The following is a 57,671-nucleotide window of genomic DNA, read 5'->3' on the forward strand; positions in this document are numbered from 1 at the left end:
CCTATGCCTATGCCTATGCCTATGCCTATTGATTTTGTAATAAGTACAGTTAGTCTTATCAATGGCCGTTAGCCACTTCACTTCCCATCAAGTAATTCAGCATTTAATCAAAATGTAATCATTTAATATTGTTCAAGATATGATTAATTTGTAAAAAAATATCAAACTGACCTAAACTTTATCTTAGAACTCGTAAAGAGCACTTTAAACTCGCAAAGAGCATTTTATATGAAAGATTTTTATGGTCTTAATCTAAAAAATTTATTGGAAAAAGCACCTGTTGGGGTCATTATCCATCGTTGGGATACTTGTATTGTTTACGCAAATCCAACCGCCTTGCGTTTATTTGACCTCACTTTTGATCAAATAGTTGGTAAAGATACTTTCGACCCTAAATGGAGCTTTGTCGATGATACAGGTAAAAAATTACTGATTGAAAATTATCCGGTTAACAAAGTAAAGCGAACCCAAAAACCCCTGAAAAACGAGATTATAGGTGTTGTCCATAGTAAGCTAGAAGCTCCGCGGTGGCTGATGATAAATGCCTACACAGAAGGCGACCTTAACAGTGATAATCGCTCTATCATTGTCTCTTTTAATGACATATCAGATTTCAAACAACTCTATTTTTTCTCAGACATAGTCGAGAATACTCAAGACATTGTTATTGTGTGCGAAGCCGATAATATTAAGTACCCGACGGGGCCGAAAATAATATATGTGAACAAAGCGTTTGAGACATTAACTGGTTATAAAAAAGAAGAAGTAATAGGTGAAACTCCGCGTATTTTACAAGGAGACTTAACCGATAAAGCAGCAATGTCTCGAATTAAAGAAGCATTGAAAAATCATCAAGCGGTAACGGAAACGTTATTAAACTATGATATTAATGGTCGCCCCTATTGGATTGAAATGAATATAATCCCGTTAAAAAATAAGTATGGGGAAGTTACTCATTTTGGTGCAATTGAGCGAGATGTTTCAGAGCGGAAGTTTCATTTAGAGCAGTTACAATATAGAAACCAAGAATTAAAATCGCTAAAAAGTGAACTTGAACAGCTTGTGCAAGAAAGAACAATCGAGCTACAAAAAGCCAAAGAAAAGTTAGAAAAAATTGCATTCTTAGACCCATTAACCAACATTCCTAATCGCCGATTTTTTATTGATCAAACCCATAGACTAATCAAGTCTTGCGACCGACGACAGCTTTCGATTGCCTTTGGCTTATTAGATATAGATGATTTTAAAGTCGTGAATGATACACATGGTCATGATGCAGGCGATTTAATTTTGAAAGAATTAGCAGCCTACTTCAGCGGTTTTTTCAGGGCTGATGAAGCTTATTGCAGATACGGCGGAGAAGAGTTTGCTTTTGCTGTGATAATTGAAAAAGCGTCTGATTTAGACATCATAACGGATAGATTAATTAAAGGCATTTGTAACCTTAAAATATCAGTTAATGAACATTATTTATCTGTAACGGCAAGCGCTGGCTTTAAACTGTGCCACCCAAGCTTTGGTGTTGATTTTGAGCAAGAGATGAAACAGGCTGATGTTGCCCTTTATCAGTCGAAGAAAAACGGTAAAAATAGAGTCACGATCATAAAGTAGCTTGATCATTGCTCAAATATAACTACATCAGTTAAGTATACTTTTTATGGTATGACATTAAGTAATTCGAAAACCTTATAAACCGTAGGTTTCACTTTTGGCTAAGTAAGGCGTAGTAAATAAGCTGGCGTTTATATGCTTGCTTAGTCGTAGGTATTACATTGGATAAAGTTCATTTTCATTAGCAGAACCAGAGCAAATTTATTAACCTTAATATCAAGCGAAAAAAAGCTGAAAGCAAACTAAGATGCCGGTAAATATAATGGCATCTTCAAACCGACATTATCTAACATTTTTTGTTAAACTACTTTTATTTCAAAAAGTATCACTTTACCTTTTCAAGCCGTCAGTTGGTAAACCAAACACCTATAAAATCAGTGTCTGTTGAATAGATTATGTAGGTGGTTTATTCTTCTTTTCTCATCATAATATTTGCAGTAGGTTTATGAATGCTAAAACAATCAGTTTGTGCCTTTTTAAGTTTAGTTTTTATTTTATTAATTGGCATTACGCAAGGTGGGTTAATACCCAAGGTTGCAGCCCAAGAATCAAATCTTGCCAATGACATTGAAACCACCATTGAACGTGTACAGCAAACAACTGATTTAGATGAAAAGCAACGAAAAGATACGCTGATCAAGCTCGAAGATGCGCAAGATATGCTGGCGACTGCGAAAGAGCAGCAACGTCTGACTATTGATTATGAAGACCGAGCGGCGAGTGCATCCCAAAACGTTATTGCTATTCGACAAAGTAACCAAGCGCTGCGAGAGCAGGTAGTGCAAATAGATAAAAGCCAATCGGCTGATAAGCTCAAAAATCAACTGCTTTTGCAAAGAGCTGAACAAAAAAATCGCCTTTCGGTGCTTTCAGAAAAACAAAGCGAACAAACTGTACTGAGTTTACGAGCTAATAAAATTGCTGAGCAATTAAGTGCAACCCGGGCTGACGAAACTGCGATTAATCAAGCAATAGCCAAGCAAAATCCTGACAATATTAACCTTGAGGCAAGAGCTGACCATCTTGAAAAACTGGCCAACGCGCATAAACTTGCCGCCACAATTGAAGCACTTGAAAGCGAGATAGCGACTATTCCAGCTCGCAAGTCGCTGGTTGAGGCAGAATTAAGCCAACTGCGCACTCAAAGCTCATTTTATGAAAAACAAATCGCTTTACTGCAATCTTACTTAGCTGATAATCGAAAAAGCGAAGTAAAAAAGACAGTTGAACGTAGTAGCGCAGTGCTAGCCAAGTTAAAGCAACAACCAGCTCTTGAGGCAATGGCAAGTGAGAATTTATTACTGGCTAATCAGCTGCAAGATTTGCAAACCCTCGCGCCAGAGAGTGAAACAAACGTGGCAACGTTGCAAAAGCAACTCGTTGAGGTTCAACAATCGTCAGAAACGGTTGATAGAGTGTTAGCAACGGGTCGTGTAACCGATGAACTCGGTGAGCTATTGCGCAGACTTCGAGCCAGTTTGCCAGTAGAGTCGGTGCTTGAACAACGCAATGAAAAGCTTGAAGAGTCGACTATTAGACAACAGCTTGATGTTATTTTGTGGCAAGATCGGCTACGCAGCTTAGCCCATATTCCTGATGCAGCCGAACGTTTACTGATTGAGAACAGCCCTGCGTTGAGTAAAAAAACCAAACAGAGTAAAAGCCCTGAACTTAGTGAAAATGCCAAGACAAATTTATTCACCGCGCTTGAGCTTAAAAAGGCAGAAGAACTGACAAGGTCTCGTCGAGATCTAATACGTAACTTAATTGACGCATCTAATATGCAAGCTGATCGTACTACGGATGAAAAACTGGCGCTCAGCGAGCTTCTTATGGCAAGCTCTGCGCTAAGCGCGCTACTGGAAAGACGATTAATTTGGCTACCGTCTTCCAGCTCAGGTATTGCCGGCAACTTTGGCTTAAATTTGTTAATCAGCGTTGAGTGGTTCTTTTCACCCACTGCGTGGTGGAGCTTAGTTAACGACCTCTATAACGGTGCTATATCTTCGCCTTTTCTATTGTTATTGTTTATCACTATACCGTTACTGATTTTGGCTAGCCGACGCGCGATTAAACGCACTTTGTGGACCTTATTTGAAAAGGTGGGTGACGTTGAACATGACACTTATTTTAGTACGCCTTTAGCGTTACTTTTAACTTTCGCGCTAGCTTTACCCTTACCCGTTTGCTTATTCGCTGTCGCCGGCATGATCTCAGAAGGTGCTCAGCCAATGAGCTTTTCTATCGCTATAGCGACAGGGCTAGCGGCTGTTTCATCGTTAAGCCTAATACTCTTGTTTTTTCGCTCTATGTGTCGTGAAAATGGCATGTTTGAAAAACACTTTGGTTGGAGCGCCAATGCACGACTCAAATTACGCGCTATGCTTTCATGGTTTGTCTGGTTAGAGTCAGTTACTGGCTTTGTATTTGCTACCGCAATTGCCAGTGGCGAAACTGAGCTGAGATACGGCATCGCAATTTTAGCGTTTATTATTAGCTCTGTCGGTATTGCGGTATTTAGTTATCAATTTTTTCAGCCTAAGAGTGGCGTGGCCACCAGCATCGCAGGCGACACTCCGGCAAACATACTAACAATTATTGCCTTTCCCATTGCAGTGTTAGCACCTTTTGCCATCGGCTTAATGCCACTGATTGGCTATTTTGATACTGCGGTTGAGCTGCAATCTAAGGTCTTTATGTCAGGTACCTTACTGGTAATGTCGGCGGTTATATATGGCATTATGTTACGGGTTTTTCTAGTGACATTTCGCCGTTACATGGTCCGTAAGGAGCAAAAAGAAGCTGAAGATTTAGCGATAAAAAATGCCGAGCCAAAGGTGGAATCAAGTGGTGATGCAATCGCTACACCTGAAGAAAGTAAAAGCATTGATGAAGAAGAAGTGAAGCGCCAAAGTCAATCTATTATGCGCTGGTTCACAGGCCTTTTATTGTTAGCTGGGCTTTGGTTTATCTGGATGCCACTGCTACCAGCACTTGGAATTGTTGATGACATTATCGTGTGGCAACAGGTAAAAATAGTAGACGGTGTAGAGCTTTCAAGTGGCGTTACCTTGTGGAATATTATTTTGTCATTAGCGTTTGTTGTTGGTGGCATTTTAGCAGCAAAAAATATACGCGGTGTCATGGAAATTGGTTTCTTTGAGCGATTTGAAATGGACGATGGTGCTCGCTATGCCATTATGTCTATATTGGGCTATGTCATTGTAGGCAGCGGTATAGTTATAGGCTTCTCGCAGCTTGGAATCGATTGGTCAAAGTTACAGTGGATTATAGCCGCGCTTGGTGTTGGCCTAGGTTTTGGCTTGCAAGAGATTGTTGCCAACTTTGTTTCTGGTTTAATCATATTATTTGAACGGCCCATCCGTGTGGGAGACTTCGTTACCATAGGGAATTTAAGTGGTACCGTCAGTAATATTAAAATTCGCGCCACAACAGTAACAGACTTTGATAACCGCGAAGTGCTACTGCCGAATAAATCTATTATTACCGAGAATGTCATTAACTGGACATTAAAAGACGCAGTAACACGTATCGTGGTTAAAGTTGGCGTGGCTTATGGCTCTGACATTGAAAAGGTAACCGATATCCTCATGCAGGCAGTAAAAGCCGAGAAAGACGTACTGGAACTACCATCCCCACAGGTATTCTTTTTGGAGCATGGTGATAGCTCGTTAGATTTCGAAATTCGAGCTTTTGTAAGCCAACCAACAAATCGTTTGCCGCTGACACATTTAATCAACATAGCCATTAACAAAGCATTGGCTGAAAATGAAATTGCTATTCCGTTTCCACAGCGTGATTTACACCTGGTTTCGGGCAAACTTATTGAAAAAACTGAAACTGATTAAATGTTTAGCTATTGCTTGATTCATTTTGGATTAACGAATAGTAGCTTTAAATATTGTTGCAATCACTGGATTTAGGGCATAGCTATTTAGTTCAGTGAATTTAAGCTTGGGATACTTATTCTAATATTCATTAAAGCTAAGTTTTTGAAGTTTTATCAGGGAAGGATAGAACCAGACAGCATTTAAAATGTCTTTGTCTGGTTCTCAATTTATTTTTTACATGCTCGAAAATTACTGAATCGTGAGATCAATGTGTTTGTCCTTATTTAACACGGCTTGTCTCCAGCTTATTCAAGTCGTCTTCATTTATAATCGTAAAAAAAAGCTATGCCGCTTGCCCACAAGCCACGCCACTGCTCCAAGCGAACTGGAAATTATAGCCGCCTAACCAACCGGTTACGTCAATCGCTTCGCCAATAAAATATAAGCCTTTGGCTTTTTTCGCTTCAAAAGTTTTTGATGAAATTTCGTCGGTGTCAACGCCTCCTAGGGTCACTTCGGCAGTTCTATAGCCTTCGGTGCCATTAGGTTTTATTTGCCAGTTATGTAGGTATTGGCCTAGGTAGGTAATTTCGTCGTTACTGATTTGGTTAATAGCTTTATCAGAAATATCTTTTTGTTTCACTAAAGCTTCTATAAAGCGTTTCGGTAAGACCGTGGCCAACATATTTTTTAATGATTTTTGTCCGCTGGTTTCACGCCATTCGCTGAACAATTCATCGATAGGTGTTTCTGGCAGTAAGTTAATAGTTACTGTTTGTCCAGAGCGCCAGAATGATGAAATTTGCAATATAGCGGGGCCAGATAAACCACGGTGAGTAAATAATATGTTTTCTTTAAATTTAGTGCCGTCTTCGCTGGTTACTTCCGTGGCTATACTGATTCCCGATAAACCATCAAATTTTTGTTTGTCGTGATCATGTAAGGTAAATGGCACTAATGCGGCCATTGTCGGTAATACCTTTAAACCAAATTGTTCAGCAACTTTATAGCCGATTGGGCTGGCGCCTAATTTCGGCATGGTTAAGCCACCAGAGGCAATAATTAATGACTCGCATTGGTAACTTTCACCTGCGGTAACCACTTCATAACCGGTCGCGTTTTTGTTGACTGAAATTACTTCGCTGCGCATTGCTACATCGACACCGGCCCATTCACATTCGGTCATCAATATATCAACTATGTCTTGCGCGCTGTTGTCACAAAACAATTGCCCTAAAGTTTTATGATGATAATTAAGGCCATGACGGTCTACTAGCTCGATAAAGTCTTGAGCGCTATAACGACTAAGCGCCGATTTTGCAAAATGAGGGTTTTGGCATAAGTAATTTTCAGGCGCGGTGTTTTCATTAGTGAAGTTACAACGACCACCACCAGAAATTAATATTTTTCTGCCGGGTTTTTTACCCATATCAACAACAGTAACACTGCGACCGCGATAACCAGCAGTTGCTGCTGCCATTAAGCCTGCTGCGCCGGCACCAATAATAACTACATCAGAAAATATCAACTAAATAACCTAGTTTATGCTTTTAATGGCGGCATTATACGTGAGATAGCGCATTAGCGCGATAAGATAAAATGTGCTTGATATTTTAACAAAATGTAACTGAATCTTGGTTAGGTAAGCACAACAGATAAAATTGAAAGAGTAAAATAATGGTTATCTTAAACGCTGTTTTATTGGTAGCCCTTTAATTTTGAAGTAATGTAAAGATGGGCGGTAACTAAGCAATAATAATTCTGATTTTTCTTAATTTAACGGTTCAATCAAAATGTAGCTGTGAAACAAGGGAGCACAGCTCCCTTGTTTTTCAATTGGCTATTAACTGAATGTTAAAGCTGGTTAAGAATAGTTTCTACATTACTGATTTCAAACTCTTGTGGCTTCTCAACGTTTAAGCTTGTTACCACACCATTATCGATGATCATTGAGTAACGTTGAGAGCGTAAACCACCAAATGCTGCAGTGTCCATTTCAAGACCCAACGCTTTGGTATAACTGCCATCGCCATCAGCAAGCATCATAAGGTTTTCAGCATTTTGTGCTTTACCCCAAGCTGACATAACAAAAGCGTCATTAATCGCGACACAAATAATAGCGTCAACGCCTTTTACTTTTAACTCATCAGCTGAAACCACATAGCCAGGTAAATGCGCTACCGAACACGTTGGCGTAAATGCGCCAGGCACGGCAAACATGACAATTTTTTTGTTAGCGAACAATTCTGACGTGTTATGGGTGACCATCTCACCGTCTTTTAATTCTTGTAGCTGCCCATCAGGCATAGTTGCGTTTAATGCGATCATAATATTTCCATTGTCGTTGTGGTTAATGGGATACCGGAAATTACCGGCTTTCGGATAATGCTTATCGTATGTGCATCAGCTAAATAGTGCTGATTATTAGTTTAGAATAAACTCAGTCTTAGCGCACGTTTATGCTGAATAAAGCCTTAAATTGTTGAGCAAATCTTGCTCGGCAATTATTGGCATAGCGTGATCAGTTATTTTTTGGAATCGCTTGATTAACATAAACATCGAAGCGATTTTTTTTCATATTAATGCTGGTTGATGGTGCTTTACCAGCAAGTGGTGGTGCATAGCTTGGGCGTTTAACCACCACGCGATATTTTGCTAAGGCAATTGCGGGCGCTAGCAAGTTATCAGCATCAAGGTCTTCACCCACTAACGACTGAAACACGCGCATTTCTTTTTTAACGGCTGCAGATTTTTCTCGATGCGGGTACATAGGATCAAGATAAATAACATCTGGTTGCTGAGCTAAGTTGACATTTTCAATCAATGAGGAGCTAATTAGACTCATGCGATCGGTAATATCATTAATTTCAGTACTTAGCTTGGCGCGCTCTAAACCGTCTTCAAGTAAGGCCGCAACAATCGGCATACGTTCCATCATGGTAACGTTACAGCCTAAGGTTGCCAATACAAACGCATCACGACCTAAGCCGGCGGTTGCATCAAGCACATTAGGGGTAAAACCATGTTTTAAGCCAACCGCTTTGGCAATGTCTTGGCCACGACCACCACCAAACTTACGGCGATGAGCGGTGGCACCATCAACAAAATCAACACAAATAGCACCGAGTTTTGGCTCATCTAGTTTACTTAGCTCTAGGCGTTGCAAGTTAACTTGTAAGGCAAATAGTAGTTTTGGATAGTTTTTTGCCGCGGCGATATCACCGATATAATCCAGTTGCCATTTCTTGGCAATTTTTTTTGCTTTGTCGACGTCAACCGCATCGACATAAGCAACGGCAACTTTATTCAGCATCGGCAATATCTTCTAAATGAATATGATTATCGCCAGTAGCATAAGCAATTAAACGACTCAGCTGACCTAAGGACAAGTCACATTGCTGCTGCCAGCTATTAAAGCTTGTTTGAATAGCGTTTAAGCTAGATTTTGTTTGAATGCCGCCAGTAATAATGTCATGTGCGCGAAAATAAGCTTCCACATCTCGGCTAAGTAGAAAAGTATCTTTACCTAATGCGCGCAAAGCATAAGGCCCAGTGTTGCCGCCAAGACGTTGGCCATGCTTTTTTAAATAAGCCCATAAACCGATAATATCGTCGCTCGGCCATTTGGCTATAAACTCAGCAAAGCTTTGACCTTGTTGTTGCTGTTCAAAAATCATTTCGGCGTTGGCTTTAATGGTTTTAACCTTATTAAAGTTACGAATAATTTTTGGATCGCTGGCTTTTCGCTCCATCATTTCTTCTGGCATCATCAAGACTTTTTCGATATTAAAATTGAAAAAGCTTTCTTCAAAGTTAGGCCATTTGTTCTGAACAACGCGCCAAACAAATCCCGATTGAAAGACTTTTTTACTGAACTCAGATAAAAATCGGTCATCAGGTATAGCCGCCAATAAATGTTCTTGTTTACCGGGGCCTAGCAATATATTGAGTTTAGCTGCGCCCCCTTTTCGGGAAGCGGCGCGTTGATAAATATCGTCAAGTTTTTCTAATGCCATTGTTATTAACCTGTGATGCCGCTATGACGTAATAATGCGTCAATTTTAGGCTCACGGCCACGGAAGGCTTTAAATAATTCGCTTGGCTCTTTTGAACCGCCCATTTCTAGCACATTGGTTAAAAAGTCATGGCCAACACTTTGGTTGAAAATGCCTTCGTCTTCAAAGCGAGAGAAAGCGTCACTTGATAAAACTTCAGCCCATTTATAACTGTAATAACCGGCGGCATAACCACCACCAAAAATATGGCCAAAGCTATGTTGAAAACGGTTGAACTCTGGCGCTTTAATTACCGCGTAGTCATCACGTACTTGGTTAAGCACATGTTGAATTTCATCGCCTTTTTCGGGGGAATATTCGGCATGCATTTTAAAATCGAACAAGCTGAACTCCAGTTGACGGATCATTTGCATGGCAGATTGAAAATTTTTCGCCGCTAACATTTTGTCGAGCATGTCTTGTGGTAATGGTTCATTGGTTTGGTAGTGACCAGAGATAAAGGCTAGTGCCTCTGGCTGCCAGCACCAGTTTTCTAAAAATTGACTTGGAAGCTCTACGGCATCCCAAGGCACACCGTCAATACCAGAAACACCAGCCGCGTTAATTTGTGTCAGCATGTGGTGAATACCATGGCCAAACTCATGGAATAAAGTGACTACTTCGTCATGAGTAAACAAGGCCGGTTTATCACCAACTGGGCCATTAAAATTACAGGTTAGGTAAGCCACTGGGTATTGAATATCGCCATTAGCGAGTTCACGACGGCCAACACAATCGTCCATCCATGCACCGCCACGTTTTTTCGAACGCGCATATAAATCTAAATAAAAGCTACCACGAAGTTGTTGCTTGCTGTCTAAAACATCAAAAAACTTCACATCTTTATGCCAAGTATCAATGTCTGTACGTTCACTGATATTTAAACCAAATAAACGATGTACGACTTCAAATAAGCCAGCAACCACTTTGCTTTCAGGAAAGTATGGGCGAAGTTCTTCGTCAGAAATAGCGTAACGATCCTGTTTCAGTTTTTCACTGTAATAAGGTAAATCCCACGCTTGTAAATTACTTTGGCCAAAGTTTTGTTTCGCAAAAGCAGTAACTTCTACTAAGTCTTGTTCGCCTTGGGCTTTTGACTTAACCGCTAAGTCTTCTAAAAAGCCTAAGACTTCACCGGTGTTATTGGCCATTTTGGTTGCCAATGATTTATCGGCAAAGCTCTTAAAGCCTAATAAGTTGGACAACTCATGACGTAAGGAAAGCAATTCCGCCATAATTGGGCTGTTGTCATATTCACCGCCGTTTGGCCCTATTTCAGAGGCGCGAGTAACATAGGCGCGATACATTTTTTCGCGTAGTGCTTTATTATCACAATATATCATCACAGGTAAGTAGCTTGGAATGTCTAAGGTAAATAACCAACCGGTTTTTTCTTGCGCTTGTGCTAAAGCTTTTGCCGCTTCTTTCGCGCTTTCGGGTAAACCGGCAAGTTCAGTTTCGTCAGTAATATTTACGCTAAAGGCTTGGGTGGCGTCGAGAATATTATTACCAAAAGTTGAACTGAGCTCTGATAAACGCGTAGAAATTTCACCGTAACGTTTTTTGTCTGCTTCGTTTAGTGCAATACCTGAAAGTTTGAAATCTCTTAAGGCGTTGTTAATCACTTTCTGTTGAGCAGTATTGAGATGCTTAAACGCATCACTCTCATTTAATTGCTGGTAAGCCGCGAATAACCCAGCGTGTTGACCAACAAATGTACCGTATTCAGATAAAAGCGGTAAGCATGACTCATATGCATCACGCAGTTCATCGCTATTAACCACTGAATTCATATGCGAAATGGGTGACCATAATTTACCTAAAACATCATCTACTTCATCAATTGGTGCCACTAAATTAGCCCAAGTAAATTGTGTATTGTTCGCTAATACCTCAGCAATTGTTGCTTTACAATCGTTGATGGCTTGCTCAACCGCAGGTTTAATATGTTCTGGCTTGATTTTAGAAAATTGCGGTAGTGATGTCGTTTGTAATAATGGATTGGTCATAAAATTCGCATGTTTGCTAGATGATGGTGTAGATGTAATGGCAGATCAGTCGATAATCAAGGTTTAGCTGTCACTATTTGGCTGAAGATGTACAAAATTGAAATTTAAATGCTAAATATCATGTCATTTGTTTTTATAACTCAGTTTTATAAATCAACTATGTTGGCAGATGCGCTTGAATTTTTGTTTTTTAAGTCCAATATAATGAAAGATAATCACATAGGAATAATAATATGACACAACATTTTGACTACATTTCAATTGGCGCCGGTAGTGGCGGTATTGCCTCAGCAAATCGAGCGGCACGTTTAGGAAAAAAAGCGGCTGTTATTGAGGCTAAGCATATTGGTGGTACCTGTGTGAATGTTGGTTGTGTACCTAAAAAAGCCATGTGGTATGCCGGACAAATTGCCGATGCATTACATTATGCGAATGACTATGGTTTTAAAGCGCCATTGCAAAGCTTTAACTGGTCAAAGTTAGTTGAAAACAGAGAAGCTTATATTGAACGTATTCATGCGGCCTATGCGCGTGGTTTTGCCAGTAACGACGTTACTGTGATCAAGGGTTTTGCGAAGTTTGTTAATAAAAATACCGTAGAAGTAGATGGCGTGTTATATAGCGCTGACCATATTACGATTGCCACCGGTGGACGCCCAAGCCGCCCAAGCATTGAAGGTGCAGAGCATGGTATTGACTCAGATGGATTTTTTGCGCTGACTGAACAGCCTGAAAAAGTTGCGGTTGTTGGTGCAGGTTATATTGCCGTTGAACTTGCTGGCGTTTTGCATGCCCTTGGCAGCGAATCACATTTATTAGTACGTAAAGAAAAGCCGCTACGTGGTTTTGATGACATGCTCAGCGACACATTAGTAGAGCAAATGGCTAAACATGGCCCAACATTACACACCATGAGCGTCCCAACGCGTGTTGAAAAACATAACGATGGCAAATTAACTATCCATTTAGAGAATGGCAAATCCATTGGCCCAGTCGATTCTTTAATCTGGGCAATCGGCCGCGAGCCCGCAACCGATAATATTAATATAGAATCTACCGGTATTGAACTCGATAAACGTGGTTTTATTACCACCGATAAGTATCAAAATACCAATATTGATGGTATTTATGCTGTTGGCGATAATACCGGCCGAGCGCAGTTAACACCAGTCGCTGTAGCTGCAGGTCGTCGTTTATGTGAACGCTTGTTTAATAATAAGCCAAACGAGCATTTAGATTATTCCAACATTGCGACAGTGGTGTTTAGTCATCCAGTTATTGGTACGGTTGGTTTGTCAGAAAAAGAAGCCATTGAAGAACACGGCGTTGATCAAGTTAAGGTTTATAGCTCACAGTTTACCGCCTTATATCAAGCGATCACTGAAGATTATCGTGACCCAACAAGAATGAAATTAGTTTGTGTGGGTAAAGAAGAAAAAATAGTCGGCATTCATAGCATAGGTTTTGGTAGCGACGAATTACTACAAGGCTTTGCTGTCGCCATGAAAATGGGTGCAACAAAGGCTGATTTTGATAACACTGTTGCTATTCATCCGACTTCAGCGGAAGAATTTGTCACTATGTAACCACACTTATTTTTTGGTTATTTCAATTGTTAGTTATTAGAAACGTTGTATTAATAATTTAATGCAGCGTTTTTTTATAGGCGAGATAAATTGTATTAGATTAGGGTTATTGCGTGCTAACGACACCTGAAAACCGGCTTCAGTTAGACTTGTTTCAAATAATCACCTGTTTTTTCTCGTATTCTACAACCAGTAATCGCATTAAGTTTTCCTAAATCATAAACATTTATACATTATGTCTGATTGTTAAAACAGCAAGATGACACCTTTGTTATTTTATAGTCATGGCATTGACAGGTAGCATCTCTATACTCTACTTATATTCTGGTATAGAGGAGTTCGTAAATGAGCGACATTAATAAACAGCAAGTATCTCACTTTCCCCGTCGCCGCTTTGTGCAAGGGCTTATTGCAGGTGGTGTGCTAGCGGCGTTCCCAAGTATTATTCATGCAGCCTCATCTTTAGTTGCGAACACCATTACCGGTAATGTACCCGAGCTAAGCGGAAAAGAGATCGAGCTTGTCATTGATGAATCACCAGTAAATTTCACCGGTGTCGTGCGTATGGCAACCACTATTAATGGTTCAATACCGGGGCCAACGTTACGACTAAGAGAGGGTGATGACGTTACGATTAGGGTAACGAATAAATTATCAGTGCCTAGCTCTATTCACTGGCACGGCATTATTTTACCTTATCAAATGGATGGCGTACCTGGTATTAGTTTTAAAGGTATTATGCCCGGCGAAACCTTCGTCTATAAATTTAAGCTACAGCAAAGTGGTACTTATTGGTATCACTCACACAGTGGTTTTCAAGAAATGACCGGCATGTACGGTGCGTTAATAATTGAACCAAGAGAAATTGACATTATTAGTTCTGATAATGAGCATGTTATTCAATTGTCTGATTGGACTGATGATGACCCCATGGCGCTGTTCCGTAAATTAAAAGTACAGAGTGATGTTTTTAATTTCAACCAACCTACGGTACCTGAATTTTTTGCTGATGTGTCAAATACCAGTATTGCTAATGCCTTACAACGTCGAAAAATGTGGCATCAAATGCGCATGAACCCAACAGATTTGGCCGATTTATCCGCATCTGCGATGACCTTTCTTATGAACGGTAGCACGCCTATGGCGAATTGGCGGGGGCTGTTTAAATCTGGTGAGAAGCTTAGATTAAGATTTATTAACGGTTCTAGTAATAGCTTTTTTGATGTCAGAATACCAGAGCTAAAATTAACGGTTGTGCAAGCTGATGGTCAAAATGTTGAACCGATAACCGTTGACGAATTTCGTTTTGGTCCAGGTGAAACTTACGATGTAATTGTTGAGCCTAAAAACGATGCTTATACCATTTTCGCTCAAAGTATGGACCGTTCAGGTTATGCAAAAGGCACGTTGTCTGTGGCGCAGGGTATAGATGCACCGACTCCAGCGTTAGACCCGGTAGAATGGCTAACGATGACTGACATGATGGGTAATATGAACCATGGAGGCGACCATGGTGCAATGGCAAACATGAAGCAGCCAGCTATGGACCACGGCGCAATGAAAATGGATCATAGCCAACATGGTGCTATGGCAATGGACCACAGTAAACATGGCATGTCTGAGAGTCCTCTAAGTGTTGCTAGTACTAAAGTGCGTCATGCAAAAACAGAATATGGTGCATCAGTTGATATGCGTGTTGATATGCCAAGAACAAATTTGGATGATCCAGGAATTGGCCTGCGTAAAAACGGTCGCCGCGTATTAACACTGGCAGACTTACACTCCTTGGATGGGATCGCAAATCATCAAGAGCCTGAAGCTGAAATCGAGCTGCATTTAACCGGTAATATGGAGCGATATAGCTGGTCTTTTGACGGTTTAGAATTTGGTAAAAGTACACCAGTACATATGCAACACGATAAACGTGTAAGGGTTATTTTACAAAACGACACCATGATGACGCATCCTATGCATTTACATGGCATGTGGAGCGATTTAGAAAATGTTCAGGGTGATGTGCAAGTTCGCCGTCATACCATTCCAGTCCAACCCGCGCAACGGATCAGCTTTTTAACCACACCACATGATGTGGGCCGTTGGGCGTGGCATTGTCATTTATTATTTCACATGGATGCAGGTATGTTTAGAGAGGTGGTCGTATCATGAAAAATTTAATAGCGTTTAAGCCATTCATCAGCGCGCTGCTGTTTTGCTTACCTTTAGTAAGCGTGCATACATTCGCGCAAAATGAAATGTCAGATATGCCTGAAATGGATAGCGAAAAACCACAGCCGCAAAGTGGTGACGCTCCAAAAGATGCCCGAGATCCACACGCTTATTCTGGGGGTACAACCTTAACTGAAGGTCCTTATTCTATGGGTAAAGAGCATAGGTTAATCCTTGCCGACGAGCATGTTTTTTATGCACTGTTAGGTAATAGGCTTGAATATAATGAGCAAGCCAATGCTGGCGTATTCGACTTTCAAGCCTGGTATGGAACAACATTTGACCGATTAGTGATTAAAACTGAAGGTGATATTTCAGAGGGAAAACTGGAAGAGAATTCGACGGATATTTTATGGGGACATGCACTTTCGGCATATTGGGATACACAACTGGGTATTCGCGTTGATTACTACCAAGAAGGTAAAAATCGCCAATGGTTAGCATTTGGTGTGCAAGGCTTAGCTCCTTATTGGTTCGAACTCGATATGACAGCTTACATTGGAGAGCAAGGCAATACAGCGTTAACTTTCGAGGCGGAATACGAACTGTTACTGACACAAAAACTGATTGTACAACCGCGCGCTGAGCTGACACTTTATGGAAAAAAAGATACGGTGAATGGTTTAGGTAGTGGTTTATCAAGTACTGCCATTGGTTTTCGAGTGCGTTATGAGTTTACCCGTCAGTTTGCACCTTATGTAGGAGTTGAGTGGACTAATAAATATGGTACTACAGCAGACTATGCAAAATTAGATGGACAAAGTAGCAGCGAAACAGAATTTGTTGCTGGCGTTAAATTTTGGTTTTAATTTTTTAAGATAAGAGGTAATAATGAAATTTTTTAATACAGTGGCTGCTTTTTTGAGCCTAACGCTAGCGTTTTCTGCATCAGCACATACTTCACTCACGCAGTCAGCACCAGCGAATGAAGCTATGCTAATGCAAAGCCCAGAGCTACTTGCTTTGACTTTTAGTGGTGAAGTTAGATTGGCTAAAGTGTTACTCACGGATTCAGATAATCAGCCAGTAGATTTTAGTTTTAAGCCGAGTGCTAAACCGAGCATCGAGTTCAGTTGGTCATTACCAAGGTTAAGCAAAGGAAAATACACCACTAAGTGGATAGCATTAGGGGGCGATGGTCATAAAATGACAGGAACTTTTAATTTTATGATTGGTGCAGATGGAGACATGAAAAAAGAAATGTCGACTTCGCACAGCCAACATAATCATTAGAAGGCGAACTAATGCAAATAAGTGACTGGTCAGTATTTTTATTACTCGTAAAGTTAGTCATTTATGTGGCTACTTCGGCAATGGCCGGTTGCTTAGTTTTACGCTTACTTAATCGAAACAACGAAACTGTTGCTGTTTTTAATTCATATTTAAAGCGCTGGTTATTAATTTGCCTTAGTGCTGCGTTAATTGCCGCTATATTACAGATACCAGTAGAGGCTGCCTCAATGGCAGAGTCAGGGTTTGCTGGCATGACAGATGCGTTTATGCTGGAAATTATTTGGCAATCGGTAATTGGTGATCAAGCCGTAGTGAGAATACCCGCTTTTATTCTAGCGATAGTCGTTGTCGTTGCTTGGGACAAAAATAGTGCTTCAGTAATAAACCTCAATTTTTTTCTGACATTATTCACCCTAATTACTATTATTTATAGCTTCACATTGACAGGGCATAGCGCAGAAAAAAACCTGCTAATAAAAAGTATATTCATGTTTCATATTTTTGCCATTAGTTGTTGGGTAGGTTCATTATGGCCACTCTATAAAAGTTGTCATTTTTTGCCAAACGCTGAAGTTAAACGGCTAATGCATCAATTTGGTCAGCTCGCCATTATTATCATATTAGTGCTGCTAGTTTCAGGCGTTACCTTATTGTTGCAATATTTAAACAGTGTTGCTGAATTATTTACTTCAAACTACGGGCAATTAATATTATTAAAACTGTTACTAGTGAGTGCAATGCTGTTACTAGGAGCGTGGCATAAACTAACTTTAGTGCCTCAAATCACTGAGGAACTTCATATCATCACCCTAAAACGCTCCATTTCAATAGAGATATTTATCGCTTTGGTCGTGCTATTTATAACGAGTATATTTACCACATTTGTCGGGCCATCAATTTAAGGTTAACTGGATAAATATATAAAAACTCACCCCCAAGCAATATTGATTTTTTCGGTTTTAACTAACACCAACTTTATATTAGCAACCAAATTAATTACCTTGACTATTTTTTAACGTATTTGTAGATGTGATGAAAAAATTTAGTCAAATTTAAAATAAAAATTATCTTTTAGCAGGCAAATTATTTAGCCAATTTATTGAATGTTAAATTTCATTTATTCGCAAATAAAAATTATATTTTTAAGAAAAATAAATTCTAAGAATTCAGCTAGCCCTTGCCAAATATAGCTTATGTTTTTTTGTTATTTCTAGGTGTCATAAAACGGTAAAAATAGTTTAACAATTGTCTGGTAATGGTGTGGTTTTCTGGTAATCTCTTAGCTCGCTTATTTCTATTGTTCGTTAATTGAACACCTAAATTTAAGCTTGGACATTTATTTATCCACATAAAATAAAAATAAAAATAAATATGTGAAAAGGATTTCTGCCTTACCTTTTTCCTTATAATACAAGTAGTTAAAATATAGTTGCCGTAAAGTTCACCAGATCTTTAGGGTCTTTTCCTGTGCTTTTCAACATACTTATCCACAATTTTGGCTATTTTTGTGACTAAATATAATGAATAGCTAGAGAGAATTTGCCGATTATGGCATGCTTAGCCCATCTTTCTCCCAGTTATAAAATTATCATGCCAACTTCTGACCAATCACCGCTTATTTTAGTCGATGGTTCATCTTATTTATTCCGCGCATATCACGTGCCATATTTACAAGCTTTATCAACTTCTGATGGTCAACCTACAGGGGCTATTACTGGCGTCTTGAACATGATCAGAAGCTTGAAAAAAGACTATCCCAACGGCAATATTATCGCGATATTTGATGCCAAAGGAAAAACCTTCCGTAATGACATGTATGCTGAATATAAAGCTAATCGACCGCCAATGCCGGATGATTTACGCACGCAAATAGCGCCAATACATGACATTATTACAGCCATGGGCTTACCGCTTTTAGTTATTGATGGTGTTGAGGCGGACGATGTTATTGGCACGTTATCGCATCAAGCAACGGCGTTGGGTATTGAGACTGTGATCTCTACCGGTGATAAAGATATGGCGCAGTTAGTTAACTCGCATGTGCGTTTAATCAATACCATGACTAATGTTGAAATGGATGAAGCAGGCGTTATTGAAAAATTTGGTGTTCGCCCTGATCAGATCATCGATTATCTAGCCTTAATGGGCGATAAAGTTGACAACATTCCAGGTGTTGATAAATGTGGCCCTAAAACCGCCGTAAAATGGTTAACCGCATATCCAACCTTGAAAGAAGTGATGGAGCACGCTGATGAAGTTAAAGGCAAAGTCGGTGAGAACCTACGTACTGCTTTAGCCCACTTACCACTTTCTTATGAACTAGCGACTATAAAGCTTGATGTTGCACTTGAGCAAAACGCTGCCGAATTAAAACCAAGCGCACCTGATACAGCAACATTAAGAACCTTGTATCAAAAATACGAACTTAAGCGTTTATTAGCTGATTTAGATGCAGGTGACAGTAAAGCTGAGACTTCCGTTACCCCGAGCAATGATGAAGTTGCAGACTTGCCGGCTGCTGTTGAGAGTGAATATGACATTATTCTGGATAAAGCCAGCTTCAATGTTTGGCTTGAAAAATTAAAAACTGCTGAACTTTTTGCTTTTGATACTGAAACCACCAGTGTTGATTATATGAAAGCTAAGCTAGTAGGATTGTCATTCTGTGTTGAAGTAGGTAAAGCAGCGTATGTACCATTAACACATGATTATATTGATGCTCCAGAGCAATTAGAACTTGATTGGGTGCTTGAGCAACTTAAACCCTTATTAGAAAGTGAGACTTTGTTTAAAGTTGGGCAAAATTTAAAATACGATGCCAATGTGTTATCGCATTATGACATTGCTATGCAGGGCATTGCTTTTGATACCATGCTTGAGTCTTACTGTTTAAATAGTGTTGCTACTCGCCATAATATGGATGCGCTCGCAGATAAGTATTTAGGCTATCAAACAGTACATTTTGAAGATATAGCAGGCAAGGGCGCTAAACAGCTAACTTTTAATCAAATTGAGATTGAAAAAGCCGGCCATTATGCCGCTGAAGATGCTGATGTTACCATGCGCTTGCATGAAGCCATTTATCCACAATTAGCAAAAATAAGTTCGCAGCTCTCGGTTTTTACTGATATTGAAATGCCTTTATTACCCGTACTGGCTCGTATGGAGCAGCATGGCGTGTTAATTGATTGCGATTTGCTGGCTGAACAAAGTCAGTCAATTGGTACTCGTTTGGCTGAGTTAGAAATTGAAGCACATAATTTAGCAGGTAAAAGCTTTAACTTGAGCTCACCTAAGCAGTTACAAGTCATTTTGTTTGAAGAGTTAAAAATTCCTGTTATTAAGAAAACACCTAAAGGTGCGCCTTCAACTGCTGAAGAAGTACTGCAAGAATTAGCCTTAGATTATCCATTACCGAAAGTTATACTAGAAAACAGAGGTTTAAGTAAATTAAAGTCTACTTATACTGATAAGTTACCGTTATTGGTTGGCCCAAAAACTAATCGAGTTCATACTTCTTATCACCAAGCGGTGACTGCTACAGGACGATTATCTTCGACCGATCCAAACCTACAAAATATTCCAATTCGTAGTGAAGAAGGACGTAAAATACGTCTAGCTTTTATTGCTCCGCCTGAACATAAAATTGTCGCGATAGATTATTCTCAAATTGAATTACGCATTATGGCGCATTTATCTGATGACCCAGGCTTAGTTAAAGCCTTTTCTGAAGGTAAAGATGTGCATAAAGCGACAGCAGCTGAGATATTTGCTGTACCGCTAGACGAAGTAACTAGCGACCAACGCCGAAGCGCGAAAGCGGTTAACTTTGGTTTAATTTATGGCATGTCAGCATTTGGTTTAGCAAAACAGCTCAACGTTCCTCGCCATACGGCACAAGCTTACATGGATAAATACTTTGAGCGTTATCCTAATGTTTCTCAATACATGGAAGATACACGTCAGCAAGCAACAGAGAAAGGTTATGTAGAAACCTTATTTGGCCGTCGACTTTATTTACCTGATATTAACGCAAAAAATGGTATGCGTAAAAAAGCTGCTGAACGTGCTGCTATTAATGCGCCAATGCAGGGGACTGCTGCTGATATTATTAAAAAGGCCATGCTGGCTGTGGACAATTGGATACAAGCGCAGAATGATCCTAGAATCAAAATGACCATGCAAGTGCACGATGAATTAATTTTTGAAATTCACCAAGATATTGTTGAAGCAACAACGGCAACCTTGGTAGAGATAATGAATAATGCTATTACCATGAGCGTGCCGTTAATTGCCGAAGCAGGTATGGGTGATAACTGGGAGCAAGCTCACTAAATATTGATAACAAACTTGAACATTCTATATTACTGTTGACTAAGTTTGTTTGAAATTAATTCAACCGCTTTACGTTCTTATTAAATAACGCCGAATGATCCCTTCATGGTGTGTTGTTTATTTGGCCTCTATACAGAGGCCATTTTTTTGGCAGCTGGTAAATGACTAACTTTCACCAACGCTGATAATTGTTAAGTGCCATAGCATAAATGCAAATGATTATTTGTGATAAAAAACCAAAATATGTAAAAAAGCTACATAATACGCTTTACATGCTTAGAGTTATTACTCTATAATTGCTTTATCCCCAAATTGAACACCTGTTGTGATATTTGTATTTTAAGCTTCCTCTCTAGCTTTTGAGCTAACAACCAAGTTGTTGGCTCTTTTTTTTGCCTTAAATATAATGTTTGGAAATTCCACACTCAACTATGCTTGGATATTTAAAATACATATTTGTAATTAAATTACTCGAAAAATGAATTTTGACGTTTTAGCAAGTTAGCAATGGTATTACTTACTTATTTTTATGTGAAAGCATTGTTAAGCATAAATTTAACTGTTCGACTAATGCAGCGCAGTGATCAAAATCGCTAAGAGAAATTTCTTTATTGGAGAGAAAAACTTGCGCGGTAATCGCTCCAATCGGTGTTTGCCCAACTTTTACAGGGCAAATTAATACCGAACCCTCCGCGATAAACTCAGCTATTTCACCGGTAATATATTGATACCATTGTTTTTCCTGACGATCTTTTATCAATATCGCTTGCTCATTATCCATGGCGTAACTGAAGACGTTATTACTATGTGAAAGAGAAAATTTAATCTGTTTTTCAACAATCTCACTGGCTATGTCGAAAGTAAAACGTGACTTAATAGCGGCTTTATCTTCAATCATTAAAAAGAAACTGCAGTGTTCAAAAGCGAAAATTTTTGCCATAGACTTAAGCGTTAACTGGATGAACGATGTTAAGTCTGTTGATGATTTAAGTAACTTGTTGAGTTGCATATAAGTACTGATAATGTCGCTATATTTGTGCGGATTAGGTTTTAAAACTTGATACTTGTTACCTTTGAAGTCGCTGGCATTTGGTAGCGGTTTTATATGTTTAATTAATGCTGATGCGCCATAGGAGGTTAACAACTTATTGGCATTTTCTCGAAGAGACTCAATTTTTAGCGTTAATTGCCGCTCGTTTAAACCGGTTAATTTTGCGATATCAGCTAACAGTTGATGAAACTCTTCTACACTACCCGTAGGGTTTGCTATGGTATTACTTAACTTGTCGGCAAAATAAATTATTTGAATTTCAATGGTTCTACTTTTCGGTTTATCGAGTGCCTTTAACAGTAAGTCACTTAAGCTCCAAGTTTTGACCAGTTCAGTACTGAGTTGTGCAAAGTCACCGCCTATTTCGCTGAAACATTTTTGTCGAAAACTTTCACTTGTCATATCACCATGTGCAATTAAATTATCTGCTGACTCACCACCTACACACCAAAAAGCAGTTTCCCCAATACGATAAAGCATTGCGGCTAAATAAAGCTCTTCCTGTGTGTCATCAGCATATTGCGGGGCCATCATTTTAGCTAACAATCCGGCATAAAATGAACTGGCCATTGATTGTGTTAATTGATGGTGAACATCGGGATTGAGTTCTTTATTATCTAATAAACCTTCAACTAACTTGGAGGTAAGACAAATATTTTTAACCGCTCTAATACCTAACACTACTGACGCGCGAGAAACGGTGTTTACCTTATTAATACTTAAATGTTGCACACTATTAGCAACTTTGAGTAAGCAAGATGCAAGTGCCTGATCGTGTAAAATGGCCTTACTTAATTTAGGTAAAGACGATTTATCATCATTATTAAATTTATCCAACATCCTGGCTGTTGAAGTGATGGCGGGTAATTCACTTTTTGCGATGATATCAACCCAATGTTGAATTGAGATCTGCGGTGCGTCTTTCATCTCTTTGCTCCGAGTGAATAAATTATATTTTATTTTTAGCCATTTTATCGAGCGTAACACATATTTTTATAAAGTAGTTGTTAACTAATTAGTAATTTTATTAGTGTCATTGATGTTCGGTAAAACCATTAGCATTTTATTATGTCAGGGTGACCTACATATTTTAATAATTTTAGGTACTGAGTTACTGAGCGTCAAATAGATAAATTGATATGCTTTAGCATCGGAAATATTTAAGACAATATATTTAGTTATTAGAAACAGTATGAATTTTAGTACAATATCAGTGCTAATCTATTGTACTAATTGTCTATTTCGTTAGTATTGAGTTGGGTGAATATAATCGTTTTGAATACGAGGGGAAGGTTTTGAATAAATGGATACTACCGGTGTTATTAACCTGTTTAACGGCATGTGAAAACACCAAAAAATCAAACGACACGCTATCTACTGTAAAAGTAGTAGGGGTTAAGTTTGTTGAGCGAGTTGATACCAAAGCAGGTAAAACAGTCATTCCATATCAAAAATATGTGCTTGATAATGGTTTAACCTTGGTACTTCATCAAGATAAGTCTGATCCCCTTGTACACGTAGATATGACCTACCATGTGGGTTCAGGCCGAGAAGAAATTGGTAAATCAGGTTTTGCTCATTTTTTCGAGCATATGATGTTTCAAGGCTCAGAAAATGTGGCAGACGACGAACATTTTAAAATAGTCACTGAATCTGGCGGTACCATGAATGGTACGACTAACAGTGATCGCACAAATTACTTTCAAACCGTGCCCGCCAATCAACTTGAAAAAATGTTGTGGCTTGAAGCTGACCGCATGGGATTTTTAGTTGATGCAGTGACCCAAGAGAAATTTGAAATTCAACGTGAAACAGTAAAAAATGAACGTGGTCAAAGTTACGAAAACCGACCTTACGGGCTGTTACGAGAGCGCGTTGCTGAAGCTATGTATCCGGTAGGACACCCATATTCGTGGCAAACAATTGGTTATATTGACGACTTAAATCGTGTGAATGTTAATGATTTAAAAGCCTTTTTCTTACGTTGGTATGGCCCTAACAATGCCACATTAACCATAGGTGGCGATCTTAATGTTGTTGAAACCTTGGCAATGGTGAATAAATACTTCGGTAGCATTCCTCGTGGTCCTGAAGTGAAAATGCCGATAAAACCAAGCTTTACTATTGAAGGTGACCGCTATATTTCGATGGAAGACAATGTACACTTACCTTTAGTGTATATGTCGTATCCAACGGTTAGCGTTAGGCATAAAGACGAAGCTGCGCTTGATCTACTGTCGAGCATTTTAGGTGGTGGTAAAACCTCATTACTTTATAAAAATTTAGTTAAAAATCAGCTGGCTGTTCAGGCTTCAGTAAGTCACCCTTGTGCAGAGCTTGCTTGCACTTTCAATATGTTAGCTCTACCACATCCAGCTTCGGGCAAAACATTGGCAGATATGGAAAAAGTTATTCGTGATAGCTTACTTGAATTTGAGACCCGTGGAGTTGAAGACGACGACTTAATCAAAGCAAAAGCGGAAATGGAAGCAGGTTTTGTTTTTGGTTTGCAAAGTGTGGCGGGTAAAGTAAGCCAATTAGCGGCTAATGAAACCTTTAAAGGTAATCCAAATTACATTGAGCAAGACATAGCCCGTTATGCCAAGGTTAGCAAAGCTGATGTTATGCGTGTTTATAAAAAGTATATTAAAAATAAACATGGCGTGATCATGAGCATTGTGCCGAAAGGGCAAAAAGCTCTGGTTGCTGCGCAAGATAACTTTACACCTGAAGCACGCGTTATCCCTGAACTTGCTATTACCTCAGACACAGACTTACAAGTTCGTAAAGCGCAAGACAATTTCGACCGTAGCCTTATTCCGGTTGCCGGAGCAAATAAAGCTGTTGAAGTACCCCAAATGTGGCGAGAAAATTTTGCTAACGGTATCAAAATACTGGCAACAAAAAGCAGTGAAACACCAACTACTTCAATGTTAATCAAAATTCCTGCAGGTCATTACTTTGAGACTAAAGAAAAGGCCGGTACTGCTGCTCTTTTAGCGGCAATGTTAAATGAGTCAACCACTAAACGTAGCGCTGAAGACATGAGTAAAGCGCTGCAGAAGTTAGGTTCCTCTGTTGGAATTTCGGCAGGTAACGACTATTTAGCTATCAATATAAATACACTAACTAAGCATGTAGATGCCACGTTAGCCTTAGTGTATGAAAAAATCACTGAGCCAGCATTTTTAGCTAGTGAGTTTGACCGCAATAAAAGCAACGCCATTCAAGGTGCTATTAATGGTAAGAAAGATGCTGGATATTTAGCGTCGAATGCTTATCGTCAATTACTGCATGCAGATAATATTGCAGCAACCTCTAGTGCTGGCTCAGAAGCTTCATTAGCTAATATCCAATTAGCTGATATTAAAGCGCTGTATCAACAGCAAGTTAAAGCCAAAGGCAGTGAAATAATATTAGTCTCTGATCTAGACAAAAAAAGTGTTTTAAAGTCACTGAGTATATTTAAGCCACTGAGCGGCGAAGGCAAAGAGTTGTTATTAAACTTGCCTGAATCGAATGTTAAGCGAGGCGTTATTTATTTAGTTAATAAAGACAATGCTGCGCAGTCAGCTATTCGCATTGGTAAGCGTTCACTTACTGAAGATGTTACTGGTGAATACTATCGTGCCTACTTAATGAACTTCCCGTTAGGGGGGGCATTTAATAGCCGTATCAACTTAAATTTACGTGAAGATAAGGGTTATACCTATGGTGCGCGCTCGTATTTTTATGGCGATAAATTCTCGGGTACTTATACCGCGAGTGCGGAAGTTCGTGCAGACGTAACCGACAAATCTATTATTGAGTTTGTTGAAGAAATTAATCGCTATGCTGAGCAAGGTATCAGTGATGAAGAGTTAGCCTTTATGCGTAGCGCTATCAATCAAAAAGATGCTTTAAAATATGAAACGCCGAGTCGTAAATTAGGCTTTTTAGCACAAATTTTAGAGCATGACTTAACGGCTGATTTTGTAAAAGAGCGCAATGACATTGTTGCTAATATCACTAAAACAGAAATTAACGCCTTAGCTAAAAAACACTTAAATTTAAGTGAAATGCTAATGGTAGTGGTTGGGGACGCTAAAATCTTAAAGCCACAATTACAAGCATTAGGTTACGAAGTGATTAATTACGAAATTTAACTTAAAGCAACGAAACTGAAGGCTGCCAACTGGCAGCCTTTTTACTTCCTGCAGTCTTCATTATTTTTCTCCCTGTGAATTGTTACTTTATTTTTTACAGGGAGGAATCCATGAGAAGTGAATGAGTAAAAACAAGACTATTTAACAGGTTGGGTAGTGAATAACGTTGTCAGTGTATATGCACTGACAACGTTTATTAAGGCGAAAGTACTTTTTAAATTAGTACTTACTTTGATATTTAGCCGGTGTGGTTTTATTCGGTAAAGTCGCTTTGATAAACTCACGAATATCTTGGTTAGATGCTTCTAAGTCTTGGTAGCGAAGATACATCATGTGGCCACTTTTATAGCCTTTGAATGACAGTCTATCTTTCATTTTTCCGCTTGGATCAAGTTGCGATAAGGTATATTTAGCATCAAAATAATTAGTCGCACCATCATAATACCCAGATTGTATCATCACGTTTAAGTACGGGTTTTGAGCCATAGCTAAACGTAAATTTTTACCGGTATTATTGTTGGTTCTATCCCAAGGATGCACGTTACCGAACATGTTATATTTAAGGTCAGTTTTATAATTGAGCTCTTCACGTAAATAATAATTTATTGCTGGTGTAAAACTGTGTAACCAAGACGTGAGCTCGGCATTGTAATCGGGGCGACTGCCGGTAACTTTTTCATCAATACCTAAATAACGAGAATCTAAACGGCCAACTGTTTGTTCGCGGTTACGTAGTATTTCTTTCCAAAAATAAGACGCTTCAATATCTAAGTTATTACGCAATACCTCTTGCACCGATAAGCCAGAATATCGAGCGACTTGTTTGGCGATACGCTGTTTTTCATCTTCAGCAATAAAGCCGCCTTTGGCGAGTGCTGGCAGATACTGCTCAAGGGTGAATTGTTCAATTTCAGGTAAAATTTCTAATAAATCTTTGTTTTGTAAATCGTCAGAAAGTGCTTTGTGATACCAAGCCGTTGCAGCGAAATAAGGTAGGCGGTTAGCCGCTTTTACCGGACCGTCACGTTTGATACCAATATCAGTAGGTGAGACCAAAATAACGCCGTTTAGATACATCCACTGACGAGATTGTAATTCTAACGCTAAGCCTGAAACTCGCGTGGTGCCATAACTTTCACCGATAAGGTATTTTGGCGACTGCCAACGGTTATTTCGGGTAACAAAGGTGTTAACCCAATCAGCTAAGTATTTAACGTCAGCATTGACACCAAAGAACATTTTCTTTTGTTCTTCTTTTGATGGCATTTCACCCTCTTTATTAGGTAAAACGCGAGAATAGCCGGTATTAACTGGGTTAACAAATACAATGTCAGCGCTGTCTAAAATGGAGAATTCATTGGCTTTTACACCGTATGGCTGCAGCGGAAAACCTTCGCTATCAACATTGAGCACTTTAGGACCAGTATAAGCCACGTGCATCCAAACTGAAGCAGAGCCGGGGCCGCCATTAAATGATATCAATAAAGGTCGAGCAGCCTTATTTTTTACTTTTGAACGTTGATAATAAGTATAAAAAAGGCTGGCAGTTGGATTACCATCTTCGTCCCAAACCGGCTGCGTACCTGTGGTTGCGGTGTAATCAAATTTTTTGCCATTAACTTTTGTGCTATGGCTACTGGTTTTGTTTTCATCAATAGCAATTTTGCGTTCAAATTCTGCATTTGCTAGAGGCGATAACAACAAGAGTAGGCTATATAAGGTTATAAAATGTCGAAATGTCATAACAAGGTTCTCAGGGTTAGGTTTTTTTTGTTATTTGTATATTTAGCCTACGACAGCAGGACGTAAAAGTCATGCTTAAAAGTTAGAACGAGTATTTATAGCGATTAGTAACTTTAACAGCTCATCAAGCATGGCTCACAAATAAACTACTTTCCTAAACATTATTCATCTCAACTTTATGTGCAATGCGTTAGATAAACAACAATAAGGTGATCACCGGTTAAGCTGGCGTAGTTTGTGGGTAAATCAGTTATCTTCATTAAATGTTGAGCAGGTAAAGTGATAACTTCTTTGGTGTTTTGTACGCTGAGTTCTGCGCTGTTGAATAAACTATAGATAAAGCACAGGTCGCTTTTTTCAAGTAGAAGATTGTCTGCGCTTTTTTCACTGGTTGTCTTGGTATTAAAAGCTGAAGTTCGGACAATAACATTAAAGTCGGTTATTTCATTACTATGCAAGTTGCCAACAGTTTTATTACCGCCATCAAAAGTGGCAATATCAAGTAGCTTTGCTAAGCGGTCAATTTTACTATCATTGTGTTGTAGATTGATGCCGTTACCATCAATTAAAACCAGGTTGCGGGTGTAACCAGTAAAATTAGAAAAAATACCGTCTTCAACCACACTCGCCATACTTAAGCGCCAGTCGAAATTATCTAAGGTGCCGTCAGGGTTTATCGCCATTTCGACAGTCTCACCTTTGCCGTTTTTCCATGGCACGGTTTTAAATTGTGTTGGTTGAATAATTTCTATCATCTGGTGTATCTCAAATAAGCGTGTAGGTTTGACTAATTATTCGGATCATAACGTGAAACCGAATGAGATGTCTGCGCTAAGTTATGTTTATGTCATTATCAAGTAAAATACATAACTTGTTACGTATTTTATGAATTTGTAATAATAAAATAATTGCCTAACAAAAGCGGCATTGATAGCATGCAACTTTCTTGTATCTATCTACACTCTATTGAATAATAAAAGGATATTATTGTGTTTAAAAAATCACTAATTGTACTTTCTCTATTGGCATTACCTTTAACTGCTTCTGCTAACTGGTCAGCAGGCGCAGGCTATGCGAACTTATCAGATGACGACCTATCGTTAGGTGTTATTTATGGTGCTGTTGCTTATGAATTTGCTAAAGAAGGCAGTAAGTTTTCTTTAGTACCTGAATTACGTCTTGGTACGGGTATTTCTGATGATAAAATGGGTGGCGTTAAGGTAGAAATTGAAAGATTTACTGCACTATCTGTTCGTGGACAGTATAACTATGATAATGGCTTTTATGCCTATGTTATGCCGTCATATGCAAACTTAGATGTTAAAGCTAGTTTTAATGGCGCTTCTTATAGCGACGATGATTGGGAATTTGGTTTTGGTGCCGGTGTTGGTAAAAAATTGAACGAAAACACTAGCGTTGAAGCATCTTTTGAAAGTTACGATGGAACTGATGTGATAACAGTTGGTTTTAAATACGCTTTTTAAGTATTTAAATAAACTTTATTACCTTAAAGGGAAGCCATTGTGCTTCTCTTTTTATTTTCAACCCTTCCTAGCCAATTATGGCTGCAAGACATTAGTTTATCTATGTACGTCGATGAACGGTATGTCCGTTCACATGCTCTATCCTAACCGTTTGTCATTGTTTCAGCATTGCATCAATGACCTATAAAAAAGGAAGATTATAATCTGTCGGTATTAGCTAAATAATAACTTTAATGTAACAACGAAACTTATGAAGATAAGGGCAGAAAAGTAATGTTGTAGTCGGCTAATCCTCATTAGCATGAAGCTAATCATTCCAGCGCGCTAAAATTGTGAAGCCTGAATAGAAAAAGCAGCGATTAACGCTGCTTTTGAAATAATAACATTGAAAAGCTAATAAAATAGCTTAAGTGATTATTTTAATGACGACGAGTACTGCGATAGTGCCGTTATTTCTTCGTCGGTTAAATTTGCAGCCACGCCTTGCATCATGCCATTAAGGTCATTATTACGTGAACCATTGCGGAATGCTTCTAACTGAATTTTTAAGTAATCAGCATTTTGACCAGCAAGGGCAGGGAAACCAGCGCTTGGCATGCCTTTACCGTTAATACCGTGACAAGCAACACAAGCAGTAACTTCCATTTCTGCGTTACCACCTAAATAAAGCTTTTTGCCTTCAGCGCTGGCTGTACCGTCGCCATCAGTTGATTGTTGGCTAGCATAAAATGCTGATATATCAGCCATGTCTTGTTCGCTAAGTGCCATAGACATGCCACCCATGATTGCGTTTGCACGACCTGACTTACCACCCGATGTTAAACCTAATTTAAATTCAGCAAGTTGTTTAGCTAAGTAGCTAGCGCTTTGGCCTGCTAACTTAGGGTACATAGGCACAAGGCTATTGCCGTCAGCGCCATGACAAGCAGCACACATAGCTGATTTGCCTTTACCGGCTTCTGCGTTACCTTCAACGGCATTGGCAGTCGCTACGGCACTTAATCCTAATAAAACAGTCATGATAAATTTTTTCATTGATTTAATCTCTGCTTGTCGTAAACACGATAAATGGTTTACTTATAAAATTTGCTAACTATGTTGTTTTGGCATTCTACACGAATTTATTGATTGTGAAATAATGACGTTAAAAAAATCAACTAATTGTTTACTAGCATGGCAATAGTTCGAGCTGAAAATGCAAGAAGGGCAGCGATATTCGCTGCCCTTCTGTTAGCCGACAAAGTTCGTCATTATTTCTATAATATTACTTCATTGACGCCATATATTTTGCTAACTCTTCCATATCGCTTTCTGAAAGCTTCGCAGCAACACTTCGCATCATGGTGTTGTAATCGTTATTACGGGCACCTTTTTTGAAATCCATTAACTGTGCTTTTAAGTAAGCTTCGTTTTGGCCAGCAATAGTTGGGAAGCCTGCTTTATTCATGCCTTTACCGTTAACACCGTGACAAGCGACACAAGCGGTAATTTTACGTTTAACATTACCACCAAAATAAAGCTTCTTCCCGATTTTGGAGCCAACTAAATCGGCAACAACAACTTTTTGTGCGGCATAATAACTGGCAATCTCTAGCATGTCTTGTTCACTTAGCGCTGCCGCCATAGGTCCCATAACATTGTTTTTACGTGTTCCCGCTTTAAATTCTTGTAACTGTTTTATGATGTAATTAGCACTTTGGCCTGCAAGTTTAGGATAAATAGCAACTGTGCTGTTACCGTCAGCGCCATGACAAGCAGCACAAGTGGCCGATTTAGCTTTACCAGCGATTACTTCAGCAGTAATAGGGGCTGCAGGTATTATTCTACGAGAAACCACGTTAGCAACAGCAGCAGGGTCAGCAAAATAAGCTGCCATATCAGCAATGTCATCTGCAGTCATGTTGCCAGCAAATTGATTCATAGCGTAGTTAACACGATCTTTATTTTTAAAACTCATCAACTGTTTTGCAATGTATTCAGGGTGTTGATTAGCCAAATTAGGGTAAATTAATACTTCGCTGTTACCTTCGCTACCGTGACAACCGATACATGAGGCAATATTGCGAGATGCATCACCTAGTTCGTATAAGCTTTTACCCGCCACAGGATTTGGTGTGTAAGCAGCAGGCGCCGTACTTGCAGTTGAACCATTATCTGCAGAAGTGTCTTGGCTTGCTCCGTCGCGTGGTAAAGCCGAGTAATAAGCGCCAAGATCAGCCATATCTTGTTCAGATAAAGATGCTGCCATTGGAGCCATTAACGGGTTTTTGCGGTCACCCGATTTAAATGCTTTTAGTTGTTTAACAATATAATCAGCATGTTGACCTGCTAAGTTAGGAAAGGTATCGCTAGCGCCAATGCCATTTGAACCATGACACGCAGCACAAGTAGCTGCCTTAGCTTTACCTGCGTCTGCATCGCCAGAGGCAGCTACAGCAATATTAATGCTTAATAGTGTTAAAATTAATGAAGTTAAAATATGTTTCATAACAAAACTCTCAACATGCTTTTGTGTTTTTATTGAATGCATTCAATAAGCCGGAAAATCGGCAACATCATACACCATTAACGCACTTTAGAGGGATTTTTAGCTAATTTTTTTGTCTAAATTTGAATACAATTGCATCTTTAATGTGAAAAAACGATATAATGCGTTTTTTATTTATATTGTTGGATCTAAACTTGTCATCTACAGCCATTCATCTTAGCAAAGCGACCTTTACTCTTAGCGCACCCGATATCCGTCGTTTACCCGCAGATAGTGGCATTGAAGTGGCATTTGCAGGTCGTTCTAACGCAGGTAAATCAAGTGCGTTAAACACATTAACAAATCAAAGAAGCCTTGCGCGTACCAGTAAAACACCAGGACGTACTCAGCTAATTAATATTTTTGAAATAGCCGAAAACAAACGTTTAGTTGATTTACCCGGTTATGGCTTTGCCAAAGTGCCGATGGAAATGAAGAAAAAGTGGCAAAAAGCTTTGGGCGAATACCTAGAAAAGCGCGAATGCTTGAAAGGTTTAGTTATTTTAATGGATATAAGACATCCGTTAAAAGATCTAGATATGGACCTTATTCAATGGGCCGCAGACGGTGATTTACCTGTTTTAGCGTTGCTAACAAAAAGTGATAAACTTTCTCAAGGTAAAGTTAGCGCACAAGTACATTTTGTCAAAAAAGAACTAGCGGCACTAAATGCTGATATTAAAGTGCAGGCGTTTTCGTCATTAAAACGCACAGGCTCAGAGCAAGCTGACAAAGTAATTTGCGATTGGTTTCAAGATGAGAATATTCAAGCGTTAAGTGAATCAAGCGAAGAACCTTTAATCGAAGAGTAATTTCAACATCATTCAATAACTTAACGCCTCGATTTTTCGGGGCGTTTATGTATTCAGCTTACCAGACAAAGCCTTATGAACATTTTGCTATAGTAAACAGATTAACCATTCGAAAAATCGATACCTGCATCTTCCAACTTTTCACGATTCACATGCTTACTAAAGCGCTGCATTAACAACTGTAATTTTGGGTGAATATATCGTTGGCAGAAAGGTCGGTTGGGTGAGGTATAGAGATAATCAGTAAACTCAACTTTATTAGCTTTAAACTCAGCAAATGGTAACACTTGGGTAATAATTTTTAGCTCAAAGTCATTTTGTAATTGGCGTAAAATCTCATGGCTTTGTTTTGCTTGCCCATCACTATAAGTATAAATAGCAGAGCGATATTTGTTACGCATTGAATGATCTGCAGTACATGCATGTGTATGTAAATGAATGCTGATCAAATCGATAAGTGAAATGATATCTGGCTCGAAATACACTTCAATAGCTTCTGAAAATTGCGTATTCGAACCAGTAGAGCTTATCCAACCTTGATTGATTTTCACAATCCCATTTAAAGATGCAAAAACGCCTTCGGTACACCAATGGCAACCGCCACCTAAACCCACTTTGTTTATTATCACTTTAACGTTATTTTTCAGGTAAAACCCAATCTGCTCGTGGAAAATGGCAGGTGTAACCATGTGGTACGCGTTGTAAGTAATCTTGATGCTCAACCTCGGCTTGCCAAAAGTCGCCAGCCGGTTCAACTTCAGTCACTACTTTACCTGGCCATAAACCCGAAGCATTAACATCTGCAATAGTTTTTTCAGCCATAACTTTTTGCTCTGCGCTAGTGTAATAAATCGCCGAGCGATACTCACTACCAAGGTCATTACCTTGTCTGTTTTCTGTAGTGGGATCATGTATTTGAAAAAATAATTCTAAAATTTTTCGATAACTGATCACAGTATTATCAAAGTAAACTTCAATGCCTTCTGCATGATTACCGTGGTTTCGGTAGCTAGCATTTTTAACATCGCCACCAGTATAACCAGCACAGGTTTTTGTTATGCCCGGTAACTTGCGAATCAAATCTTGCATACCCCAAAAGCAACCACCGGCTAATACGGCTCGTTCAATGGTCATGTTGTTATCCTTCTACTTGTGGTAAATATGCTTGATAACCTTCGGCGATCATATTGTCACGGTGAATAAATTTAAGAGAAGCAGAGTTTATGCAATAACGTAAACCGCCTTGTGCGACAGGACCATCGGTAAATACATGCCCCAAATGGCTATCACCATGAGCTGAGCGAACTTCTGTGCGTGCCATACCATGCGTATCGTCGGTAAGCTCACTGACATTTGTGCTTTCAATCGGCTTACTGAAACTCGGCCAACCACAACCTGCGTCAAACTTATCTGCCGAGGCAAACAAAGGCTCACCCGAAACAACATCAACATAAATACCGGGCGCGGTATTCTCTAATAGTTCGCCTGTCCACGGACGCTCAGTGCCGCTTTCTTGTGTAACACGATATTGCTCAGGGGTTAATGCAGCAATAGCTTCGCTTGATTTTTTATACTGTGACATAAGATCTCCTCAGTGGCTTAATGGCGATTTAATAACTTACTGTGGCAGTAAACTCATGAAATATTATCCTGATAGTTACTAGTTAACAATAGACGGAAACTTAAGGATTAATTCGCCATGGTATTCAAACTATATTGAGCACAATTTTCATATAACAAGGCTGATACAAGGTAAATCAGCCTACTAGTGTAAACCTGCTATATTTAATAGGCGATAATCGCAAACTTGAGTTTACTTAGAGGTGTGTTGTTTCGTAGGCCTTGTCGAAATAATAACAAGGAACATAAAATGAACTTCAAATTTACCATCGCATTAATAGCCACTATTGCCGCTTTTAGCACACAGGCCCAAAGTTGGGACAAACAGCAAACACAAGTATGGGAAATAGTGTTAGCTTCATATGACGATATTAAAAAACGTGACAACAATTGGACGGATAAATGGGTAACCCAAGACGCTATGGTTTGGGGGGAATAGCACCCCAATGCCTCGCAGTAGAAGTGCTGTAAAACGCTGGGAAAAATTCAGCTTTGAAGATGGCTCAACGAATAACGTTGCCGAATATAGCCCAACAGCAATTGTTGTTCATGGTGATACCGCCGTTGTTCATTACTATTATTCTAATGGAATGACTTCAAATAAAGGCGAACAAAAAACTGTTCATGGCCGGTGTAGTGATGTGTTAGTTAAAGACAATAAAGCGTGGAAATTTGTCGCTTGGCATTGCGCTGATGAATCGAAAAAACATTAATTTATAGAGCAATAAATAAAACCTCAGCTTATCTCGAGTTGAGGTTTTTTAATGCTATTTTTTCGGTAACAGAAGGCAAATTTCAGACATAAAAAAACCGATGACTAAAGGGGCCATCGGTATAGAAGCTTTGGGGAAGCTTGAATTCAAAATTAATACAACAGGTGTTCTAACGAGAACAAAATCATTATAGAGCAACAACTCTACAAAAGTAAAGCCTTTACTCTAAAATAATTTATTTATCTTTAAAAAAAGTGTTTTTTAGAGTGTGTAAAACGCAGAAAATAATGAGATCTGCGACAGAAAATGAGATTTCTGACAGGACATTAGAAATGAGATTGAGGTAATGTGACTGGACATTCAATGAGATTGAGGTATGGATTTAAAAAAGATACTTCAGTTTCATACAATGTTTACTTTTAACCTAAAACTGACGTTTATTAGAATTGAGTTCAAACCATTAAATAATCCTACAGAGTCAAAGCGAACTAAAGCAATTGCATTTAAGTGATTTGAAAATCGGTATGTGAATAAATGGTATCCATTTAGCCCGACCAACCACTATATGTAGTGGTTGATTATATTTAACCTCGTCGTCCTCTTTTGCCACATTGCTGACCTAAATATAGTACCTACCACTCCCTTTCTATAAAAACATTTCTGAAGTAACACCGGGCATTAATAAAGCTAATTTGATACACAGTATTATGGATAATCAATACAACTATTAGGTTGTAATTGCTTATCTTTGCTATTTGTTAGGTTTCTCTACTAAACTTTATGAGAAGTAGTTTCACATACAGCAATAATGGTTTTACCTTCCTTATAAAAATAAGCTAATTGTATTCATATGATAATGAATCAACATGTTTACAAATGTTTAAGCTCTGAACTAAACTGTAAGCAATTAACTGTAAAAGGGAAAACGGCATGTTCTCGATTAAAAATTTATCTTGTTTAATCTTTATTTTCACTTTGGTAGCTTGCGCTTCAATGGGAAGTGGTACTAAAGCAGAGAAACAACAAGAAATTCTAAAAATGAAAGACGCAGTTCTAACACAACTTTTTACTAAAAAACCTGACACCCGTAGCCAAATCAACTCAGCGCCTGGCTATGCAGTTTTTTCTAATGCAAACATCAATTTGATATTCATGGCTGCTGGAACTGGATATGGCGTAGTTAAGAATATGAGTTCAAGTAAATATACATACATGAATATGGTTGAAGGTGGAATCGGTCTAGGTCTTGGAGTGAAGGATTACCGTATTGTAATGGTCTTCCATACTGTAGATGCAATGAACAACTTTGTTAATACAGGTTGGACATTCGGTGGTAACGCAGATGCTTCTGCCAAAGCAAGCGGTAAAGGTGCATCAGCAGAAGGTGAGGCCTACTATGGAGACGTCACGGTATACACTTTTACAGAAAACGGTTTAGCGCTTCAGGCTACTATAAAAGGCACGAAATTCTGGAAGGATAAAGAGCTAAATTAAAATTATTTAAAATATCTTTCAGAATAAATCGCCTGCTCGACAATAAATATATAGTCCTTTGATATATTTATTCAATAGGATTTTTGTAGGAAATACTAACTTTATTTAATGACTACTCTTGAGCCAACTGCAGAAGTAAAACTTAATTATTACTCACTTCAACAATGCGCACATTTCTGCCGTTAGCAAAGGTCAGTTTTTAATGTTTGTATTGATTACTAAGATACCAAAATGGACGCTTGCTTTTGATTATTCAACGCCTGTACTTCCACAGCAATAGTTAACTTCGAAGATTACTTCATGACATCTAATCGCTAGTTGACTCTATCAATGAAGTAGAAAGTATACATAAAAATACTATGTTATTTTTTGATATATAATGTAGAGTAATATTTAGAAAACATCAAAATTGGTGGTGTAATTAGGGTAACTATTAGATGAAAATAATTTTATTACTGTTTGCCTTGTTTACTGTATTTCCACTATATGGCGAAGAACAGATTGACGTTATTTATTATAAATCTCATAACCCACCATTTCAGTTCAATAATAATGAACATGAAAGCGGCTTTATAACCAATATAATCAACTCATTAGAAAACGTAAGAGTTACATTCAAGCCAAAATCTTTATCGTTTAAGCGTATGATAAAGGAAATGAGTACTAGTGAAGAACATTGGATCACTTATGGATCTAAGTCATGGGTTGGCGCTCAATCTACTTTTTTGTCAGACATAGTAGTCTGGGAAGTCAATCATGTATTTTTCACGTTAAAATCAAATCAGTTTGAAGGTATCCAAAGTTTATTTACTCAAACTTTAGTGTTAATCGAAGGGTTTGATTACCCTGGTTTAGATTCTTATATTAACAAAAATTTATTTAAAAAGGTTATACGTGTTAAAACGCCAGAGTTAGCTATTTTATCGGTTTTGGAAGGTGATGCAGATGTCTATCCTGATATGGAAAACAGAATTCAGTATCATTTAAAAAACATGGCGGTAAATAAGAAGGGAATTATCCTACATGATATAACCAATATTATCCCTGTGTATGAAATAAATTTGTGCTTCTCCAAAAATTTTCCTCTAGATATTAAAGCTGATATAGAAATCAAACTAAGAAGCATGAAACGCTTAAATGAGTTTGAAAATATAATGAATAAGCTGCTATAGCTATTTTTTGTTAAAAATAAAGTAACACTATTAGTGCAGTAAATTAGCTTGTAAAATGATAGAGGTTTTATTTTAACTTACTATTCATGGTTTTAGTTTGTATGTTAGGTAAACCCGATAACTAAACCAAATAGCTATTTTGTAATTATATGGTTTTGAGTAACACCTGTTGGTATACCTCAACACAACACTATTAGCATATATATTTAAACAATAACGGACGTTATATCGTTCAAAAACTGTCAGGTTTTTTTACAACTTGGCATCTTTCCTGAAACTGTACATTTGAAAATTAGCCAATTTTCATCTGCTTATTAGAGCTGGTATCAATTATGCTTTATATAACCAACTATTTTATATTCAGCTGTTAATAATAGAGACGGCAATTTAATTAAGCAGTATAAGTTGCTTAGATAATTCCATTTATCTAAGGATTTATAATGAAATATACAAAGCTTTTAACGTTTATAGGCTTAGCTCTAAGTCTAAACAGCCAGGCAGCATTAATTGATCTGGCTGGTCAGGGTTATGTCACTTATGGTGATTTTAACTCATATTCACTGCCTATTGCTGGAATAAATGTTTCTTCTGCGCCTGGCCAAATTTTTGAATTAGTTGTGGTGGCAACAGGGACTAACGGTAATCCAGTTAATACCAACTTCTCTGGTATGGACAACGCGTATTCAACCCCTTCAGGGTCGAGTGATGGTAATTTCTTTTCCACGGGCTTAGCATCAGACCCTTCACAAGTGAGTTCTTTTTTTGGCGACAATAATGCTACTTGGGACACTTCTCTTACCGCACTTGAGGCTTATCTGGCCGGGGAAGCCATGGTGTTTTTTTTCAACAATAACAACTTAAACGGGGCGAATTTACAAAGCCTAGCAGGCTGGGCACAAGTGAAGGTAACTGATAATACTGGTGCTGAGATTGGGGTGTTCGATTTTACTAATAACAATGGAGCATATGGCCTAGTAAGTGAAGGAGGGGGAGGTACATTTTTTGGTGATCCGGCTGATTACTTATCAGATGGCTCTGGTCCAATTATAGGAGACAATGCTGGAACCGACTATGTCCTATCCGGAGGACCGATATGTATTGATACAGATACAACCCCGCCAACACCAGTTTCTTGTAACAGTCCTCTTGCTGATGATGGGCCTATCAACCATAATTTAGGAGCCAATGATGCAGCATATGCAATAGTGGCCCCAGAGCTTAATTTTTTATTAAAGGGGCTTTTTGATAGTGGTTCGAGTCTAGATGACTTCACAATGAGCATTGATCTTCGTTTGGGTTGTGACCCCGGTTTTGGGTCAGCTGGAGATGAAATATGTACAGGGGCAGTAAGCGGGTTTGGAAAAAACATTAATAATGGTTATGAGCAGTTATTTATCGCTTCAGCAACGTTCGAGTCGCCTAATACGCCAATTCCAGAACCTGGTACGTTATTATTGCTAAGTGGAAGTTTATTACTGCTTTGGCGACATAAATTAATATCTTAAAGGCTGGTGTTTTTAACCAATAGGTAAAAATACAACCTAAACTGGCGTCAGATTTATGCTCAGTGATTACACTTTTGAATATTTCTAGGCGTCAACTTAGGTCAAAAAACAAAAATATAAACAGGAAATTTGTGATTATGATGAAGGGGCCTGTATTGTAAGCAGAATATACGTACAATTTTTCGGCATAAGTGCTGTGGCTGAGCGTCGCTAATCATACCATTAGCATACTTAACGTTAATGACTGTAGCCTAGTTAATCCCTATAAACTTGCTATAAAACATGAGAAATCGTTCCTTATTCACTCAAGATTACAGTTAAGTATATTAATAAAAGTATATGTTTATCAGATGTTTGTGCATGTGTAAACATAGTACTTACATTTGTGGTGTGTCAATTATTAACCAGAAGCTTCAACAGAAGTATTGCCGTTATTGAAGCAACCGGCTGCTTGAATTGATTAAAGGCCCAACGCCGTTATTAAACAGGTAAATCTAATTTCTCAAGACGATATGTTAGATTATATTGGCCCATTACTGATAAAGCTATTAACAAAACTACGCGTTTTATTAATGCTCAAGTTCAATAGATTTCGCGGTAATAACACCTTGCTGATCTATGGTGCCTTTAATTTCCAGCTGGTCATCAATGGCAACGATAGACCAAAATTGTTCAGCTGAAACCCTTTCATCATCTACTTTAAATTTAGCAGTTTGACTGGTTAAAACTTGATGACCTGAGACCAGCAGCGAGTCTTCATTTACGGCTTCAACCACACCTTTAAACTCTGTGCGGTTATCGTTACTGTCATCATCATCGTCGTCATGTTCTTCTATTTCAACTTTAAGGGCGACAAAAATACTGTCTATCAGTTGTCCTTTAACTTCGACTAACATGTCATTTTCGAGTTGTTCAAAAAATACTGCTTGGCTAACGTCATCACCATTCGTCCCTTCAAATTGAGTGTTTGCATCGGTAGTAACCGTTACACCAACAAGACTAAAGCTAAAGTTTTCAATGTTACTTACTTTACCTTTTAACTCTGTTTCAGCGTTTTCATCTTCATTCTCACGTTTCATTTTAGTGGCTATATTTTTACCTTCACTATCAACAAAACCTTTCAACTCTACATAGTCGCCAATGGCTAAATCGGCCAAATCAAAGAAACGTTCGTCGTCATCAGACTCATCTTTCATTTTAGTTTGATTATTTATTTCAAACTCGACACCTAGCACGGTAACTGTGCTTAACTCTAAGTTAATGGCTTCAATAGCGCCTTCAATACTCAAATTTGTTTTGTGTTCAATGCGAATTTTTTTCGCTAGTAAAGCGCCATCGGCGTTGAATTCACCTTTAATTTTAACGCGAACATTTGCCATTAAAGCACTTGCGTCGCCATATTTAAATTCAGTATTATCATCAATAATAATCGCAATGCCATCTACTTTAAAACTACTTGAAGATTCAAAGTCGGTGATAAAACCTTCTACATGTCGGTTATCGCCTTCATCATGGTTTTCATTTTTTTCTTTAAGTTTTACTTCGCTAACCACCAATACACCAGCATCTAAAGCTGAATATTCACCTTTTACACGCACTTGTTGTCCATCAGCTAAATCAGCCTCCACAAAGTCTTTAAATGTTGCAGAGCTATAATCGATGGTTAAACCATTTAACTCAAATGTTTTATTAACGGTATCTAGTGATGTAATACGTGCTTGAATTTTTAACTGGGTTTGTTCATTTTCTTTTTCTATACGTGTAGCGTATAGCTCGCCATCGGCATTGAAGTAACCGCTTATTTCAAGAATATCTCCGGGCTTAAGATCGGATAAAATGAAATTTTCTAAACTGGTTAAATCATCAAATAGAATGGTTTGGCCAAGTATTATTATGGTGTTTGCAAATAAATCAATACTATCCATTGGACCTTTTAATTGTTCGTCATAATGAATAGTGTTGGCATCACCTGTGGTGCCATCTTCATTCACTTCTCCACTAAGGTTAACAACCATGCCCACCTGTAAATTAGTTTCACTTGCACCATCGTTATCATCGGTAGTTACAGTGGTTGCATCAGTTTCATATTCAACGCCATTGACAAATACACTACCAAATCCAGTTATAACACCCGTAGTTGCCGTTATAGTTGAAGTAGGTTGCGATGGAGTTGGCGTCGGTGTTTCTGGTGCGGGGTCACTTGTAGATGAACCACCACAACCTGTTAATATCGCTGCTGCAATTAATGATAAAATGGATCGGTTTGACATGTTGAAATCCTCAGAAAATTAATCATTTAAAAAGCTATTATTAGCTTTAGTTAGATTGATAATTTAACGCAGGAAGATGACTATGGTATGAGTGTTTTGTCCTTTATAAACAACATGATAGACTTTCTTCTAGAAAATAGGTACTGATTGGTAATCAATAACTACGATTGTTTTATATTTCAGTCGATGAACGACGAGTAAGTAAAAACAATTTATCAATGTGACTAAACATTAGCAGGCAGCATAAAATATAGCTATTAAAATAAGCAAATAAAGAGTATTAAATGATCAATTGAGACGAGGCGAAAGTAATAGCTGGGCTTATAAAACGAGAGTTCAAGAGCTAAGTTTTAGGCGATAAAATTGCAGTACCTTAGCTAATGAGCTGACTATCAGGCACTTTATATTCAGATTCCAATATATAACAAATTACCTTACACTCTAACTATCTGACATTACTTGATATTGTGCTATGGCTGCCGATCGGTTTATACCTTATAGAAAACAAGACATTGTTGAAATGTGTTTGCGAGAACTCAAACTCGATGATTCAGCATTATCATTTCGACAGTTTTGTGACTTGTTGTCGAATTCGCTTCATGTTGAATATCATCAGACTTTAGAGTCACTCAAAAACGACTATGCGCCATTTGACCCCAATGCGGATACTAAGCAACTTGAACCTTATACAGCGGAGCAAAAAAACCAGTGTCAGGCTAGTTTTGCAGAGAATTTTGCAAATGTATTGAATGCAGCCAATTTTGAAAAAATTACCGAACAAGATCTACAAGATGCTTTAACCGAAGAGTCTTTATTTAAAGTTAGACTGGAAGTTGAGTTTGATGACTTTGAGCAAGTGGTTTTTTATCGTCGAGGCGAGTCGCAATTAACTGAAACCATTACTTCTCTATTTGGCCTGCGTAAACAAACCCTTAATTTTACTAACTATGACCGTGTAGCAATATATATTACCTTTAAAGATAGAGCTCATTTTGACGCGAAGAAAAAAGCCTTGTTTGGCTTTGAGCCCGGATCAACCATAGTTAAGCTTTTTCAAAATGTACCAAAAGCCGATTTAGAAATGCTATTTCCGAATAGCGAAGTACGTATGCGGCCAATTGATAAGGCTTTTATTGGCGCTTCTGCCGTTGTCGGCGGTGCGGTGGTTTTAGTGACTAAACTAGGTGCTTCAATTTTGTTATTGGCGGCATTAATGGGCTTTTGGGTTGGTTGGCACAAAGAAGCGGTAGAAATGACCCAACAACATTTTATCTCATTCGCCATTGGGCTAGGGGTTTTTGCAGGCTTTATTTTTAAAGAATGGAGTAAATTTAAAAATAGAAAAATTAAGTTTATGAAAGCCTTGTCTGACAATCTGTATTTTAAAAATCTTGATAATAATGCCGGCGTTTTTCATACTCTGATTGACGCTGCGGAAGAAGAAGATTTTAAAGAAGCTATATTGGCATATAGTTTTTTACTTAATTGCAAAAACGGTTTAACTGCAGAGGCGTTAGACGAAAAAATAGAATCTTGGTTTAAAGAAAAATATCAATGTGAATTGGACTTTGAAATTGCCGACGCGGTAGGCAAACTTGAGCGAATGCAGTTAGTTGAATTAAATCATGATGTTTATACCGCCATCGCTTTAGATGAAGCTAAAGTCATTTTAGACACCCATTGGGATAATATTTTTAACTATGCTTAGTGCCATTTATTAAAGCAACACATAGCATTAAGCACAATTGACATTACAGTGCATGCTAAAACGAATGTTGGGCACTGTAAATTTGTACCGCTTAGTGTCTTAAATTCCATGCCATAAAGTTTAAGGCTACTTTACATACTAAGGTTTACTGGTTAGAACCAGCGCATAATATTCAAGTAAAAGCGCACGTAGTCTTAACAGTCCTTTGCCTTTATTAACTGTTTTCCACGCCAGAAATAAGTCGACACTTTGCTGTTGATTTTCTGTATTTAATGTCACTAGTTGTGTTGAATCTATATAGTGCTGAACTCTTGCTTTTGGCAAGAAACCCACACCAATACCGGCAACAATAGCTTGAATTTTATGTTCAACACTAGCGACATAAAAATGTCGACTTTGGTCAATTAAATTAGCCGACCAAGGTACGGCACTTTTCGATGAGTCATGTACAATCACCGTACGATAATCGGCAATGTCACTATGGGTGATCGGTAGCGCAAAGTGACTCAATTCATGGTGTTTAGCAGCCACTAATACACTATCAAATGTGCATATTTTTTGCGCCCGAATACCTAGTTGATTAGGCACAGGTGGTGGTGCGCCAATCAGTAAATCGACATTATCTTCTATTAACGCTTCCCAAGAGCCATTCATTACTTGCTCGCATATATCTACTTCAACGTTAGGATGCTCTTGCAAAAAATTTTGCAAACATTGCATGATTGGGGCTACAGCGATAATTGAGTCGAAGGCTATTCTAATTTTTGGTTCCCAGCCATGTGCCAGCGTTTGTGTTTGTTCAGTCACCTTACTAACAGCCGCTAAAATTTTTCTCCCTTCAAGCAATAAATGCTTACCAGCGGGGGTAAGTAAAGAACGTCGTCCTTGCCTGACAAATAAAGTTACTGATAATTGCTCTTCAAGTTTTTGTACTATGTAAGACAGTGCTGATGGCACTTTATTTAATTGCTCAGCAGCAGACGCAAAACTGCCCCTATTATCAATAGCGTCGAGTACGAGTAGTGCTTCTAAAGAGAGTGGTGAACCATTCATTGCTTTATCTTTATAGTATTGTTCAAAAAATTTGAATGAATTGAACAGATTTTAGGGGTTATTCAACAATAACTCAACTTGTAGAATAATCACATCTAAAACATACAGCGAAAAAGAGACCATGATGAACAATTCAATTATTAAGAACATATTCAATACAGATAACAATGTTTCAACCTTACCCTTGCGTTTTGTTGCAGGAATAATTTTTGCGGCACATGGCGCACAAAAACTATTTGCTTGGTTTGGTGGTTACGGATTAGACGGCACAGGTCAATGGATGGAATCAATAGGTTTAGGGCCGGGTTATTTAATGGCGCTAAAGGTAGGTAGTGTAGAATTTTTTGGTGGTATATTATTGATTTTAGGTTTGCTAACCAGGCCAACTAGCGTCGTGTTGGCAATAACTATGGTCGTTGCCATTATTAAGGTACATATAGCTAATGGCTTATTTATGGCGAATAATGGTTATGAGTTTGCTTTAGCGTTATTAGCAATGAGTGTTGCTCTAGCTATTCATGGTGGTGGTAAATACTCAGTTGATCAAACGATTAGTCAAAAGCTTTAAACTATTTACCAAGTGAGGCACCAGTAAACAACTATTTACAGGTGCCTGCAAGCAATAAAGAATGTAGGAAAGTTAGTGATTAAACATTATCCATTTCAAGGGCTTGGCAAAGCTAAGCATGGCTGGCTGCAAACCCATCATCATTTCAGCTTTGCGCACTATTACAATCCAAGAAGAATGGGCTTTGGTTGTTTACGGGTTATTAATGATGACTGGATTGCACCCCATACAGGCTTTCCTGAACATTCGCATAAAAACATGGAAATTATCAGTTTTATTCGCACGGGGGCTATTTCACATCAAGATAGTCGAGGCAACCAAGGAGTAACTGCGGCGGGTGAAGTGCAAGTGATGAGTGCAGGAAAAGGCATTTCGCATTCTGAATATAATCGCAGCGACAAACCGACGACAATGTTTCAAATTTGGATAGAGCCAAATAAACTAAATGTGGCACCGCGTTGGGATAGTATGAAATACCCCAAGGCTGCGAATAACACGAATTTGCCTATGGTTGTTTCTGGTTATGAAGAAGATAGAAATCACGCTTTATTTATTCAACAACAAGCGCGCATATTTGCAGGTAAAATAAATAAAGGTGTTGAAATACAGCACGAGATAAACCATCAAGCCTACGTTATTGCTTCTCAAGGTGTGTTTACATTAGTTGATGATAAGTAAAATGTTAATATGGCCAAAGGCGATGGCGCAGAAATTACCAACAAAAAATCAATCACAATTAAGGCTTTAGAAGATAGTGAAGTCATTATTATTGATAGCCCTTAATAAGTAAGGCTTTAGATGCTGTTAGTTACTTTGTTGTGCTAGGTACATATCAATTATATATGATTCCTATAAAGTCCCTTGTTAGAATGTTTTTAATTAGTAAGTTAAATAAATAGAGAGAAATAAAATGAAAGCTATTGGATATACTCAGTCATTGCCTATAACCAATCCAGAAGCGTTAAAGGATATTGAATTGGCACATCCAGTAGCTAACGGAGGAGATTTGTTAGTTAAAATATCAGCGATTGCGGTTAACCCAGTAGACTATAAAGTGCGTTTGAAAGCTGAGCCCAGCGCAGGCGAATACAAAGTTTTAGGTTGGGACGCGGTTGGAGAAGTAGTGGCTGTTGGTGAAGAGGTAGCTGACTTTTCTCTAGGTGATGTTGTTTATTATGCTGGCGATATTACCCGCCAAGGTAGTAATGCAGAGTATCAACTAGTTGATGAGCGTATTGTTGGTAAAAAACCAAAAAATTTATCTGATCCAGAAGCTGCCGCACTGCCACTAACCGCTATTACAGCATGGGAAATGCTATTTGAGCATTTAGCAATTAAACAGCAAGCACCTACAAGTAGCGATAAGTCTAATGAGGTTATTTTGGTGGTTGGCGCTGCAGGTGGCGTAGGGTCAATTTTAGTGCAATTGGCTAAAGCTATTACTGGCGCAACAGTTATTGCAACGGCTTCTCGTGAAAGTTCACAAGAATGGGTCAAGCAACTGGGAGCCGATTATGTTGTTGATCACAGTGAACCGTTAAAGCCGCAAATCGATGCTTTAGTTGCGAACAATGTTATTGGGCAGGTAACTCATGTTGCTAGTTTGAATAGTACAGCGACATATTTTGATACTTACACTGAATTGTTAGTGCCGTTTGGTAAAATAGCCATGATTGACGATCCAGTCACACCATTAGATATTATGAAAATGAAACCTAAAAGCTTGTCGTTTCATATCGAATTTATGTTTGCTCGTTCGATGTTCAATGCCTCCGATATTCAAGAACAAAGTCGTTTGTTAAATCGTGTTGCTGAGCTTATCGAACAAGGTTATATCCAAACCACGATCGGTAAAAATTTAGGCACAATTAACGCGGAAAACTTAAGAGCGGCGCACCAAGAGTTAGAGTCTGGTCAATCAATAGGTAAATTGGTTTTAGAAGGCTTTTAAGCCGCTGCATTTAAGATTAACAAAGGTAGTTGGCTCTTAGTTAAGCTTGATGACAGACCTGAGAGATAATTAGTCAGTTTGGTATTACAGGTGAAAATACTTTATCACCTGTAATTTAAACGATATTTGGCTAGCTTCAGAGACTAACGTTCGGCAGTTTTTCCACCAAGCATTTACCACTTCAAGATTAAGCGAATTGAGAGTTTTTGGGTGTTCATTTTCAATGGCAACCACGGTTTCTCTACTAATACCAATTTTGCTGGCAAGTAACTTTTGCGTAAAGCCCGCTTCTTTTCTTAAATCTTTCAATGCTATTCCTGAAAAATGAGCCATGTTGATTCGTTCAAATTTAGTACAGTTAACTACATCTTAGAAACTATAAACTGTCAGGGCAATAAATTTATCTATTATTTGCTTAATTAATCACCTGAATCCTTTAAAAATAGCCATAATCAAAATACGTAACTCAAGCGCTTTGGCTGCATTGTGATATGCTATTTATAAGTGAAATATAAAACTCATAGAGATGGAATGACTAAGTGACGTTACTTTTTATTTATTTGGCAATTGCTATTGGTGTGTCTTTTTTGTGCTCGATACTAGAGGCGGTTTTATTATCGATAACGCCAAGTTATGTAGAGCAAATACAAACCATTAAGCCAAAGCATGGCGCAGTTTTAGCAAAAGTTAAAGCGCGTTTAGAGGAGTCACTTGCCAGTATATTAATTCTCAATACGTTTGCTCATACCATGGGCGCTGCAGGAGTTGGTGCGCAAGCCATTGGTATATTTGGCGAAAAGTGGGAAACCCTAATTGCGGTGCTGCTAACCTTGGTTATTTTGTATTTTTCAGAAATCATTCCTAAAACTTTAGGGGCAACATTTTGGCGTAATTTAGCCATACCTTCTGCCTTTGTAATTACTTGGTTGGTGAGAGTAGTTTACCCGCTTGTTTGGTTATCAACGCGGTTAACACGTTCGTTTAAAAACGGTAAAGACAACGAAATTACCCGAGAAGAAATTATAGCCTTAGCGTCACTAGGCTATAAAGATGGCAGTTTGTTCTCGCAAGAAAATGAATATTTATCAAACATACTAAATTTACGCGAATTACATACCGGAGATGTATTTACACCTCGCACCGTGGTGCACATGCTACATCAAGATATAACCGTAACTACTGCATTAAATCATGAAAAAACGAGTCAATTTACTCGTATACCGGTTTACGGAAATACTATCGATGATATTACCGGCAAAGTAATCAAAGGCGATTTGTATGAAGCTGAGCGCAGCGGGCACGGCGATGAAGCCATTAGTAACTTTGTTATACCGTTAACCGCGGTATCTGAAAAACTACCCGTTCAGCAGTTATTAGATATGTTCATTAAAAACCATATCCATATCTACTCAGTTGAAGATGAATATGGTCAAACCTCAGGTATTGTTACCTTAGAAGATGCCATTGAAACTCTACTCGGTCGTGAAATTGTTGATGAAAGCGATGCAGTAACGGATATGCAAGCGTTAGCGCGTGATAAATATCGTGAACGATTAAGAGAGCTTAAGCAGAACAATAGTGATTAATTAGGCTAAAGCCGACCATTACTGCCGCTTGTTGATGTTGCACTGCTAGTGGGTAGTTAGGCCATACTCGCTTGTGCTTTTGCCAAATTGTGATGACTATAAGCATCTTGCGGATAGCGTTTTAGTCTTTCTTCAAGTATGGCTAAACCTTCCTTTTTAGGCCTTTCAAGCAAATAAAACCCTAGACGGTCAATTGAGTCTTTCGGTGATACTTCAAAGCCATATTTTCCTTAATAATTATTACCTTAATTATTACCTTAATTATGAATAGTTTGCTTTAAATAATGATGTTGGCAATATAAAAAGCGGTACAATAATTTACTTATAGAGTGAGCTAAAAGAAAAGTCACTACGTAATAGTTAATATATGTTGATATTTTATTGAGAAAAAACAGATGAAAATTATTACATTAGTATTCGCATTACTATTACTTACAGGATGTAGTACCCAATATCCGAATAAAGATATTACCGGACAAACTTTTCCAACCGTTGTTGGACAAACATTAGAGAAAAAACCATTAACCATTCCAACGGATTTAACTGGCGACTTTACTTTGCTTTTGATTGGTTACGTGCAAAATTCACAGTTTGATATTGATCGCTGGTTAATTGCATTAGATGTGACAGAAACTCGTGTAAGCGTATATGAAGTTCCTACGATTCAAGGACTATTTCCGCAAATGTTCAGTACCTTTATTGATAACGGTATGCGCGCGGGTATTCCAAAACCATTGTGGAAAGGTGTTGTGACTATTTACGATGATGGTGAGCAAATTCAAGCCTTAACCGGTAACGAAAATGCCGCCAATACAAGGGTGGTGTTGTTAAATAATAAAGGCGAAATTTTATACTTTTATGACCAAGGTTTTGCGGTAAACGCACTAAACGAAATCAGAAGTATATTGGCAGCCCAGTCGTAAAGTACATAGAACAACACTAAGCGAGTATGGAAAATCGAGTATTGAAAAACCATCTCGCTTAGTTTTTTTGAGTATTACTTCTGCTATTTAACGGCTAACTCCAAAATTTCACGACTTTGCGTTAACGTAATTGCTTGGTGTTCACCAAGTTTTGTCATCTTGTGTGATTCAAGCTGTGCAATTATTTTATCAATGGCAGCCGCTTTATCTTCGCCATGTTCGGTTAATTGTGTAGCAACATTTAAGCTATGATAAAACGCTTCAATAGCCAAAATTGTGCGTTCTGCTAAGTCTTCACCTGCAGCTAAGGCAAAAACATTGCTACCTAGCTGTTCTAATTTATCTTTTTTTACCGCCAGTTGGTTGCGTAATAATGAAGGCTGTACAATCGCAAGTGAGCGAGCATGATCAACGCCATAAAGTGCCGTCAGCTCATGGCCAATCATATGTGTTGCCCAGTCATGCGGTACACCAGCGCCAATTAAACCGTTAAGTGCTTGATTGGCTGTCCACATAAGATTTTCACGCCATTGTAGCGATTCATGTTGGTCATATTGTTTAGCTAAGGTAAGCAAGTTTTTAAGTAACGCTTCTGCGTAACCGTCTTGCACCATAGCACCGGTAGGGATGGTTAAGTATTGCTCACAAGTATGAACCCAAGCATCGACCATGCCATTAATTAATTGGCGCTCTGGCAATGTTTTCATCGCGTCTGCGTCAAGCACAGCAAACTTTGGTTGCACGGCTGGCGCGAAGAATGGCAGTTTATCCTGTGTTGATGCCCGTGTAATAACTGATGCTGCATTAGACTCTGAACCGGTTGCAGGTAAAGTCAGTATCGCACCAATGGCAACGGCTTTAGTGACGGTATGCTTACCTAAAAGAATATCCCAGCCAGCACCGTCATAGCATGCGGCAGCAGCAACATATTTGGCACCGTCGATCACTGAACCACCGCCAACTGCGAGTATAAAATCAACTTTTTCAGCTTTAACTATGGCAACCGCTTTATCTAAAGTTTCCATTGTCGGGTTTGGCTCAACACCTGAAAACTCTAACCAAGTATGATTGCTCAACGCATTTTGTACTTGTTGATAAACACCATTTTTTTTGATTGAACCGCCACCATATATAACCAGCACTTTGCTAGTACTTGGAATAGCGTCAGTAACACTGGCAATTTTACCTTGGCCAAAATGAATCTGAGTAGGGTTAACGTATGAAAATTCCATGGGATACCTATTTAGTAATTATTGAATAAAAGCACGGTGACTTTTGATGTATTGCATATTACTGTAATAACTCTTGCGTAAATAGCTGTATTTGTCGATAATCATTGCCTATTAGTGTAATTTTATGAAGTCACATCTTTTTACTTGAGTACGTTATGAAAAATCTAGCACAATTAATGCAGTCATATGCAGATGTTAAGTCGCTTAATGAATTAAATGGCGCATATCAAACGGCAACTGCAGGCGTAAAATTTTATCGTGCTAGTGCCAGTAGTGATCGAGAACCTTTACTTTATAAGTCAGGCATTATTGTTATGGGGCAAGGACGTAAAAATATATATATTGCTGATAACTGTGTGCAATACGGCCCAGGTGATTATTTAGTGTTAGGTGTGCCAATGCCATTGGAATGTGAGGCATTTTCTGACGCGGGCTTGCCTATTTTAGGTTTAGTTATTGACGTTGACCCACATACATTACATAAATTAGTAAGCCAAATTGACGAACAGTACAAGCAACTTAAAATGGCAAAAAATAATGATAAAGCGGTGTTAGATTTTGGCATTAAATCAAATAGCTTAGATGATAATTTCAACCGCACTATTATTCGATTAATTAACGTGCTGCACAATGATATTGAAGCAAAAATTCTTGGGCCAGCGATTGTTGAAGAAATTGTCTATCGCGCGCTGGTAGGTGATGAAGGACATATATTATTAGATTTAGCGCGTCATGATGGCCATTACGCAAGAATTGCGCGGGTACTGGATACCTTACACAAAGAATACGCTGATGTTATATCGGTTGAGCATTTAGCAGAGCAAGCACATATGAGCGTTTCGGGTTTTCATCGAGCATTTCGACAAGTAACCAGCGAAACACCGTTACAATATTTAAAAAAAATACGCTTAAATAAAGCTAAAGATCTCATTGTGGCGGAAGGTAAACAAGCAACAGAAGCGGCAATGTTAGTGGGCTATGCTAGTGCTTCACAATTTAGCCGCGAATTTAAACGCCACTTTAATGCCACGCCAAGAACCATAGGTAATTGATGGTCATTTAGCCGATTTTAATGTTATTAATAACACTCAAGATTTAGCCATGAGAGATGGTCAAAGCAAACTGCTGAATATAACGCTATTGAGCAGTTTAATTATCATAAAATATGTATTTTACTCTTTCAACTAGTTTTATAGCCATCTGACTTTATAGCGATAGTGTGGTGACTATTTATAGGTAAAGGTTACCTTATCCATTTTAGCTACTAGGCCTTGAGGTGAAGGTATAAAGGTTACTCGTTCGGTATTGGCAATGGCGTTACTGAGAATAATCTCGACATCACCTTCCATAACGGTTTTACCTTTTTGAAAAGAAGCATGGCTAGATTTAGTCGATAAGTTACCATCGGCGAAAGCAATTCTGACATTGCCACTGTAGGTGTGTAGTTTACTGTCTTCAGATATTGTTTTAGATTTGGCAGTGATTTCCATTTCGTTTGCCGACGTAAAGCTTGATAAAGCACTTAGTAAAACAAAAGTTAATAGCGTAAATTGTTTAAATAATTTCATCTTGATTCCCTACCTAGATTCATTAAATACTGCTTAAACTAACTGACACCATACTAAATTTTTAGCGCATTGGCATCGTTATTTTTAAATATTCACAATAACTTCATATAAGCTATTTATGAGGAACTGTAGCGCGTAAGAGTATTTTTATTTAATGCGGCAGGTTTGAAAGTCGAATGCTTTTGTTAACGGCTTGATTTAATTGGGCCAAGCATTTTTAATGGTTAAATTTGCCTTGCTTGAGATAGCTAATGACTTGAGAAATAACGTCGTCGTTTCGCATCATAAATACATGAGTGGTTGGCATTTCAATGTGATCATTCATACCCTCAATTTTAGTACTTTCGACAGATACTTTACCGTCATCAGTGTCAGGAATAAGTGAAGATAGCAGCAAGTTTATACTTTGGGTGCCAGCGATAATTCCCACGTCAAAATTGGCTTTACCTAATTGATTAGGCACGCTTAATGCTCCTGTACCTAATTGCATACCTGCATCACCATTTACCAAGTGAAATCCCGGCATATTGCCAAGCTTGTCAACAATTTCAGTACCTTTGTTTGGTGGTCCTAACATCACCACTTTATTAAGGTTGTTGATGCTATGGTTACTGAGAAATTGTCGAACGAGAATGCCGCCCATAGAATGAGTTACAAAGCTTACTGGCATGCCTTCGCATTTTGATAAGGCATCTGAAATGGTTTTTTCTGCTAGCTGTTCAATAGGGTAAGAACGCGAAGGGTAGTCAATGTTTAACACTTTATAACCTTGCTCGGTTAAGCGTTCTGCCATTTTGTCCATCGAATGTGCTGAGCGTGCTAAACCGTGCAATAAAATCACACATTCTGTTGTTGGCTTATTCATATCTTTCACTTGTTATTCCAACGATTAAACTGTTTTGTTTGCGTAATTCGACGATTTTTAGTCTTTAGCTTAATAAATCAAGTTATAAACCCAATATTAATGCTTAATTTTGGGTTTGATAAAAAGCTTACAATGCTAATTCTATTGAAATAGGGCAATGGTCACTAAGTGTTTGGCTGAGTTCACGGGTGTATTTTGGCCCAAAAACTAACTGATCAAATGAGTTTTCGACATAACGCGCTTTTGCTTTTGGATCAAAAATTATATGGTCGATATAATCTTTGTAATATCCGCCCCAACATTTTGACTCTGCTTTAATGGTTGGCGCCCAAAGTGCCTCTGCACCCTCGTCATTAATGGTTTGCCATAAACCTTGTATTTCACTGTAATTGAATGAAATGTCTTTTACAAACCGACGATTAAAGTCACCTAATAATATAAAAGGAACGCCTTCTTTAGCACGGGCATCAATCCAAGCTTCCAACGGTATAGCTTGTTTAGCCAGTTCATCACAGGCTGTTTTTGCATAAGCTTCTTTTTCATTAGTGTTTGGCATTTTGGCAATGCTGGCTTGATCAAGTGCTTTATCAAAACAGCCTGATTTCATGTGTACAGCTAATAAACGCACGCTTTTTCCATCTTTGGTTAAGGTAACGTCCATGCCTCGGCGCGCAAGACCTTGATCAAGTTCACGATATTCGACTGCTGTGGCTTTATAGCCGCTGCTTTTTCTTACCGCTACGCCAACACGTTGCACCCAGTCTTTAGTGGTGAAAAAATAATCATAATCATCACCAAAAACTTTTGCTGCCCATTTTTCATTTTCAACTTCTTGCAAAGCAATAACGTCAGCATCTAATTCTCTAGCATAGCGCGCTAGTTTTTGGTAATCGCTGTCTTTGCGCTGGTTATATTCATGAGAACCTAACCAGGCAATATTCCATGATGCTACTTTTAAGGTTTCCGCAAACGTTGCTGTGCTTAAAAGTGTCAGTACCACCGCGATAAGGCTAATTAATTTTGTCATTACATTATTCTAAAATATACATTGGGCAGCTATAGTAACCGCTGGCAAGCCAAATTCAAGTAAAGTGTTAAGGTATGCGTAATTAACCTTTAGATAATGCTACTATTTTATCGACTTAAAATTAAATGATTCAAAAGCCTAGTTTAAGTGTTTATTTAACGGGCTTTAGCACCATTATTAATATGAAGAGTAATTCAATTGTCTGATTTTAAATATTCTTTTTTATGGGCACTTTCGGGTGTAGTTCTAGGCATAATAGCCTTTGGTTACAATTACACCCTTGTTCCCGCCTCATTACCCGGCTATGAACTATTAACAGCACCTGCTCGGTTTACATTAAGTTTTTTCAGTGAAGAAACCGCATTTTGGCCAAAAATGACCCTATTTTTAGTTGGCCAATATATAGGGTACTTTTTAGTTATTGTTGTTTTCAGAAAATTATTGTCGTTATTTAAAAACAAGTAATTCACTTTAAACTCAACACTTGGATTTCACTTTTCGATATTATTTTAATTAATTTAACCCCATTTTTCTCAATTCATCGTTTTACTAATAAGTAGGCTTTAGTTATGTTTATCAGATCCTAAATCAACGCCTGCTTTTGGCTACAATGGTCAACATGAGTAAGGCTATTGAAACCGCTAAAAAATAGTAGGGCATTCCTGCCTGCCAACTTAATTGGCTATTAACGCCAAAAAAATCTACATATAAAGCTGTTTGAATTGGCCCAATGTACCAAATTGCCGGATAAAGCACTTCATACATGCGTTTTGTGCCAGTAAAGGTGCCACAAAAATAGGCAAGTGATACGGTAAATGAAATAGCTATAATCAATTGAATAACTAACATCCATTCTGTGGTAGCTGTAAAACGTAATAGGCCGCCTAAACTTGCCAACAATAATAATATCCATGCTGCAAAATAACTGGCCAAGCTTGATAATTTTATTGATTTTCTACTGTAGGCTACTAATTCTAATGTGTTCGCTTGTTTTTCAATTTGACCTAGCTGTGAAATAACCAAAACACACCACAACCATGAAATAGGTAACACTATGCTGATAAGTAACTCCTGACTAATAAATAGCTGGATTATATTTAATATCAATAAACCGATAACCCAATAAATTGATCGGCCTTTTAGTAGTAGTTTTAGCTCTAAGCGCAATAAACGGGTAAAGGAAAAGTACTGAGTTAATCGTGCAAAAAATCGATCTAATTTTCCAACTATTTTAGTTGTTAAAACTCGACTTAACCAAGAAGGTTGTTGGTTTTCAGGCAGTGAGTTCTGGCTAAAACGATCAAAAAACATATACGCTAATATGAAGCAAGTGAGTGAAACAAAAAGTATGGGGATAGCGCCCAAAAGGTGCGTTATGGTTGGCTCTACTCCTTGCCAAACAAAGGTTTTTACCAAGTTTTCATTATCAACGGCACTGACGCCTATATTGGTTGAACCTTGATTTAGTGGGAAACGTTCTGCGACCTCGGCATCTAAATTATCGAGTATCGAACCTATCCCCGAAATACTTTCAATGGTTTGAACAATTGAGCCAATCCATAAGAAAAAATACACCAGATTACCCAATCCGCCTTTTAGCCACCTATTTGACTCAAACATGATTGCGATAGAAGAAATGGCTAATAGTAATGGCAGTACAAAAACTAATTGTGGCCATACCAAAGCCCATAAATATAGTTGGTAACTTTCGCCATAATAAAGCTGAATTAACGCACTGCTCAATAACATCACCAGAACAATCGCCATTAAAATAGCGACATTGGTGCACCACTTGGCGAACAAAAAAGTGAGTTTGCTAATTGGCGTTGCCGCGATAAGTTCACAGGTCATTGATTGTCGGTCGAGCTCAAGCGCATTTTTAACCAAATAAAAACAAATGACAGGTAAAAATAAAACGTTTAGCATCGCCAAGCACATACCTAACCATGCACTGTTATAGATACCTCGATAACCATTAATGACTAAGGTTTGATAATAGGCATCAGGTGATGGAAAAAATAGTAAGGTTAATACTGACATGGCCAGCAAGGTAACAACAAAACTTTGTTGGCGAGTTCGCTGTTTAAAATCAGCGACGATGCATTGCCATACTTGCTGCATTAACTCGCCCTCGCAAAGTCAGCTTTACTTTGCAGATCACGCGTAAAATAAAGGTATGCATCTTCCAATGACGGCGCTCTTGAAACCGCTCGGGCATCAGGGCAATAGTCAGCGACAATATTCAACAAAACCTTATTTTCTTTACGCACACTGTGGCTAACAATAAATTCATGCTGGATTTGTTTTAGTTCATTGAAATTCGCGGTAAGTTGCCAGCATTTATTGGCAATTTTATCTTGTAGTGCACTAGGCGATTCTAATTGAATTAATTGCCCAGAGCGCATAATAGCAATGCGGTCTGCAATTGATTCAACATCAGCCACAATGTGAGTAGAGAATATAATGCAGCGCTCATCTGCTAATTCGGTTAATAACTGGCGAAAATTAGCACGCTCTTGTGGGTCAAGGCCAACGGTTGGCTCATCAATAATAAGTAACTTTGGGTCATTAAGTAACGCTTGTGCAATACCTATACGTTGCTTCATACCGCCTGAATAACCTTTTAAAGGCATTTTTGCCGCGTGCGTTAGGTTGAGTTTATTAAGTAAATCGTTAATTCTGCGATTAGCTATAGACGCCTCTAATCCTTTTAAGCCAGCCATGTATTGCAAAAATTCGATACCCGACAACTGATCATAAACGCCAAAGTATTGCGGTAAGTAACCTAGCTCGTTGCGCAATACTTGTGGTGACTTAATAATATCTTGCCCTTGCCATAATATTTTTCCTTGGCTGGGCTTAGTAATCGTTGCAAGAATACGCATCAGGCTAGATTTTCCTGCGCCATTAGGACCTAGTAACCCTAAAATTCCTGGTTTAATTTGCAACGACAATGACTTAATGACTAACTTAGGTATTTTTCCATTTTTGTATTGATGGCTAAGTGATTGAATATCCAATAACATTATATTTCTCTTCCTGATTAAGATACGAAAGAGATAGCAAATACTAAGCCATAAATAATTACTATAAATTCAAGATGTTATGTTAATTTTGAATTTGAATAATTAAAGCTAATGTAGAATTTAACTAATTATTGGCTAAATCAGCAAAGATTAAAAAAAGCATAATCACGGCTAATAAAAATCAATTACCTCTAATATTCATCTTGTTAGCAAGCATATAAATTATTAACTCTGTTAAACCGATTACTGAACATAAGTTGAAGTAAACCAGTTAGCCATCCTAATTAACTTTATATTTTAGTGAATTCAAGTCCGTCATAAATTAATTTTATTGGCTTATTATCTTGCATGTCGAATTGAATATATTGTCCACGAGTTGGGCGAAACTTAACCCGCGTTTTATATTTTTTCTTTAAAGGGTATGGCTGATGATAGCTATCACCAAGCTCTTCAAAATGGGCGGTTGGGGCTGTTTTTTTGATGGATTCAAGGTGAATTTTACGTCTTTATAGCGCCTTGACTGGTTTGTTCAAAGTAACGCTCAATCTCTAATAACGGTAACGGTTTACTATATATGTACCCTTGAATTAGGCGACATTCATGCTGTTGCAACCAAGCTAGCTGATCTTTATGTTCGACACCTTCGGCAACAACTGACAAATTTAATGTTTTCGCCAAATCTATAATGGCTTTAGTGATCGCAGCTTCGCAAACATCAGTGG

The 57,671-nt window shown here is 38.3% G+C and carries 46 protein-coding genes and 1 pseudogene (1 of these 47 running past the window's edge); 24 read left to right on the forward strand and 23 right to left on the reverse strand.

Annotated features, from left to right (window positions below):
• The first annotated feature begins 228 nt into the window (after positions 1-228).
• On the forward strand, positions 229-1,611 hold the full coding sequence (locus H4J38_RS12185) for a diguanylate cyclase (RefSeq protein ID WP_182132057.1): 1,383 nt from the start codon (positions 229-231) through the stop codon (positions 1,609-1,611).
• A 449-nt stretch (positions 1,612-2,060) separates the two neighbouring features.
• Positions 2,061-5,480 carry a mechanosensitive ion channel domain-containing protein gene (locus H4J38_RS12190; RefSeq protein WP_182132058.1) on the forward strand — a complete coding sequence of 1,140 codons (3,420 nt, stop codon included), beginning with the start codon at positions 2,061-2,063 and terminating at the stop codon, positions 5,478-5,480.
• A 325-nt stretch (positions 5,481-5,805) separates the two neighbouring features.
• Here the strand turns inward: H4J38_RS12190 and H4J38_RS12195 are convergent, their stop codons facing one another.
• The 5 genes from H4J38_RS12195 to prlC all read right to left on the reverse strand — a co-directional run bounded on the left by H4J38_RS12195 (position 5,806) and on the right by prlC (position 11,526).
• Entirely contained in the window at positions 5,806-6,990 is a 1,185-nt protein-coding gene (locus tag H4J38_RS12195) for an NAD(P)/FAD-dependent oxidoreductase (protein WP_182132059.1), read from the reverse strand.
• A gap of 326 nt (positions 6,991-7,316) precedes the next feature.
• Complete coding sequence (locus tag H4J38_RS12200) at positions 7,317-7,790, reverse strand: peroxiredoxin (RefSeq protein WP_182132060.1); 474 nt, start codon at positions 7,788-7,790, stop codon at positions 7,317-7,319.
• Positions 7,791-7,983: 193 nt separating this feature from the next.
• Positions 7,984-8,775 carry a class I SAM-dependent methyltransferase gene (locus H4J38_RS12205; protein ID WP_182132061.1) on the reverse strand — a complete coding sequence of 264 codons (792 nt, stop codon included), beginning with the start codon at positions 8,773-8,775 and terminating at the stop codon, positions 7,984-7,986.
• A complete protein-coding gene (locus tag H4J38_RS12210) occupies positions 8,765-9,478 on the reverse strand; it encodes a DNA-3-methyladenine glycosylase I (protein WP_182132062.1) in 714 nt (237 codons plus the stop codon). Before H4J38_RS12210 ends, H4J38_RS12205 begins: the two co-directional genes overlap by 11 nt.
• A 5-nt stretch (positions 9,479-9,483) precedes the next feature.
• Positions 9,484-11,526, reverse strand: coding sequence for an oligopeptidase A (gene prlC, locus H4J38_RS12215; protein WP_182132063.1), 2,043 nt, complete (start codon positions 11,524-11,526; stop codon positions 9,484-9,486).
• Positions 11,527-11,759: 233 nt separating this feature from the next.
• Here prlC and gorA point away from each other — a divergent pair, with 233 nt between their 5' ends.
• From gorA to polA, 6 genes are all read left to right on the forward strand, one after another.
• Positions 11,760-13,112: a glutathione-disulfide reductase gene (gorA, locus tag H4J38_RS12220; protein ID WP_182132064.1), complete on the forward strand. Its 1,353-nt coding sequence runs from the start codon at positions 11,760-11,762 to the stop codon at positions 13,110-13,112.
• A 345-nt stretch (positions 13,113-13,457) separates the two neighbouring features.
• A complete protein-coding gene (locus H4J38_RS12225; protein ID WP_182132065.1) occupies positions 13,458-15,278 on the forward strand; it encodes a copper resistance system multicopper oxidase in 1,821 nt (606 codons plus the stop codon).
• The gene (locus H4J38_RS12230) at positions 15,275-16,147 is read left to right on the forward strand and encodes a copper resistance protein B (protein WP_182132066.1); all 873 of its coding nucleotides are present in this window, start codon (positions 15,275-15,277) and stop codon (positions 16,145-16,147) included. Before H4J38_RS12225 ends, H4J38_RS12230 begins: the two co-directional genes overlap by 4 nt.
• A gap of 22 nt (positions 16,148-16,169) precedes the next feature.
• The gene (locus H4J38_RS12235; RefSeq protein WP_182132067.1) at positions 16,170-16,571 is read left to right on the forward strand and encodes a copper resistance CopC family protein; all 402 of its coding nucleotides are present in this window, start codon (positions 16,170-16,172) and stop codon (positions 16,569-16,571) included.
• A gap of 11 nt (positions 16,572-16,582) precedes the next feature.
• On the forward strand, positions 16,583-17,473 hold the full coding sequence (locus H4J38_RS12240; RefSeq protein ID WP_182132068.1) for a CopD family protein: 891 nt from the start codon (positions 16,583-16,585) through the stop codon (positions 17,471-17,473).
• Between the two features lie 688 nt (positions 17,474-18,161).
• Positions 18,162-20,906 (forward strand): DNA polymerase I, encoded by a 2,745-nt coding sequence (gene polA / locus H4J38_RS12245; RefSeq protein ID WP_182132069.1) that lies wholly within the window; start codon positions 18,162-18,164, stop codon positions 20,904-20,906.
• A 517-nt stretch (positions 20,907-21,423) separates the two neighbouring features.
• Here polA and H4J38_RS12250 read toward each other — a convergent pair.
• Positions 21,424-22,884: an HDOD domain-containing protein gene (locus tag H4J38_RS12250; RefSeq protein WP_182132070.1), complete on the reverse strand. Its 1,461-nt coding sequence runs from the start codon at positions 22,882-22,884 to the stop codon at positions 21,424-21,426.
• 368 nt (positions 22,885-23,252) lie between these two features.
• On the opposite strand from H4J38_RS12250, the gene H4J38_RS12255 reads away from it, so the two are divergent.
• Positions 23,253-26,102 (forward strand): pitrilysin family protein, encoded by a 2,850-nt coding sequence (locus tag H4J38_RS12255; RefSeq protein ID WP_182132071.1) that lies wholly within the window; start codon positions 23,253-23,255, stop codon positions 26,100-26,102.
• Positions 26,103-26,321: 219 nt separating this feature from the next.
• Here the strand turns inward: H4J38_RS12255 and H4J38_RS12260 are convergent, their stop codons facing one another.
• Positions 26,322-27,845, reverse strand: coding sequence for a S10 family peptidase (locus H4J38_RS12260; protein ID WP_182132072.1), 1,524 nt, complete (start codon positions 27,843-27,845; stop codon positions 26,322-26,324).
• 176 nt (positions 27,846-28,021) lie between these two features.
• The gene (locus tag H4J38_RS12265) at positions 28,022-28,600 is read right to left on the reverse strand and encodes a HutD family protein (protein WP_182132073.1); all 579 of its coding nucleotides are present in this window, start codon (positions 28,598-28,600) and stop codon (positions 28,022-28,024) included.
• Positions 28,601-28,834: 234 nt separating this feature from the next.
• Here H4J38_RS12265 and H4J38_RS12270 point away from each other — a divergent pair, with 234 nt between their 5' ends.
• Positions 28,835-29,329: an outer membrane beta-barrel protein gene (locus tag H4J38_RS12270; RefSeq protein WP_182132074.1), complete on the forward strand. Its 495-nt coding sequence runs from the start codon at positions 28,835-28,837 to the stop codon at positions 29,327-29,329.
• Between the two features lie 414 nt (positions 29,330-29,743).
• Here the strand turns inward: H4J38_RS12270 and H4J38_RS12275 are convergent, their stop codons facing one another.
• Both H4J38_RS12275 and H4J38_RS17070 read right to left on the reverse strand, forming a co-directional pair.
• A complete protein-coding gene (locus tag H4J38_RS12275; RefSeq protein ID WP_182132075.1) occupies positions 29,744-30,364 on the reverse strand; it encodes a cytochrome c in 621 nt (206 codons plus the stop codon).
• Between the two features lie 229 nt (positions 30,365-30,593).
• A complete protein-coding gene (locus H4J38_RS17070; protein ID WP_220465540.1) occupies positions 30,594-31,817 on the reverse strand; it encodes a cytochrome c in 1,224 nt (407 codons plus the stop codon).
• Positions 31,818-32,011: 194 nt separating this feature from the next.
• Between H4J38_RS17070 and yihA the strand changes: the two genes are divergently transcribed.
• A complete protein-coding gene (gene yihA, locus H4J38_RS12290; RefSeq protein WP_404842615.1) occupies positions 32,012-32,668 on the forward strand; it encodes a ribosome biogenesis GTP-binding protein YihA/YsxC in 657 nt (218 codons plus the stop codon).
• Positions 32,669-32,769: 101 nt separating this feature from the next.
• Here the strand turns inward: yihA and H4J38_RS12295 are convergent, their stop codons facing one another.
• Genes H4J38_RS12295 through msrB form a run of 3 tightly spaced genes read right to left on the reverse strand, consistent with a single transcriptional unit; the run spans position 32,770 to position 34,250 of the window.
• Positions 32,770-33,297: a peptide-methionine (S)-S-oxide reductase gene (locus H4J38_RS12295; protein WP_310733475.1), complete on the reverse strand. Its 528-nt coding sequence runs from the start codon at positions 33,295-33,297 to the stop codon at positions 32,770-32,772.
• 7 nt (positions 33,298-33,304) lie between these two features.
• On the reverse strand, positions 33,305-33,802 hold the full coding sequence (msrA, locus tag H4J38_RS12300; RefSeq protein WP_182132078.1) for a peptide-methionine (S)-S-oxide reductase MsrA: 498 nt from the start codon (positions 33,800-33,802) through the stop codon (positions 33,305-33,307).
• Positions 33,803-33,806: 4 nt separating this feature from the next.
• A complete protein-coding gene (gene msrB, locus H4J38_RS12305; protein ID WP_182132079.1) occupies positions 33,807-34,250 on the reverse strand; it encodes a peptide-methionine (R)-S-oxide reductase MsrB in 444 nt (147 codons plus the stop codon).
• 288 nt (positions 34,251-34,538) lie between these two features.
• Between msrB and H4J38_RS12310 the strand changes: the two genes are divergently transcribed.
• From H4J38_RS12310 to H4J38_RS12330, 5 genes are all read left to right on the forward strand, one after another.
• On the forward strand, positions 34,539-34,727 hold the full coding sequence (locus H4J38_RS12310; RefSeq protein WP_182132080.1) for a hypothetical protein: 189 nt from the start codon (positions 34,539-34,541) through the stop codon (positions 34,725-34,727).
• A 7-nt stretch (positions 34,728-34,734) separates the two neighbouring features.
• Positions 34,735-35,001 carry a nuclear transport factor 2 family protein gene (locus H4J38_RS12315; protein WP_182132081.1) on the forward strand — a complete coding sequence of 89 codons (267 nt, stop codon included), beginning with the start codon at positions 34,735-34,737 and terminating at the stop codon, positions 34,999-35,001.
• Positions 35,002-35,931: 930 nt separating this feature from the next.
• A complete protein-coding gene (locus tag H4J38_RS12320; RefSeq protein WP_182132082.1) occupies positions 35,932-36,495 on the forward strand; it encodes a YSC84-related protein in 564 nt (187 codons plus the stop codon).
• A 437-nt stretch (positions 36,496-36,932) separates the two neighbouring features.
• The gene (locus H4J38_RS12325) at positions 36,933-37,667 is read left to right on the forward strand and encodes a hypothetical protein (protein ID WP_182132083.1); all 735 of its coding nucleotides are present in this window, start codon (positions 36,933-36,935) and stop codon (positions 37,665-37,667) included.
• A 440-nt stretch (positions 37,668-38,107) separates the two neighbouring features.
• The gene (locus H4J38_RS12330; RefSeq protein ID WP_182132084.1) at positions 38,108-39,172 is read left to right on the forward strand and encodes a hypothetical protein; all 1,065 of its coding nucleotides are present in this window, start codon (positions 38,108-38,110) and stop codon (positions 39,170-39,172) included.
• Positions 39,173-39,741: 569 nt separating this feature from the next.
• Here the strand turns inward: H4J38_RS12330 and H4J38_RS12335 are convergent.
• Positions 39,742-41,442, reverse strand: a complete 1,701-nt coding sequence (locus tag H4J38_RS12335) for a DUF5666 domain-containing protein (RefSeq protein ID WP_182132085.1) — start codon at positions 41,440-41,442, stop codon at positions 39,742-39,744.
• Positions 41,443-41,914: 472 nt separating this feature from the next.
• Here H4J38_RS12335 and H4J38_RS12340 point away from each other — a divergent pair, with 472 nt between their 5' ends.
• Positions 41,915-43,150 (forward strand): TMEM143 family protein, encoded by a 1,236-nt coding sequence (locus H4J38_RS12340; RefSeq protein WP_182132086.1) that lies wholly within the window; start codon positions 41,915-41,917, stop codon positions 43,148-43,150.
• Between the two features lie 138 nt (positions 43,151-43,288).
• Here H4J38_RS12340 and H4J38_RS12345 read toward each other — a convergent pair whose 3' ends face one another.
• Entirely contained in the window at positions 43,289-44,203 is a 915-nt protein-coding gene (locus tag H4J38_RS12345; RefSeq protein ID WP_182132087.1) for a LysR substrate-binding domain-containing protein, read from the reverse strand.
• A gap of 124 nt (positions 44,204-44,327) precedes the next feature.
• Here H4J38_RS12345 and H4J38_RS12350 point away from each other — a divergent pair, with 124 nt between their 5' ends.
• From H4J38_RS12350 to H4J38_RS12360, 3 genes and pseudogenes are all read left to right on the forward strand, one after another.
• The gene (locus H4J38_RS12350) at positions 44,328-44,771 is read left to right on the forward strand and encodes a DoxX family protein (protein ID WP_182132199.1); all 444 of its coding nucleotides are present in this window, start codon (positions 44,328-44,330) and stop codon (positions 44,769-44,771) included.
• A gap of 75 nt (positions 44,772-44,846) precedes the next feature.
• A pseudogene (locus tag H4J38_RS12355) lies at positions 44,847-45,554 on the forward strand (pirin family protein).
• Positions 45,555-45,681: 127 nt separating this feature from the next.
• The gene (locus tag H4J38_RS12360) at positions 45,682-46,722 is read left to right on the forward strand and encodes a zinc-binding alcohol dehydrogenase family protein (RefSeq protein WP_182132088.1); all 1,041 of its coding nucleotides are present in this window, start codon (positions 45,682-45,684) and stop codon (positions 46,720-46,722) included.
• A gap of 84 nt (positions 46,723-46,806) precedes the next feature.
• Here the strand turns inward: H4J38_RS12360 and H4J38_RS12365 are convergent, their stop codons facing one another.
• The gene (locus tag H4J38_RS12365) at positions 46,807-47,031 is read right to left on the reverse strand and encodes a helix-turn-helix transcriptional regulator (protein ID WP_259365509.1); all 225 of its coding nucleotides are present in this window, start codon (positions 47,029-47,031) and stop codon (positions 46,807-46,809) included.
• A gap of 230 nt (positions 47,032-47,261) precedes the next feature.
• Between H4J38_RS12365 and H4J38_RS12370 the strand changes: the two genes are divergently transcribed.
• Together H4J38_RS12370 and H4J38_RS12375 are read left to right on the forward strand one after the other, a co-directional pair.
• Positions 47,262-48,308: a CNNM domain-containing protein gene (locus tag H4J38_RS12370; RefSeq protein WP_182132099.1), complete on the forward strand. Its 1,047-nt coding sequence runs from the start codon at positions 47,262-47,264 to the stop codon at positions 48,306-48,308.
• Positions 48,309-48,703: 395 nt separating this feature from the next.
• A complete protein-coding gene (locus tag H4J38_RS12375; protein ID WP_182132101.1) occupies positions 48,704-49,231 on the forward strand; it encodes a hypothetical protein in 528 nt (175 codons plus the stop codon).
• Between the two features lie 83 nt (positions 49,232-49,314).
• Here H4J38_RS12375 and H4J38_RS12380 read toward each other — a convergent pair whose 3' ends face one another.
• Positions 49,315-50,463 carry an iron-containing alcohol dehydrogenase gene (locus H4J38_RS12380; RefSeq protein WP_182132102.1) on the reverse strand — a complete coding sequence of 383 codons (1,149 nt, stop codon included), beginning with the start codon at positions 50,461-50,463 and terminating at the stop codon, positions 49,315-49,317.
• 155 nt (positions 50,464-50,618) lie between these two features.
• On the opposite strand from H4J38_RS12380, the gene H4J38_RS12385 reads away from it, so the two are divergent.
• Positions 50,619-51,515 (forward strand): AraC family transcriptional regulator, encoded by an 897-nt coding sequence (locus tag H4J38_RS12385; RefSeq protein WP_182132103.1) that lies wholly within the window; start codon positions 50,619-50,621, stop codon positions 51,513-51,515.
• 174 nt (positions 51,516-51,689) lie between these two features.
• On the opposite strand, the gene H4J38_RS12390 is transcribed toward H4J38_RS12385, so the two are convergent.
• From H4J38_RS12390 to H4J38_RS12400, 3 genes are all read right to left on the reverse strand, one after another.
• The gene (locus H4J38_RS12390; RefSeq protein WP_182132105.1) at positions 51,690-52,031 is read right to left on the reverse strand and encodes a hypothetical protein; all 342 of its coding nucleotides are present in this window, start codon (positions 52,029-52,031) and stop codon (positions 51,690-51,692) included.
• Positions 52,032-52,248: 217 nt separating this feature from the next.
• A complete protein-coding gene (locus tag H4J38_RS12395) occupies positions 52,249-52,896 on the reverse strand; it encodes a triacylglycerol lipase (RefSeq protein ID WP_182132200.1) in 648 nt (215 codons plus the stop codon).
• A 127-nt stretch (positions 52,897-53,023) separates the two neighbouring features.
• Positions 53,024-53,923 carry an endonuclease/exonuclease/phosphatase family protein gene (locus tag H4J38_RS12400; RefSeq protein ID WP_182132106.1) on the reverse strand — a complete coding sequence of 300 codons (900 nt, stop codon included), beginning with the start codon at positions 53,921-53,923 and terminating at the stop codon, positions 53,024-53,026.
• A 198-nt stretch (positions 53,924-54,121) separates the two neighbouring features.
• Here H4J38_RS12400 and H4J38_RS12405 point away from each other — a divergent pair, with 198 nt between their 5' ends.
• Complete coding sequence (locus H4J38_RS12405) at positions 54,122-54,388, forward strand: hypothetical protein (protein ID WP_182132107.1); 267 nt, start codon at positions 54,122-54,124, stop codon at positions 54,386-54,388.
• A gap of 123 nt (positions 54,389-54,511) precedes the next feature.
• Here the strand turns inward: H4J38_RS12405 and H4J38_RS12410 are convergent, their stop codons facing one another.
• From H4J38_RS12410 to H4J38_RS12420, 3 genes are all read right to left on the reverse strand, one after another.
• Positions 54,512-56,044, reverse strand: coding sequence for a hypothetical protein (locus H4J38_RS12410; RefSeq protein ID WP_182132108.1), 1,533 nt, complete (start codon positions 56,042-56,044; stop codon positions 54,512-54,514).
• Complete coding sequence (locus H4J38_RS12415; protein WP_182132110.1) at positions 56,044-56,949, reverse strand: ABC transporter ATP-binding protein; 906 nt, start codon at positions 56,947-56,949, stop codon at positions 56,044-56,046. The genes H4J38_RS12410 and H4J38_RS12415 overlap by 1 nt, the downstream gene beginning before the upstream one ends.
• Before the next feature lie 498 nt (positions 56,950-57,447).
• Positions 57,448-57,671: the final stretch of an EAL domain-containing protein gene (locus H4J38_RS12420; protein ID WP_182132111.1), read on the reverse strand. 1,912 nt of this gene lie beyond the right edge of the window; 224 of the gene's 2,136 nt are visible here — the last part of the coding sequence; its start codon lies beyond the right edge, outside the window; the stop codon is at positions 57,448-57,450.

Source organism: Colwellia sp. BRX10-3 (assembly GCF_014077505.1).
Lineage (GTDB): Bacteria > Pseudomonadota > Gammaproteobacteria > Enterobacterales > Alteromonadaceae > Cognaticolwellia.

Coding starts and splice junctions, on each gene's coding strand:
- H4J38_RS12185 (WP_182132057.1), top strand. CDS start 229: ATGAAAGATTTTTATGGTCTTAATCTAAAAAATTTATTGGAAAAAGCA.
- H4J38_RS12190 (WP_182132058.1), top strand. CDS start 2,061: ATGCTAAAACAATCAGTTTGTGCCTTTTTAAGTTTAGTTTTTATTTTA.
- H4J38_RS12200 (WP_182132060.1), bottom strand. CDS start 7,790: ATGATCGCATTAAACGCAACTATGCCTGATGGGCAGCTACAAGAATTA.
- H4J38_RS12205 (WP_182132061.1), bottom strand. CDS start 8,775: ATGCTGAATAAAGTTGCCGTTGCTTATGTCGATGCGGTTGACGTCGAC.
- H4J38_RS12210 (WP_182132062.1), bottom strand. CDS start 9,478: ATGGCATTAGAAAAACTTGACGATATTTATCAACGCGCCGCTTCCCGA.
- prlC (WP_182132063.1), bottom strand. CDS start 11,526: ATGACCAATCCATTATTACAAACGACATCACTACCGCAATTTTCTAAA.
- gorA (WP_182132064.1), top strand. CDS start 11,760: ATGACACAACATTTTGACTACATTTCAATTGGCGCCGGTAGTGGCGGT.
- H4J38_RS12225 (WP_182132065.1), top strand. CDS start 13,458: ATGAGCGACATTAATAAACAGCAAGTATCTCACTTTCCCCGTCGCCGC.
- H4J38_RS12230 (WP_182132066.1), top strand. CDS start 15,275: ATGAAAAATTTAATAGCGTTTAAGCCATTCATCAGCGCGCTGCTGTTT.
- H4J38_RS12235 (WP_182132067.1), top strand. CDS start 16,170: ATGAAATTTTTTAATACAGTGGCTGCTTTTTTGAGCCTAACGCTAGCG.
- H4J38_RS12240 (WP_182132068.1), top strand. CDS start 16,583: ATGCAAATAAGTGACTGGTCAGTATTTTTATTACTCGTAAAGTTAGTC.
- polA (WP_182132069.1), top strand. CDS start 18,162: ATGCCAACTTCTGACCAATCACCGCTTATTTTAGTCGATGGTTCATCT.
- H4J38_RS12250 (WP_182132070.1), bottom strand. CDS start 22,884: ATGAAAGACGCACCGCAGATCTCAATTCAACATTGGGTTGATATCATC.
- H4J38_RS12260 (WP_182132072.1), bottom strand. CDS start 27,845: ATGACATTTCGACATTTTATAACCTTATATAGCCTACTCTTGTTGTTA.
- H4J38_RS12265 (WP_182132073.1), bottom strand. CDS start 28,600: ATGATAGAAATTATTCAACCAACACAATTTAAAACCGTGCCATGGAAA.
- H4J38_RS12275 (WP_182132075.1), bottom strand. CDS start 30,364: ATGAAAAAATTTATCATGACTGTTTTATTAGGATTAAGTGCCGTAGCG.
- H4J38_RS17070 (WP_220465540.1), bottom strand. CDS start 31,817: ATGAAACATATTTTAACTTCATTAATTTTAACACTATTAAGCATTAAT.
- msrA (WP_182132078.1), bottom strand. CDS start 33,802: ATGACCATTGAACGAGCCGTATTAGCCGGTGGTTGCTTTTGGGGTATG.
- msrB (WP_182132079.1), bottom strand. CDS start 34,250: ATGTCACAGTATAAAAAATCAAGCGAAGCTATTGCTGCATTAACCCCT.
- H4J38_RS12310 (WP_182132080.1), top strand. CDS start 34,539: ATGAACTTCAAATTTACCATCGCATTAATAGCCACTATTGCCGCTTTT.
- H4J38_RS12315 (WP_182132081.1), top strand. CDS start 34,735: ATGCCTCGCAGTAGAAGTGCTGTAAAACGCTGGGAAAAATTCAGCTTT.
- H4J38_RS12320 (WP_182132082.1), top strand. CDS start 35,932: ATGTTCTCGATTAAAAATTTATCTTGTTTAATCTTTATTTTCACTTTG.
- H4J38_RS12325 (WP_182132083.1), top strand. CDS start 36,933: ATGAAAATAATTTTATTACTGTTTGCCTTGTTTACTGTATTTCCACTA.
- H4J38_RS12330 (WP_182132084.1), top strand. CDS start 38,108: ATGAAATATACAAAGCTTTTAACGTTTATAGGCTTAGCTCTAAGTCTA.
- H4J38_RS12335 (WP_182132085.1), bottom strand. CDS start 41,442: ATGTCAAACCGATCCATTTTATCATTAATTGCAGCAGCGATATTAACA.
- H4J38_RS12340 (WP_182132086.1), top strand. CDS start 41,915: ATGGCTGCCGATCGGTTTATACCTTATAGAAAACAAGACATTGTTGAA.
- H4J38_RS12345 (WP_182132087.1), bottom strand. CDS start 44,203: ATGAATGGTTCACCACTCTCTTTAGAAGCACTACTCGTACTCGACGCT.
- H4J38_RS12350 (WP_182132199.1), top strand. CDS start 44,328: ATGAACAATTCAATTATTAAGAACATATTCAATACAGATAACAATGTT.
- H4J38_RS12360 (WP_182132088.1), top strand. CDS start 45,682: ATGAAAGCTATTGGATATACTCAGTCATTGCCTATAACCAATCCAGAA.
- H4J38_RS12375 (WP_182132101.1), top strand. CDS start 48,704: ATGAAAATTATTACATTAGTATTCGCATTACTATTACTTACAGGATGT.
- H4J38_RS12380 (WP_182132102.1), bottom strand. CDS start 50,463: ATGGAATTTTCATACGTTAACCCTACTCAGATTCATTTTGGCCAAGGT.
- H4J38_RS12385 (WP_182132103.1), top strand. CDS start 50,619: ATGAAAAATCTAGCACAATTAATGCAGTCATATGCAGATGTTAAGTCG.
- H4J38_RS12390 (WP_182132105.1), bottom strand. CDS start 52,031: ATGAAATTATTTAAACAATTTACGCTATTAACTTTTGTTTTACTAAGT.
- H4J38_RS12395 (WP_182132200.1), bottom strand. CDS start 52,896: ATGAATAAGCCAACAACAGAATGTGTGATTTTATTGCACGGTTTAGCA.
- H4J38_RS12400 (WP_182132106.1), bottom strand. CDS start 53,923: ATGACAAAATTAATTAGCCTTATCGCGGTGGTACTGACACTTTTAAGC.
- H4J38_RS12410 (WP_182132108.1), bottom strand. CDS start 56,044: ATGCAGCAAGTATGGCAATGCATCGTCGCTGATTTTAAACAGCGAACT.
- H4J38_RS12415 (WP_182132110.1), bottom strand. CDS start 56,949: ATGTTATTGGATATTCAATCACTTAGCCATCAATACAAAAATGGAAAA.